The sequence below is a fragment of the Halomarina pelagica genome, assembly GCF_024228315.1.
Classification (GTDB): domain Archaea; phylum Halobacteriota; class Halobacteria; order Halobacteriales; family Haloarculaceae; genus Halomarina; species Halomarina pelagica.
Window position 1 is genome coordinate 1,271,179 of record NZ_CP100454.1, and the last position, 53,668, is coordinate 1,324,846.

61 protein-coding genes (1 of these 61 cut by a window edge) are annotated in these 53,668 nt (G+C 71.2%); 24 read left to right on the top strand and 37 right to left on the bottom strand.

All coding sequences use genetic code 11. The annotated features are described in order from the left end of the window. Positions 1 to 1,261, top strand: the 3' portion of a protein-coding gene (locus NKI68_RS06695) for an acetolactate synthase large subunit (RefSeq protein WP_254545933.1). 335 nt of this gene lie to the left of the window's left edge; 1,261 of the gene's 1,596 nt are visible here — the last part of the coding sequence; the start codon falls outside the window, past its left edge; the stop codon is at positions 1,259 to 1,261. A gap of 64 nt (positions 1,262 to 1,325) precedes the next feature. On the opposite strand, the gene NKI68_RS06700 is transcribed toward NKI68_RS06695, so the two are convergent. From NKI68_RS06700 to NKI68_RS06710, 3 genes are all read right to left on the bottom strand, one after another. Beyond that, complete coding sequence (locus NKI68_RS06700; protein WP_254545934.1) at positions 1,326 to 1,796, bottom strand: amphi-Trp domain-containing protein; 471 nt, start codon at positions 1,794 to 1,796, stop codon at positions 1,326 to 1,328. Between the two features lie 61 nt (positions 1,797 to 1,857). Further along, positions 1,858 to 2,217 (bottom strand): DUF7977 family protein, encoded by a 360-nt coding sequence (locus tag NKI68_RS06705; protein WP_254545935.1) that lies wholly within the window; start codon positions 2,215 to 2,217, stop codon positions 1,858 to 1,860. Beyond that, on the bottom strand, positions 2,210 to 3,256 hold the full coding sequence (locus tag NKI68_RS06710; RefSeq protein WP_254545936.1) for a zinc-binding dehydrogenase: 1,047 nt from the start codon (positions 3,254 to 3,256) through the stop codon (positions 2,210 to 2,212). The genes NKI68_RS06705 and NKI68_RS06710 overlap by 8 nt, the downstream gene beginning before the upstream one ends. A 99-nt stretch (positions 3,257 to 3,355) precedes the next feature. On the opposite strand from NKI68_RS06710, the gene NKI68_RS06715 reads away from it, so the two are divergent. Together NKI68_RS06715 and NKI68_RS06720 are read left to right on the top strand one after the other, a co-directional pair. Next, a complete protein-coding gene (locus NKI68_RS06715) occupies positions 3,356 to 4,012 on the top strand; it encodes a MogA/MoaB family molybdenum cofactor biosynthesis protein (RefSeq protein ID WP_254545937.1) in 657 nt (218 codons plus the stop codon). After that, entirely contained in the window at positions 4,009 to 4,851 is an 843-nt protein-coding gene (locus tag NKI68_RS06720; protein ID WP_254545938.1) for a sugar nucleotide-binding protein, read from the top strand. Before NKI68_RS06715 ends, NKI68_RS06720 begins: the two co-directional genes overlap by 4 nt. An 86-nt stretch (positions 4,852 to 4,937) precedes the next feature. Here NKI68_RS06720 and NKI68_RS06725 read toward each other — a convergent pair whose 3' ends face one another. Continuing rightward, positions 4,938 to 5,255 (bottom strand): cupin domain-containing protein, encoded by a 318-nt coding sequence (locus NKI68_RS06725; RefSeq protein ID WP_254545939.1) that lies wholly within the window; start codon positions 5,253 to 5,255, stop codon positions 4,938 to 4,940. An 84-nt stretch (positions 5,256 to 5,339) separates the two neighbouring features. Between NKI68_RS06725 and NKI68_RS06730 the strand changes: the two genes are divergently transcribed. Then, positions 5,340 to 5,594 (top strand): hypothetical protein, encoded by a 255-nt coding sequence (locus tag NKI68_RS06730; protein WP_254545940.1) that lies wholly within the window; start codon positions 5,340 to 5,342, stop codon positions 5,592 to 5,594. 45 nt (positions 5,595 to 5,639) lie between these two features. Here the strand turns inward: NKI68_RS06730 and NKI68_RS06735 are convergent, their stop codons facing one another. Beyond that, positions 5,640 to 6,215, bottom strand: coding sequence for a hypothetical protein (locus NKI68_RS06735; protein ID WP_254545941.1), 576 nt, complete (start codon positions 6,213 to 6,215; stop codon positions 5,640 to 5,642). A gap of 111 nt (positions 6,216 to 6,326) precedes the next feature. On the opposite strand from NKI68_RS06735, the gene NKI68_RS06740 reads away from it, so the two are divergent. Continuing rightward, on the top strand, positions 6,327 to 7,145 hold the full coding sequence (locus tag NKI68_RS06740) for an aldo/keto reductase (protein WP_254545942.1): 819 nt from the start codon (positions 6,327 to 6,329) through the stop codon (positions 7,143 to 7,145). A 183-nt stretch (positions 7,146 to 7,328) separates the two neighbouring features. After that, positions 7,329 to 8,024: an MBL fold metallo-hydrolase gene (locus tag NKI68_RS06745; protein WP_254545943.1), complete on the top strand. Its 696-nt coding sequence runs from the start codon at positions 7,329 to 7,331 to the stop codon at positions 8,022 to 8,024. 117 nt (positions 8,025 to 8,141) lie between these two features. Here the strand turns inward: NKI68_RS06745 and NKI68_RS06750 are convergent, their stop codons facing one another. Beyond that, a complete protein-coding gene (locus NKI68_RS06750) occupies positions 8,142 to 8,501 on the bottom strand; it encodes a type II toxin-antitoxin system PemK/MazF family toxin (protein WP_254545944.1) in 360 nt (119 codons plus the stop codon). Next, positions 8,502 to 8,771, bottom strand: coding sequence for an antitoxin VapB family protein (locus tag NKI68_RS06755; RefSeq protein ID WP_254545945.1), 270 nt, complete (start codon positions 8,769 to 8,771; stop codon positions 8,502 to 8,504). Between the two features lie 177 nt (positions 8,772 to 8,948). On the opposite strand from NKI68_RS06755, the gene NKI68_RS06760 reads away from it, so the two are divergent. After that, on the top strand, positions 8,949 to 9,278 hold the full coding sequence (locus NKI68_RS06760; protein WP_254545946.1) for a hypothetical protein: 330 nt from the start codon (positions 8,949 to 8,951) through the stop codon (positions 9,276 to 9,278). 36 nt (positions 9,279 to 9,314) lie between these two features. Here NKI68_RS06760 and NKI68_RS06765 read toward each other — a convergent pair whose 3' ends face one another. The 4 genes from NKI68_RS06765 to NKI68_RS06780 all read right to left on the bottom strand — a co-directional run bounded on the left by NKI68_RS06765 (position 9,315) and on the right by NKI68_RS06780 (position 12,895). Further along, on the bottom strand, positions 9,315 to 9,632 hold the full coding sequence (locus NKI68_RS06765; RefSeq protein WP_254545947.1) for a DUF7126 family protein: 318 nt from the start codon (positions 9,630 to 9,632) through the stop codon (positions 9,315 to 9,317). A 2-nt stretch (positions 9,633 to 9,634) separates the two neighbouring features. Then, positions 9,635 to 10,552 carry a glutamine-hydrolyzing GMP synthase gene (gene guaA / locus NKI68_RS06770; RefSeq protein WP_254545948.1) on the bottom strand — a complete coding sequence of 306 codons (918 nt, stop codon included), beginning with the start codon at positions 10,550 to 10,552 and terminating at the stop codon, positions 9,635 to 9,637. Then, positions 10,552 to 12,195 (bottom strand): CTP synthase, encoded by a 1,644-nt coding sequence (pyrG, locus tag NKI68_RS06775; protein ID WP_254545949.1) that lies wholly within the window; start codon positions 12,193 to 12,195, stop codon positions 10,552 to 10,554. The genes guaA and pyrG overlap by 1 nt, the downstream gene beginning before the upstream one ends. 109 nt (positions 12,196 to 12,304) lie before the next feature. Continuing rightward, the gene (locus tag NKI68_RS06780) at positions 12,305 to 12,895 is read right to left on the bottom strand and encodes a dienelactone hydrolase family protein (protein WP_254545950.1); all 591 of its coding nucleotides are present in this window, start codon (positions 12,893 to 12,895) and stop codon (positions 12,305 to 12,307) included. Positions 12,896 to 12,947: 52 nt separating this feature from the next. Between NKI68_RS06780 and NKI68_RS06785 the strand changes: the two genes are divergently transcribed. From NKI68_RS06785 to NKI68_RS06795, 3 genes are all read left to right on the top strand, one after another. After that, the gene (locus NKI68_RS06785) at positions 12,948 to 13,799 is read left to right on the top strand and encodes a PspA/IM30 family protein (protein WP_254545951.1); all 852 of its coding nucleotides are present in this window, start codon (positions 12,948 to 12,950) and stop codon (positions 13,797 to 13,799) included. A 71-nt stretch (positions 13,800 to 13,870) separates the two neighbouring features. Further along, the gene (locus NKI68_RS06790) at positions 13,871 to 14,296 is read left to right on the top strand and encodes a hypothetical protein (RefSeq protein WP_254545952.1); all 426 of its coding nucleotides are present in this window, start codon (positions 13,871 to 13,873) and stop codon (positions 14,294 to 14,296) included. Positions 14,297 to 14,345: 49 nt separating this feature from the next. Continuing rightward, positions 14,346 to 15,389 (top strand): DUF7972 family membrane protein, encoded by a 1,044-nt coding sequence (locus tag NKI68_RS06795; protein ID WP_254545953.1) that lies wholly within the window; start codon positions 14,346 to 14,348, stop codon positions 15,387 to 15,389. Between the two features lie 3 nt (positions 15,390 to 15,392). On the opposite strand, the gene thrS is transcribed toward NKI68_RS06795, so the two are convergent. The 7 genes from thrS to NKI68_RS06830 all read right to left on the bottom strand — a co-directional run bounded on the left by thrS (position 15,393) and on the right by NKI68_RS06830 (position 22,490). Continuing rightward, the gene (thrS, locus tag NKI68_RS06800) at positions 15,393 to 17,327 is read right to left on the bottom strand and encodes a threonine--tRNA ligase (RefSeq protein WP_254545954.1); all 1,935 of its coding nucleotides are present in this window, start codon (positions 17,325 to 17,327) and stop codon (positions 15,393 to 15,395) included. 78 nt (positions 17,328 to 17,405) lie between these two features. Next, positions 17,406 to 17,897 carry an HTH domain-containing protein gene (locus NKI68_RS06805; RefSeq protein WP_254545955.1) on the bottom strand — a complete coding sequence of 164 codons (492 nt, stop codon included), beginning with the start codon at positions 17,895 to 17,897 and terminating at the stop codon, positions 17,406 to 17,408. 107 nt (positions 17,898 to 18,004) lie between these two features. Further along, positions 18,005 to 19,021 carry a TIGR04024 family LLM class F420-dependent oxidoreductase gene (locus tag NKI68_RS06810; RefSeq protein ID WP_254545956.1) on the bottom strand — a complete coding sequence of 339 codons (1,017 nt, stop codon included), beginning with the start codon at positions 19,019 to 19,021 and terminating at the stop codon, positions 18,005 to 18,007. 91 nt (positions 19,022 to 19,112) lie between these two features. After that, positions 19,113 to 20,150 (bottom strand): dipeptide epimerase, encoded by a 1,038-nt coding sequence (locus NKI68_RS06815; RefSeq protein WP_254545957.1) that lies wholly within the window; start codon positions 20,148 to 20,150, stop codon positions 19,113 to 19,115. Beyond that, positions 20,147 to 21,169 carry an N-acetyltransferase DgcN family protein gene (locus NKI68_RS06820; protein WP_254545958.1) on the bottom strand — a complete coding sequence of 341 codons (1,023 nt, stop codon included), beginning with the start codon at positions 21,167 to 21,169 and terminating at the stop codon, positions 20,147 to 20,149. The genes NKI68_RS06815 and NKI68_RS06820 overlap by 4 nt, the downstream gene beginning before the upstream one ends. A gap of 64 nt (positions 21,170 to 21,233) precedes the next feature. Beyond that, positions 21,234 to 22,121, bottom strand: coding sequence for a Vms1/Ankzf1 family peptidyl-tRNA hydrolase (locus NKI68_RS06825; protein WP_254545959.1), 888 nt, complete (start codon positions 22,119 to 22,121; stop codon positions 21,234 to 21,236). Between the two features lie 24 nt (positions 22,122 to 22,145). Beyond that, positions 22,146 to 22,490: a DUF5802 family protein gene (locus tag NKI68_RS06830; protein ID WP_254545960.1), complete on the bottom strand. Its 345-nt coding sequence runs from the start codon at positions 22,488 to 22,490 to the stop codon at positions 22,146 to 22,148. Positions 22,491 to 22,598: 108 nt separating this feature from the next. Here NKI68_RS06830 and NKI68_RS06835 point away from each other — a divergent pair, with 108 nt between their 5' ends. The 3 genes from NKI68_RS06835 to NKI68_RS06845 all read left to right on the top strand — a co-directional run bounded on the left by NKI68_RS06835 (position 22,599) and on the right by NKI68_RS06845 (position 25,065). Next, positions 22,599 to 23,273 carry a DUF1405 domain-containing protein gene (locus tag NKI68_RS06835; RefSeq protein ID WP_254545961.1) on the top strand — a complete coding sequence of 225 codons (675 nt, stop codon included), beginning with the start codon at positions 22,599 to 22,601 and terminating at the stop codon, positions 23,271 to 23,273. Positions 23,274 to 23,346: 73 nt separating this feature from the next. Then, the gene (locus tag NKI68_RS06840; protein ID WP_254545962.1) at positions 23,347 to 24,336 is read left to right on the top strand and encodes a hypothetical protein; all 990 of its coding nucleotides are present in this window, start codon (positions 23,347 to 23,349) and stop codon (positions 24,334 to 24,336) included. Positions 24,337 to 24,384: 48 nt separating this feature from the next. Continuing rightward, positions 24,385 to 25,065: an ArsR/SmtB family transcription factor gene (locus tag NKI68_RS06845; RefSeq protein ID WP_254545963.1), complete on the top strand. Its 681-nt coding sequence runs from the start codon at positions 24,385 to 24,387 to the stop codon at positions 25,063 to 25,065. 37 nt (positions 25,066 to 25,102) lie between these two features. Here NKI68_RS06845 and NKI68_RS06850 read toward each other — a convergent pair whose 3' ends face one another. Then, on the bottom strand, positions 25,103 to 25,561 hold the full coding sequence (locus tag NKI68_RS06850) for a DUF8526 domain-containing protein (RefSeq protein ID WP_254545964.1): 459 nt from the start codon (positions 25,559 to 25,561) through the stop codon (positions 25,103 to 25,105). Between the two features lie 119 nt (positions 25,562 to 25,680). Between NKI68_RS06850 and gatD the strand changes: the two genes are divergently transcribed. Further along, a complete protein-coding gene (gene gatD / locus NKI68_RS06855) occupies positions 25,681 to 26,925 on the top strand; it encodes a Glu-tRNA(Gln) amidotransferase subunit GatD (RefSeq protein WP_254545965.1) in 1,245 nt (414 codons plus the stop codon). Continuing rightward, positions 26,922 to 27,851, top strand: a complete 930-nt coding sequence (locus NKI68_RS06860) for a GNAT family N-acetyltransferase (protein ID WP_254546496.1) — start codon at positions 26,922 to 26,924, stop codon at positions 27,849 to 27,851. The genes gatD and NKI68_RS06860 overlap by 4 nt, the downstream gene beginning before the upstream one ends. 175 nt (positions 27,852 to 28,026) lie before the next feature. On the opposite strand, the gene NKI68_RS06865 is transcribed toward NKI68_RS06860, so the two are convergent. Genes NKI68_RS06865 through NKI68_RS06875 form a run of 3 tightly spaced genes read right to left on the bottom strand, consistent with a single transcriptional unit; the run spans position 28,027 to position 30,782 of the window. After that, the gene (locus NKI68_RS06865; protein ID WP_254545966.1) at positions 28,027 to 28,305 is read right to left on the bottom strand and encodes a ubiquitin-like small modifier protein 1; all 279 of its coding nucleotides are present in this window, start codon (positions 28,303 to 28,305) and stop codon (positions 28,027 to 28,029) included. Positions 28,306 to 28,335: 30 nt separating this feature from the next. Continuing rightward, on the bottom strand, positions 28,336 to 29,517 hold the full coding sequence (locus NKI68_RS06870; protein ID WP_254545967.1) for a DUF8167 domain-containing protein: 1,182 nt from the start codon (positions 29,515 to 29,517) through the stop codon (positions 28,336 to 28,338). Next, positions 29,514 to 30,782: a potassium channel family protein gene (locus NKI68_RS06875; RefSeq protein ID WP_254545968.1), complete on the bottom strand. Its 1,269-nt coding sequence runs from the start codon at positions 30,780 to 30,782 to the stop codon at positions 29,514 to 29,516. The genes NKI68_RS06870 and NKI68_RS06875 overlap by 4 nt, the downstream gene beginning before the upstream one ends. Positions 30,783 to 30,856: 74 nt before the next feature. Here NKI68_RS06875 and NKI68_RS06880 point away from each other — a divergent pair, with 74 nt between their 5' ends. Next, positions 30,857 to 32,053: an NAD-binding protein gene (locus NKI68_RS06880; RefSeq protein WP_368410935.1), complete on the top strand. Its 1,197-nt coding sequence runs from the start codon at positions 30,857 to 30,859 to the stop codon at positions 32,051 to 32,053. Between the two features lie 22 nt (positions 32,054 to 32,075). Here NKI68_RS06880 and NKI68_RS06885 read toward each other — a convergent pair whose 3' ends face one another. The 6 genes from NKI68_RS06885 to NKI68_RS06910 form a co-directional block, all read right to left on the bottom strand. After that, a complete protein-coding gene (locus NKI68_RS06885) occupies positions 32,076 to 32,414 on the bottom strand; it encodes a hypothetical protein (protein WP_254545969.1) in 339 nt (112 codons plus the stop codon). Positions 32,415 to 32,514: 100 nt separating this feature from the next. Beyond that, positions 32,515 to 34,026, bottom strand: coding sequence for an HPP family protein (locus tag NKI68_RS06890; RefSeq protein WP_254545970.1), 1,512 nt, complete (start codon positions 34,024 to 34,026; stop codon positions 32,515 to 32,517). 50 nt (positions 34,027 to 34,076) lie between these two features. Beyond that, complete coding sequence (locus NKI68_RS06895; protein ID WP_254545971.1) at positions 34,077 to 34,811, bottom strand: guanosine phosphorylase; 735 nt, start codon at positions 34,809 to 34,811, stop codon at positions 34,077 to 34,079. 47 nt (positions 34,812 to 34,858) lie between these two features. Next, positions 34,859 to 35,350 (bottom strand): hypothetical protein, encoded by a 492-nt coding sequence (locus NKI68_RS06900; RefSeq protein WP_254545972.1) that lies wholly within the window; start codon positions 35,348 to 35,350, stop codon positions 34,859 to 34,861. Positions 35,351 to 35,402: 52 nt separating this feature from the next. Continuing rightward, on the bottom strand, positions 35,403 to 36,263 hold the full coding sequence (locus NKI68_RS06905) for an ATP-dependent ribose-1-phosphate kinase (protein ID WP_254545973.1): 861 nt from the start codon (positions 36,261 to 36,263) through the stop codon (positions 35,403 to 35,405). A 46-nt stretch (positions 36,264 to 36,309) separates the two neighbouring features. Then, positions 36,310 to 37,227: a DUF63 family protein gene (locus NKI68_RS06910; RefSeq protein WP_254545974.1), complete on the bottom strand. Its 918-nt coding sequence runs from the start codon at positions 37,225 to 37,227 to the stop codon at positions 36,310 to 36,312. 73 nt (positions 37,228 to 37,300) lie between these two features. Between NKI68_RS06910 and deoC the strand changes: the two genes are divergently transcribed. The 3 genes from deoC to NKI68_RS06925 all read left to right on the top strand — a co-directional run bounded on the left by deoC (position 37,301) and on the right by NKI68_RS06925 (position 40,565). After that, complete coding sequence (deoC, locus tag NKI68_RS06915) at positions 37,301 to 37,939, top strand: deoxyribose-phosphate aldolase (RefSeq protein ID WP_254545975.1); 639 nt, start codon at positions 37,301 to 37,303, stop codon at positions 37,937 to 37,939. Positions 37,940 to 38,123: 184 nt separating this feature from the next. Next, positions 38,124 to 39,251, top strand: coding sequence for an AI-2E family transporter (locus NKI68_RS06920; protein WP_254545976.1), 1,128 nt, complete (start codon positions 38,124 to 38,126; stop codon positions 39,249 to 39,251). 63 nt (positions 39,252 to 39,314) lie between these two features. After that, positions 39,315 to 40,565: a tRNA (N(6)-L-threonylcarbamoyladenosine(37)-C(2))-methylthiotransferase gene (locus tag NKI68_RS06925; protein ID WP_254545977.1), complete on the top strand. Its 1,251-nt coding sequence runs from the start codon at positions 39,315 to 39,317 to the stop codon at positions 40,563 to 40,565. A gap of 41 nt (positions 40,566 to 40,606) precedes the next feature. Here the strand turns inward: NKI68_RS06925 and bioD are convergent, their stop codons facing one another. The 6 genes from bioD to NKI68_RS06955 form a co-directional block, all read right to left on the bottom strand. Further along, positions 40,607 to 41,284, bottom strand: coding sequence for a dethiobiotin synthase (bioD, locus tag NKI68_RS06930; RefSeq protein WP_254545978.1), 678 nt, complete (start codon positions 41,282 to 41,284; stop codon positions 40,607 to 40,609). Then, positions 41,281 to 42,540 (bottom strand): aminotransferase class I/II-fold pyridoxal phosphate-dependent enzyme, encoded by a 1,260-nt coding sequence (locus tag NKI68_RS06935; protein WP_254545979.1) that lies wholly within the window; start codon positions 42,538 to 42,540, stop codon positions 41,281 to 41,283. The genes bioD and NKI68_RS06935 overlap by 4 nt, the downstream gene beginning before the upstream one ends. 5 nt (positions 42,541 to 42,545) lie before the next feature. Then, positions 42,546 to 43,574: a (S)-8-amino-7-oxononanoate synthase BioU gene (bioU, locus tag NKI68_RS06940; protein ID WP_254545980.1), complete on the bottom strand. Its 1,029-nt coding sequence runs from the start codon at positions 43,572 to 43,574 to the stop codon at positions 42,546 to 42,548. Between the two features lie 148 nt (positions 43,575 to 43,722). Next, positions 43,723 to 44,835 (bottom strand): biotin synthase BioB, encoded by a 1,113-nt coding sequence (gene bioB, locus NKI68_RS06945; protein WP_254545981.1) that lies wholly within the window; start codon positions 44,833 to 44,835, stop codon positions 43,723 to 43,725. A 113-nt stretch (positions 44,836 to 44,948) separates the two neighbouring features. Continuing rightward, positions 44,949 to 45,884: a cation diffusion facilitator family transporter gene (locus NKI68_RS06950; protein WP_254545982.1), complete on the bottom strand. Its 936-nt coding sequence runs from the start codon at positions 45,882 to 45,884 to the stop codon at positions 44,949 to 44,951. Between the two features lie 81 nt (positions 45,885 to 45,965). Beyond that, a complete protein-coding gene (locus tag NKI68_RS06955) occupies positions 45,966 to 46,505 on the bottom strand; it encodes an HIT family protein (protein WP_254545983.1) in 540 nt (179 codons plus the stop codon). Between the two features lie 247 nt (positions 46,506 to 46,752). Here NKI68_RS06955 and NKI68_RS06960 point away from each other — a divergent pair, with 247 nt between their 5' ends. Then, positions 46,753 to 46,953 (top strand): DUF7835 family putative zinc beta-ribbon protein, encoded by a 201-nt coding sequence (locus NKI68_RS06960; RefSeq protein WP_254545984.1) that lies wholly within the window; start codon positions 46,753 to 46,755, stop codon positions 46,951 to 46,953. A gap of 164 nt (positions 46,954 to 47,117) precedes the next feature. On the opposite strand, the gene NKI68_RS06965 is transcribed toward NKI68_RS06960, so the two are convergent. Continuing rightward, complete coding sequence (locus tag NKI68_RS06965) at positions 47,118 to 47,273, bottom strand: twin-arginine translocation signal domain-containing protein (protein WP_254545985.1); 156 nt, start codon at positions 47,271 to 47,273, stop codon at positions 47,118 to 47,120. 89 nt (positions 47,274 to 47,362) lie between these two features. Continuing rightward, positions 47,363 to 48,259: a type II methionyl aminopeptidase gene (gene map / locus NKI68_RS06970; protein ID WP_254545986.1), complete on the bottom strand. Its 897-nt coding sequence runs from the start codon at positions 48,257 to 48,259 to the stop codon at positions 47,363 to 47,365. A gap of 126 nt (positions 48,260 to 48,385) precedes the next feature. Here map and NKI68_RS06975 point away from each other — a divergent pair, with 126 nt between their 5' ends. From NKI68_RS06975 to NKI68_RS06990, 4 genes are all read left to right on the top strand, one after another. Then, complete coding sequence (locus NKI68_RS06975; protein WP_254545987.1) at positions 48,386 to 49,204, top strand: metallophosphoesterase; 819 nt, start codon at positions 48,386 to 48,388, stop codon at positions 49,202 to 49,204. Between the two features lie 64 nt (positions 49,205 to 49,268). Beyond that, entirely contained in the window at positions 49,269 to 51,590 is a 2,322-nt protein-coding gene (gene ppk1, locus NKI68_RS06980) for a polyphosphate kinase 1 (RefSeq protein ID WP_254545988.1), read from the top strand. Beyond that, positions 51,587 to 51,739 carry a hypothetical protein gene (locus NKI68_RS06985; RefSeq protein ID WP_254545989.1) on the top strand — a complete coding sequence of 51 codons (153 nt, stop codon included), beginning with the start codon at positions 51,587 to 51,589 and terminating at the stop codon, positions 51,737 to 51,739. The genes ppk1 and NKI68_RS06985 overlap by 4 nt, the downstream gene beginning before the upstream one ends. A gap of 52 nt (positions 51,740 to 51,791) precedes the next feature. Beyond that, entirely contained in the window at positions 51,792 to 52,655 is an 864-nt protein-coding gene (locus tag NKI68_RS06990; RefSeq protein WP_254545990.1) for a universal stress protein, read from the top strand. 44 nt (positions 52,656 to 52,699) lie between these two features. On the opposite strand, the gene NKI68_RS06995 is transcribed toward NKI68_RS06990, so the two are convergent. Further along, positions 52,700 to 53,596: an isoaspartyl peptidase/L-asparaginase gene (locus NKI68_RS06995; RefSeq protein WP_254545991.1), complete on the bottom strand. Its 897-nt coding sequence runs from the start codon at positions 53,594 to 53,596 to the stop codon at positions 52,700 to 52,702. Between the last annotated feature and the right edge of the window lie 72 nt (positions 53,597 to 53,668).

Genomic DNA, 53,668 nt, shown 5'->3' on the forward strand with positions numbered 1-53,668 from the left:
CGACGTCGTGGAGATGTTCGCCCCGATCACGAAGTGGAACGCGCGCATCGACGACCCGGACATCGTCCACGAGTCGGTGCGGAAGGCGTTCAAGCTGGCCGAGTACGAGAAGCCCGGCGCGACGCACCTGGAGTTCCCCGAGGACGTCGCCGCCGCCGAGAGCCGCGTCGAACCCCTCACGGCCGGCGAGCACGCCGTGCGGCGACCGGCCCCCGACCCGACCGCCGTCGAGCGCGCGGTCGAGGTGCTCGCCGACGCCGAGCGCCCGCTCGTGCTGGCGGGCAACGGGGCCGTGCGGACGCGCACCTCGACGCAGTTGCGCGCGTTCGTCGAGGGGACCGACGTGCCGGTCGTCGCCACCTACATGGGCAAGGGCGCGGTCTCCGACGCCGACGAGCACTCGCTGATGACGCTCGACTCGGGCGCGCGCGACGAGGCCGAGCGCGTCATCGAGCGCGCGGACGCCGTGCTCGCCGTCGGCTACGACATCGCGGAGCACGATCCGGAGAACTGGAACCCCGAGGGCGACAAGCGCGTCGTACACCTCGACTTCGAACCCGCCGAGGTGTACGAGCACTACACCCCGGACGTGGAGGTGATCTGCGACGTCGCCGCCGGCCTGGAGGCGCTCTGCGCGGCGGACCTCGACCCGATCGACACCGGCTGGTACGCTGACCTCCGGCGGGCGCTCGTCGAGGAGGTGACGCGCCCCCCGGAGGCGGACGAGCCCTTCAGCGTCCGCCGGGCACTGCCGATCGTCCGGGACGTGCTCGACGACGAGGACGTGCTCGTCTCGGACGTGGGGAGCCACAAGATGGCGATCGCGACGAACTACCCGACCTACGAGCCGAACACCTGCATCGTCTCGAACGGGCTGGCGAGCATGGGCATCGCCGTCCCGGGGGCCGTGGCCGCGGACGGCGTCGTCGAGGGGAACGTCGTCGCGGCGACGGGCGACGGCGGCTTCCTGATGAACGCCGCCGAACTGGAGACGGCCACCCGACTCGACCGCTCGTTCACCGTCCTCCTGTTCAACGACGACGACTACGGACTCATCCGCGAGCACCAGCTGGAGGATCGCGCCGACGCCTTCGGCACCGCCATCGGCAACCCCGACTTCCCGGCGTTCGCGGAGAGCTTCGGGATCGAGGGCCGCCGCGTGGAGTCCTGGGACGACTTCCGCGAGACGTTCGCCGCGGCCGTGGCGAGCGACGACCTCTCGCTGGTGGAGGTGCCCCTCCCCCGCTACGGCGAGCGCTGATCCGGATCGCTACCGACCCTCGTTCGGCGGGGGGCATCGGGGTGAGCCGGCGGCCGTCGCGGGCCTACTGGATCGAGATCTCGTCGTCCTCCTCGACCTCGTCTCCGCGCCAGTAGATGCCGAACTCGACGCCCTGCCGCCCGGCACCGAAGACGGGGTTGTTCCCCGACACCTCGACCGCGAAGTCGACCGTCTCCGGCGGATTGACGGTCGCGCTGTCGTTTCCGACGACGATCGTCACCTTTCCCGAACCCGGCGAGCGGTCCCCCTCGTCGGGTCGGCCGGAGCGGGTGGCCTCGCCCGCCCGCTCGCTCTCCGAGGAACGGGCGGCGTCGTCGGTTCCCGTCACCGTCGGCGTGCCGCCGGCGTCGCCCGTCGTCCCCCCGTTCTCAGCACTCCCCGCGGTCCGGGTGCGATCTGCCTCCGCGCCGCCCATCCCCGCCGAACCGCCGCCGTCGAGTTTGTCGGCGAACTCCCGAAGGTACGCCGCCACGTCCGCGCGGGACATCTCTCGCTCCGCCTCGAGCTTGCTCATACCTCGGGGAGGGGCGACCGGTCCACACGAGTTGCGCTTGCCAGCGCAAGGACGCAGGATCTCAGGCTCGGCGGCTCCCCACGGCCGCCCACACCGCCAGCGCGCCGAGCAGCAGCGCCGGGACGAGCGGTATCGTGAGGTACGCGTCCCGGAACGAGAGACCGAGCGAGGAGATCAGCGGCCCCGAGTAGGGTATGTAGAGCACCAGCGCCGGCGCGACGACGAAGGCGACGAGTATCATCCCGACGAGGATCCAGCCGCGCGCGCCGAACTCGGCCTCGTCGGGGTCGGGCGCGGCGGGGTCGCTCACGTACGCGCGGGTGGTGCGGGCGCTCGTCGTCCGGCCCCCGGGATCGTCGAGGCCGTCGGAATCGCTCGGCGACGGACGGCCGTCGGCGTAGCCCTCCCGCCCGTCAGCCATCGTATTCGCTGTCGGGCACGACGACGACCTTCCCGAAGCCCTCGCGCTCCTCGAGCATCGAGTGGGCGCGACGGATCTCGCTCATCGGGAGGACCTCGCGGACGTGCACCTCGAACGTCCCGTCCCACACGAGCGGGAGCACGTCGTCGATCTCGCCGGGCGTCGCCATCGTCGAGCCGAGGATCTGCTGCTGGTTCCAGAAGACGCGATTGAGGTTCGTCTCCGCGACCGGGCCGGTGGTCGCCCCGCAGGTGACGATGCGCCCGCCCTTCGCGAGGGACTTCTGGGAGTCCTCCCACGTCGCCGGACCGACGTGGTCGACGATCACGTCCACCCCGCGACCGCCGGTGAGGTCGCGTATCTCGTCGGCGAACGAGGTCTCCTCGTAGTCGATGAGGTGGTCCGCGCCGCACTCGCGGGCGTGGTCGAGTTTCTCCTCGCTGCTCGCCGTGGCGTAGACCTCCGCGCCGGCGTAGTCCGCGATCTGGACGGCGGCGTGGCCGACGCCGCCGCTCGCGCCGAGAACGAGCACCTTCTCGCCGGGCTGGACGTCCGCCCGCGTGATCAGCATCCGCCAGGCCGTCTGGAAGACGAGCGAGGCGGAGGCGGCGGTGTGCCAGTCCACGCCCTCGGGGACGGGGACGAGGTTCTCCTCCGGCACCGCCGCCCGCTCCGCGTGGACGCCGCGGACGTGCTCGCCCATGATGTGGTAATTGACGCACATCGACTCCTCGCCGTCGCGGCAGAACTCGCACTTCCCGCAGTAGCGCCCCGCGGCGACCGCGACGCGGTCGCCCTCCTCGAACCGCGTCACGTCCTCGCCGACCGCGCTCACGACGCCCGCCGCGTCGCTGCCGGGGATGTGGGGCATCTCCAGGTCGATGCCGGGGAGGCCGCGGCGCGTCCAGACGTCGAGGTGGTTGAGCGCGCCGGCCTTCACGTCCACGAGGACCTCGTCCGATCCGACGGTCGGGTCGTCGAACTCGTCGTAGTCGAGAACGCTCACGTCGCCGTGTTCCGAGAACTGGACCGCGTACATGCTCGGGGAGTCGGACGGGCGGGGCAAAACCCTGCCGGTGTCACCGCGTGACACGGCCACGCCCGACGGTTAAGGTGGAGGCCGTCGAACCGCTCGCACATGAGCGAGGAACATCACGACCACCACGAACACGGCGACCGCCACGGCCACCACGACTACGACGAGCATCACGAAGACGACGACCACCACGACCACGACGGCCACCACGACCACGGCGAGGCGGGCACGCACGACCACCACCACTACGACCTGGAGACGGTCGGCGCGGCGGTGATCACCGTCTCCTCGACGCGGACGGTCGACGACGACCCGGCGGGCGACGCCATCGAGGAACTGCTCGCCGACGCGGGCCACGAAGTCGTCGCGCGGGAGGTGATCCCGGACGACTTCGAGGCCGTGCGCGAGACGGTCGAGCGGGCGGTCGCGAACGACGCGGTGGACGCGGTCGTCACCACCGGCGGGACGGGGATCACCCGCGACGACGTGACCGTCGAGGCGTGCGCCGTACTCTTCGACAAGGAACTCCCCGGGTTCGGCGAGCTGTTCCGACAGCTCTCGCGGGACGAGGTCGGCACGCGCGTCGTGGGGACCCGCGCCGTCGCGGGCGTGGTCACGGTCAACCCCACCGAGGGCAACCCGGTCCACGGCGTCCCGGTGTTCTGCCTCCCGGGCAGCGAGAACGCGGCCCGGCTCGGAACGCGCGAGATCGTCGTCCCGGAGGCCCCGCACCTCGCCGGACTCGCCCGCCGGTCGTGACGAGGCGGGCACTCGTCGTCGGCGCGTCGGGCTTCCTCGGACGGTCGGTGGTCGACCGCCTGCGCGAGGACGGCGTCGAGACGCGCGGGACCTACCGGTCGAACCGCTGCGACGGCGCGACCTGTCGGTTCGACCTCTTCGCGGACGACCCGACGCGCCTCCCGTTCGACGGCTGCGACGCCGTCGTGTTCACGGCGCACGTCGAACGCACGGACCACGACCGCGACGCGTTCGTCGACCGGGTGGAGCGCCTCCTCGCCGCCTGCGGGGACCGGCTGTTCGTCTACGTCTCGAGCGCCGGGGTCTTCGACGGCGACGCGGGGCGCTACCTCGAGTCCGACGAACCGACCCCGAAGTCGAAGTACGGTCGGCGGCTCCGCGCGTTCGAGCGCCGGATCGCCGATCGGTTCGACCGGCACTGCGTCGTCCGGCCGGACTACCTGTTCGGGTACTCGCGGGGGCGACTCGACAAGCGCCTCTCGCACACCCGGGAGCGCGTCCTGGCAGGCGAGACGGTGGCGTACTTCGACGACATGTACAAGAGCCCCGCCGCGGTGACCGAGGTCGCGGCCGCGGTGGCCGCCGCCGTGACGGGCGACCTCCGCGGGCTCCTCCACGTCCCCAGCCCCCGGACGACCGCGTTCGCCTTCCACCGCGCCGGGATGGCCGCCCTCGGTCTCCCCTACCGCCGCGTCGTCCCCGAGTCGATGCCCGACGACCCGACGCTCCACCGCGACTCCTCGCTCCGCTCGGAGCGGTTCGTCGAGGAGGTGGGATTCCAGCCGCGGTCCGTGTGGCAGGCGATCCGTCCCCAGGTCGACCCCCCCGCGACGGGGTGAGGCGGTCGCCGGTCCCGCACGACCGCCCTACCGCACGACCGCACCACGTCGACCGCCGCGAGGCTCGGAGCGCGGCGCGGACGGCGTCAGGACGGGAGCGGACAGAGGCTCGCCGTCAGCACCGCCACCTCGTCGGCGTCGTTGCGCGCGCCGTGCGTGACGCCGCGCTCGTGGAGCACGACGCCGGGGGCCTCGACGACCTCCTCGGTGCCGTCCTGGATCACCGTCACGGTCCCCTCGAGGACGTGAAAGACGTTCGTCGCGTCGTCGTGCTCGTGGGGCGTCAGCTCCGCCCCCGGCCCGAGCGCGAAGTACTTCACCAGCACGTCGTCGGTGACGACGAGTTCGCCGGATTCGAGGTCGCCCTCGGCGGGCGTCGGAACGTCGTACAGATCGAGCGCCATGCCGGGACTCGGGCGTGCGGGATCTTATAGTGTCGGCCCACCCGTCCGGACAGGTTGATACCCCCGGTCGCGCTATCGGACGCTATGGACGAACACAGAGCGACGCTCGAGATCGAGTCGAAGGCCGACGCGCTCGCCGTCTCGGGTCTCCTGTACGGTCTCCACGATCGGTTGCGCGAGGAACACAGCGAGGCACACGGCACCTCGACCGACACGGAGCCGATGCTCGACGCGTTCGAGTCCCTGCGGCGGGCGGTGGAACGCGGACCGGGGGGTCGAGTCACGATCACCTACGAGGCGGGACCGGACGCCGCCGCGACCGACGACCGAACGGGATAGCCACGCGGAGCGGGCGGCGGACGCGGCCGTCACGCGGCCGGTCGATCAGCCCCGCAGGGCGTAGTAGTCCGACTCGAGGGCGACGTAGTCGTACGCCGCGACGAGAGTTCGGAGGCTCTCGGGAAGCGGGGCGTCGAGCGCGATCGATCCCGCCTCGGCGGCGCGCCGGACGAGGTCGCGCTCGTCGGCGTCGAGCGGCGGGACGGAGAGGACGTGGACGGCGTCGCCGCCCGTCGCGGGCCTCGGGGTGGCGTACAGGGTGCGGTACGAGTCGGCGGGGGCGGCGGCGACGGTCTCGAACGAGATGGCCGCGTCCCCGTAGGCGACGGCGGGAGCGCGTTCGACGCTCAGCTCGTACTGCTCTCGTCCGCCGGGCGACGGTCGCCCGGCGGGATCGACGCGGACCTGGCCGTCGGTGACCGCCGCGTCGACCCACTGCTCCAGTCGCTCCGAGACGATCGCCACGGTCGCGTCCTCCCGATAGGCCCGGTCGGGGACCCTCTCGGCGACGAGCGTCGGTGTCGATGCGGCGAGGCCTCCGTCCGCCGGGATGCATCCCGCGAGGGCGGTGAGCGCGCCACCGCCTGCGAGCAGCATCGAGCGTCGGGTAGGGGTAACCATACTCGGGGGGTGACAATCCGACGGTAAGTACTTTCGGTGACGGCGGGCGGCCGACCGCCCGGGTGTCTCGGTGTCGGAAGCTATTCACCCGACGAGGTGGACCCATCGCACATGGAGTACGCCACCGTGCAGGGAGTCGAAGTCCCGAAGGTCGGACTCGGGACGTGGCGACTCACCGGCGAGGACTGTCGGCGGGCCGTCGGAACGGCGCTCGAACTCGGGTATCGACACGTCGACACCGCCCAGGCATACGGGAACGAGCGGGCGGTCGGGGCCGCGCTCCGCGAGAGCGACGTCGAGCGCGACGAGGTCTTCCTCGCGACGAAACTCGCCGGCGGGAACCGCGAGTACGACGACGTGCTTCGCTCGACCGACGAGAGCCTCGCGAAGCTCGGGACGAGCTACCTCGACCTCCTGCTCATCCACTGGCCGAACCCGCGTACCCCCCTCGAAGCCACCGTCACGGCGATGAACGACCTCCGCGCGGAGGGGAAGGTCCGCCACGTCGGGGTGAGCAACTTCGGCATCGACCGCCTCGACCGGGCGCGAGAGCTCTCCGACGCCCCGATCCTCACCGACCAGGTACAGTACCACCCCTACTGGGACCAGCGCGACCTCCTCGACTACTGCGCCGTCCACGACGTGCTCCTGACCGCGTACAGCCCCCTCGGTCACGGCGGCGTCCTGGACGACCCCGTCCTCCGCGAGGTGGGCGAGCGACACGGCAAGTCCGCCGCCCAGGTCGCGATCCGCTGGCTCGTCCAGCAGGAGGGCGTCTGCACCGTCCCGAAGGCGACCAGCCGCGAGCACCTTGAGGCCAACCTCGACGTGTTCGACTTCGAACTCACGGACGAGGAGATGGAACGCGTCCGCCAGCCCTCGAAGCTCCGCACCCTGAAGGGGTTCGTCAAGGCGCGACTCTCGCGCTGACTCGCGCGCCGCGCCTACCCCCTCCCGCCCTCGGCCCTCGACCGCCGATCCTCGACCGCCGATCCTCGCCCTCGCCCCGCGGCACGTACCGTCGGTCGCCCCCCGACCGGTCCGCCGCCGAGACGATACTCCGGCGGGGGGTCAGCGACAGCATATATCCCTCGTGCGGGCGACAGTAGAGGCATGCCAGCGCGACTCTCGGATCACTGCTGGGCGATCGAACTCCGCGGCGTGAACGCCTACCTCGCCGAGGACGAACCGGAGGCCGACGGCGAGCGGGTCCTCACGCTGATCGACACCGGGACGCCCTTCGACGCGCGGACCCTCGCCCGCGAGATCGAGGCGACCGGTCACCGCGTGGAGGACGTGGAACGCGTGCTGCTCACGCACTACGACCTGGACCACGTGGGGGGCCTCGGCCGCCTCGACTTCGAGGACGCGACGGTCCACGTCGGGATGCCCGACGTGGACTACCTGACCGGCGACGCCTCCCCGCCCGTCTCGACGCACAAGGGGGCGCTCCAGCGCGCGCTCGGGCCGCTCGCGCGCACGCCCCGCGTGGCGGTCGAACCCGTCGCGGACGGGGACCGGGTCGGCAGCTTCACCGTCTACGAGACGCCCGGGCACACCCCCGGCCACGTGGCGTACGTGAGCGACGCGCTCTCGGCAGCGTTCGTGGGCGATCTCGTCGTGGAGCGCGACGGCGAACTCGCCGCGTCGCCGTGGGCGCTGAGTTACGACACGAACGACGTGAGAGAGAGCGTCCACGACCTCGCGGATCGGATGCCCGCCGTCGAGATTCTGGGGATGGGCCACGGCGTCCCGTTCGCGCGCGGCGGGAGCGTCCGACTGGCCGAACTCGGCGAACGCATCGAGTAGACTCCCCCATCCACGTTCGGTTCTTGCGGACCTCGCCCTCGCTCCTCGAAGGCGGGGTCTGCAGTAACAGAGACGTGCGAGAGGGAGACGCGGCGAGACGTTGTCACGAAGTCCTGGTCAGTACCCGCCGTCAAGTCCGAGGCTGATCCGGATCGCGTCGTCGACGCGGTCCATCGCTTCGGGCGACAGCCGCCCGAAGCGTTCGAGTACGCGATCCTCCACCGAGACCGTCCGGATCTGGTCGCACTGAACGGCGGTATCGCGGTCGACTGGCTCCTCGGCGGCTAGCAGCTCTACCTGGAACGGGAATTTCCCCGGCTCGTATCTCGTCGTCACGGGTGCGACGATCGTCGTCGGCGAGAATCGGTTCCCGGTATCGTTCTGAACGACGACCGCCGGACGCGTCCCCGCCTGTTCCGATCCCACCGTCGGATCGAGGGCCACGAGAACGACGTCGCCGCGCCGGAGGTCCGACATCTAGAGTTCTTCTCCCTCTCCCGGCGTGACGACCCCCTCGGCGTCGCCGAGACGTCGATCCGCTTCGACCGACGCGTGTTTCCACTCGTCTTCCGTCTGGCGGGCGAGTTCGGCGTTCTCACGGTAGGCGCGGGCGAGTTCCGAGTTGCGTTCGCGGAGCTTCTCCTCTGCGAGTCGATCGAGCGTCTGGTCGAACGACTCGCCGCGCTCTTTCAGTCGCTCGATCTTCTCGTGCGTCTCGTCGGAGACGCGAATGGACGTGCTCCCCATCGTGCATGATCGTATGCAAGTATACGGAATAAGTCTGTCTCCCTGCGAGACGGAGAGTTACGATCGGTACGTGGGGACACGTGAGGCGGAACTCGGCGAGCGCATCGAGTGACGGCGGTCGGCGACCCTGCGATCGCCGCCCCCAGCGTTACGCGGCTGGCCCCCGAACCACCGAGTATGAGCGAGGAATCCCTGCCCGACGGGTGGCACGAGAGCGACGTCGACCTGAACGTCACCGAGCGGTACAACCCCCGATCGCCGATCCTCTACGAGTCGGAGGAGAGGGACGTGAGCGTCCAGATCGTTCCCTACGGGCAGAACGTCTCCCACGGCGACCCCGACCGCTGGCGCGTCGCCCTTCGCCGGGGCACCACCCTCGATCCGGGGCGCGCCGAGGCCGCGACCGAGGTCGAGGGCCGCGACGCGGCGATGGCGGTCGCGCGCGACCTCATGGCCGCCTACGACGAGCACGGCGACGTGAGCGAGGCGCGCGACGCGGTCCGGTGATCCCGTAGCCGTTCGAGAGGGGCCCCGGTCGCCGGATCAGGCCAGTTCCTCGGCCACCGTGTCGGGGTCGATCAGGGCGGGATCGACGATGAGCGCCGTGCTGGCGCGGACGAACTCGGGGACGGAGTCGCGGGCGTAGACGACGACGCGCACGTCGGGGTTCAGTTCGCGGGCGACCGGGATCGAGGTGGCGAGGCCGACGTCCGTCACGGCCAGCAGGTCCGCGTCCTCGACGCCCGCGTCGAGGAGCGACGAGCGGTCTGCGGTGCCCGCCGCGTTCGTGACGGTCACGTCGTGCGCTTCGAGCGCCGCGGCCAGGTCCTCGGGGTCCGAGCCGACGATGATAGCCTGCATGGTCACTCGTACTCGATGGTCGCCGGGGGCTTGTGCGTGACGTCGTAGACGACGCGCGCCACGCTCGGCACCGTGCCGGTGATGCGACTCTGGATGCGCTGGAGGGTCTCCCAGTCGATCTCCTGGGCGCGGGCGGTCATCCCGTCGCGCGACTCAACCGAGCGGACGGCGACGATGTGGCCGTGGACGCGGTTGTCGCCCTTGACGCCCGTCCCCTTGCCGACGACGGCGGCGAACGCCTGCCACGGGTCGTACTCCTCGAGTTCCTCCTCGACGATGTGACACGCCTCGCGGGCCACCTCGGCCCGCTCGGGGGTGACCTCCCCGACGACGCGGACGGCCAGCCCCGGTCCCGGGAAGGGCATCCGCTCGGACACGACCTCCTCCAGGTCGAGCGCGCGGGCCACCTCCCGGACCTCGTCCTTGTAGAGGTCACGGACGGGTTCGACGATCCCCTCGAAGTCGACGACGTCCGGGAGGCCGCCGACGTTGTGGTGGGACTTGATGCCGCCCTCGCTCTCGATCCGGTCGGGGTAGATCGTCCCCTGGACGAGGAAGTCGGCGTCCGCGTCCCTCGCCTCGCGCTCGAACTCGCGGATGAACTGCGCGCCGATGACGTGGCGCTTCTCCTCGGGGTCCGTGACGCCCGCGAGTCGCTCGAAGAAGCGCTCGTGGGCCTCGACGATCCGCAGGCTCTCCATGTAGTCGAAGGTCTCTCTGACCTGCTCGGTCTCGCCCTTTCGCATCAGTCCGGTGTCCACGTAGACCGGCGTGAGTTGCTCGCCGATGGCCTCGTAGGCGAGCGCGGCGGCGACCGAGGAGTCCACCCCGCCCGAGAGGGCGATGATGGCGTGGGCGTCGCCGACCGCCTCGCGGATCTCCGCGGTCGCCTCCTCGACGAACGACTCGACGTCCACCATCAGGCGCTCACCCCCTCGGTCTCGGCCGGTTCGCGGTCGAGCGCGGCGGCGAGCAGGCCGAGGAACGGCGGGCTCGCCCGGCCGGGCCGCGAGCGGAACTCGGGGTGGAACTGCGTGCCGAAGAAGAACGGGTGGTCGGGCAGTTCGAGTATCTCCATGCGGTTGTTGACGCGACCGGAGAAGACCAGCCCCGCGTCCTCCAGGTCGTCGATGTACTCGGGGTTCACCTCGTAGCGGTGGCGGTGGCGCTCGACGCAGGAGTCGCCGTAGAGGTCGGCCGCCAGCGTCCCGGGCGAGACGTCCGTCTCGTAGGCCCCGAGGCGCATCGTGCCGCCCATCTCCTCGATCTCGTACTGCTCGGGCAGGAGGTCGATGACCGGGGTGGAGGCGTTCTCGTACAGCTCCGTGGAGTGCGCGCCGTCGAGGTCCGCCACGTTCCGGGCGAACTCGACGACCGCGAGCTGGAAGCCGAGACACAACCCGAGGAAGGGGACGCCGCGCTCGCGGGCGTAGCGGATGGCGTCGATCTTGCCCTCGGTTCCGCGGACGCCGAAGCCGCCGGGGACGATGATCGCGTCCGCGGCCTCGAGGCGGGCGCGGTGGTCCGCGTCCATCTCGTCGGCGTCGACCCAGAGGACGTTCACGTCCACGCCGTGTTCGAGGCCGGCGTGCTTGAGCGCCTCGTGGACGGAGAGGTAGGCGTCCTCGAGCGCGTACTTACCGACCAGCGCGACGTCGAGTTCGCCCGTCCGCTCGCGCGTCACGAGGTCGCGCCATCCGGTCGCCCGGTCCTCGCGTGGGAGGGCGCGCTCCGCCAGCCCGAGTTCCTCCATCACGTACTGATCCAGGCCCTCCTCCTCGACGGTCAGGGGGACGTGGTAGATGTCCTCCACGTCGGGGTTGGAGAACACGGCGTCGGTCGGCACGTCGCAGAACAGCGCGATCTTCCGCTTCACGTCGTCCGCGAGCGGCGTCTCGCAGCGCCCGATCAGGACGTCGGGCTGGAGACCGATGCTCCGGAGTTCCTTCACGCTGTGCTGGGTGGGCTTGGTCTTCTGCTCGCCGTTCTTCGAGTAGGGGACGAGCGTGACGTGCATCAGGAGGAAGTCGTCGGACTCCTGCTCGTGGACGAACTGGCGGAGGGCCTCGAGGAAGGGCATCCCCTCGATGTCGCCGACGGTGCCGCCGACCTCGACGATGCAGACGTCGTGGCCCGCCGCGGCCTCGCGGATGCGGCGCTTGATGTCGTCGGTGACGTGCGGGATGATCTGGACGGTCTTGCCGAGGTAGTCCCCGCTTCGCTCCTTCTCGATGACGTGCTGGTAGACCTTCCCGGTGGTGACGTTGTGGTCCGCCGTCATGTCGATGTCGAGGAAGCGCTCGTAGTTCCCGAGGTCCAGGTCCACCTCCGCGCCGTCCCGCAGCACGTACACCTCGCCGTGCTGGAAGGGGTTCATGGTACCCGCGTCGACGTTCAGGTAGGGGTCGATCTTCACCGCGGTCACGTCGAAGCCCGCGTTGGCCAGCAGGCGGCCGGTGCTCGCCGCGGTGATGCCCTTCCCGAGCCCGGACATCACGCCGCCGGTGACGAAAATGAACTTCTTGCCCAACGTGGGGTCGTACTCCGTGGGCGCTGTCGGCATACTGAGGGTGTGCAGGTCGCGGTGAAAACGGTTTCGGGACCGGTGGGCTTCGACAGAGGGTGGCACTCCGTTCTACCGCGCAGCCCTGTCGCGCCGGCTCCGCCGGCGTTCAGAGCGCCCGCCGCAGGAACGCCTCCACCCGATCCGCGACCTTCCCGCCCTGTCCGACGAAGTGGTGGTCGGCGCTCATCGCCTCGACCTCGTAGCCCAACTCGCGGGCGCGCTCGACGACCGGCTCCCACTCCGCCGTCGTGTCGCGCTCGCCGTAGACCACCTGCACCGGGCAGTCGATCGCGTCGAGCGCGGCCGCGGCGTCGAGCCCCGCCGGGAGGCGCGAGGCGGGCGCGAGCGCGCTCGCGGCCTCGACGTCCGCCTCCGCCGCGGCGAGCAGCGCCACCGCCCCGCCGAAGCTGTAGCCGAACAGCGCGACGCGGTCGTAGCGCTCGCGGGCCCACCGGACGGCGGCGACGGCGTCCGTCCGCTCGCCCCGCCCCTCGTCCCACTCGCCGTAGTCGAAGCGCAGGCAGGCGATCTCGGGTGCGAGGGCGTCCGAGACGGCGGTCAGTCGGCGGTCGCCGCGGCGCCCGCCCAGTTGCGGGTGGGGCGGGCAGGCGACAACGCAGGCGTCGGTATCGGCGTCGGGCGTGTCGAGGGTGCCGCGCACGTCGCGCGCGCCGCCCAGTACGATCGGTTCGCTCATACGTCGAGTTCGCGGTAGGCATTTTAATACGCAGGGATGACAAAACCTGCCCATGGGCATCCTCTCACGGACTTCGTACGTCATCCGCTCGAAGATAAACGCCCTCCTCAATCGAGCGGAGGACCCGACGGAGACCCTCGACTACTCCTACGAGCAGTTGCGCGACGAGCTACAGGACGTAAAGCGCGGCATCGCCGATCTCACCACGCAGAAGAAGCGCCTCGAGATCCAGAAGCGCCGCCTCGAGGAGAACATCGACAAGCACAACGAACAGGCGCGCGAGGCGGTGCGGCAGGACCGCGACGACCTCGCGCGGAAGGCCCTCGAGAAGAAGAAACAGAAGATGAACCAGATCGAGGAACTCGAGGGCCAGATCGCCAGCCTGCAGGACACGCAGGACTCGCTGGTCGAGAAGAAGGACCAGCTCGAGAGCCGCATCGAGGAGTTCCGGACGAAGAAGGAGTCGATGAAGGCGCGCTACGAGGCCGCCGAGGCGAGCGCGCGCGTCTCCGAGGCGATGACCGGCGCGGGCGACGACATGGCCGACCTCGGGCGCGCCATCGAGCGCGCCGAGGAGCGCACCGAGGACATGGAGGCGCGCGCGGCGGCGATGGACGAACTCCAGGACACCGGCGCGCTCGACGACGTGCTCTCGGATAAGGACCAGATCGACCGCGAACTCGAACAGCTCAGCAGCGACAGCGAGGTCGAGGCCGAACTCGAGACCCTCCGAACGGAGATGGGTCGCCCCTCGGCGGCCGGCAATGGCGGCGACGGAGCGGAGGAGACCGACGTCGACGCGACCGTCGAGGACCTCGAAACCGAGGTGAACGCCGGGGCGGACGCGGAGACCGAGACGGAGAGCGAGAGCGAGAGCGAAGGGACCGACGAGCGGTCGGGCTGAGTTCGAATTCGACCGGCCCGCGTTCGACGGCAGCGGGTACCGTTTTATCGGGGGCGCGAGTAGGCCGTCGCATGACCGACGCCGACCAGCCGGGACCGCGCCGTTCGCGTCGCCGGTTGTTGCAGACCCTCGCGGGAACCGCGGTCGTCGCGACCGCGGGGTGCGTCACGACCGACCTGTCCGTGCGCGCGGAGGGGGTCTCCGAGTCGAACGTGTTCACGTCGTTCTCGCCGAAGAGTTCGCTGTCCTGGGGGGGAAACCGGGCGTGGGTGAGCGCCTCGCTCACGGACGCCGCGACGACGGAGCTGAAGGTACGGACGCTGACGGTGGTCCCGAAGGGCGGGTCGGCGTTCTGGACGGGAACGCTGTCGGGCGGCGAGACGAGCGCGACGGTGAGCGTTCCCGTCGGGAAACCCGTCACGGTCAACGCCGTCGACGCGAACGACGCGCTGGTGGACGCGGTTCGCCTCCTCGTGGGAGGGACGCGCATCCCATGACCGGGAGCCGTGAGAACGCGGAGCGATCGCTCCGGGGAGGGGCCGCCCCGTGAGCGACCCGGACGACTCCTCACAGCCGAGCGACACGATGCGCGGTCGGGTGCAGGAGAGCCGCTGGAAGATCTGGGTGCTGATGGACGCTCCGCGCTGGATCGTCGCGGGGGGCGTCATCGCCGCGGTCTTCCTCTCGCTGACCGCGTTCAGCGTGCTGGGGCTCTCTCCGCTACGGGTCATCGTCCGGGAGCACAACGCCACGTGGTGGCTCTTCTCCCCGATGATCGGGGCCATCGTCACCGGCGTGACGCTGGTCGTCACGATCAACCAGCTCGTCGTCTCGCAGGAACTCGGTCCGCTCGGCGACCAGCGCGAGCGGATGCAGGGCGCGATGGACTTCCGGGAGGACGTGCGGATGCTCCTCGACACCGAGATCAGCCCGCCGGAACCCTCTGCGTTCCTCGGGGCGATCGTCGACGGGATCCAGACGTACGCGAACCGGCTGGAGGAGTCGGTCGCTGACGGCGACGACGATCTCCGGGAGCACACGGACGAGTACGTCGATAGCCTGACCGATCACGCGGCGGTCGTGGGCAACAAGCTCGAAGACACACAGTTCGGCACGTTCAACGTCCTCTTCGCCGCGCTCGACTTCAACTACTCCTGGAAGATCTACGAGGCCCAGCGCCTGCGCCGGACGTACCGGGACAGCATCGACGACGAGACCGACGAGGCGTTCGAGACGCTCATCGAGGTGCTCGAGTTCTTCGGCCCGGCCCGCGAGCACTTCAAGACGCTCTACTTCCAGTGGGAACTCGTCAACCTCTCGCGGGTCATCCTCTACGCCTCCGTGCCGGCGATCGTCGTCACGTTCGGCATGCTCCTGTACGTCGATACGAACACGTTCACGGGCGTCACGCTGGGGATCGACGACTTCGCGTGGGTGGTCAACGCCGCCGCCGCGCTGACGCTGACGCCGTTCGCGGTGCTGCTGTCGTACATCCTCCGCATCGGCACCGTGGCGAAGCGGACGCTCGCGATCGGCCCGTTCATCCTGCGCGAGACCGACCGCTCGAGCGACGTCAGCTGGGACGAGTAGGGGTCACTCGCCGAGGAAGTCCGGTTCGACGCGCTTCTCGTCGCGCTCGGTTTCGAGGTGCGCGAGGAACTCGTCGAGGGGGACGTCCTGTCGTTCGCGCTCCTCGCGGTCGCGGACGGAGACGGTGTTCGATTCCTCCTCGTTCCCCCCGAGGACGAGCATGTAGGGGACCCGACGTTCGTGGGCGTCCTGGATCTTCCGCCCGATGGTCCAGGAGCGGTCCTCGACGCCGACGCGGAAGCCCGCGCGCTCGAGTTCGCCCGCGACCTCCTCGGCGTAGGGGAGGGTGTCGTCCGTGATGGGGAGGATCCGGACCTGCTCGGGCGCGAGCCACAGCGGAAACTTCCCGTTGAAGTGCTCGATCATGACGCCCATGAACCGCTCGAAGCTACCGAGCAGCGCGCGGTGGACCATCACCGGGCGGTGCTCCTCGTTGTCCTCGCCGACGTAGGTCAGATCGAGGCGCTCGGGGATGTTGAAGTCGAGCTGCACCGTGCCGATAGTCCACTCCCGCCCGATGGCGTCGATAGCGTCGAGGGCGATCTTCGGGCCGTAGAACGCGGCCTCGCCCTCCTCGACCTCGTATTCGAGCCCCTCGGATTCGAGCGCGTCCTTCAGGGCCTCGGTCGCCTCCTCCCAGATCTCGTCGCTGCCGACGGCGTTGTCGCCCTTCGTCTCCAGCTTGTAGCGCACGTCGAGGTCGAAGTGGCCGTAGATGTCCTCGATGACGCGCAGCGTCTGGGTGATCTCCTCGCGGATCTGGTCCTTGCGGATGAAGGCGTGACCGTCGTCCTGGGTCAGCCCGCGGACGCGCAGGAGACCGGAGAGTTCACCGGACTGCTCGTTGCGGTAGACGGTGCCGAACTCCGAGAAGCGGATCGGCAGGTCGCGATAGGAGCGCTTCTCGCGGCCGTAGATGTACGCGTGGTTCGCGCAGTTCATCGGCTTCAGGCCGTACTCCGTGTCGTCCTGCTCCCAGTTGAACATCTCACCCTGCGCGGTGAAGTTGTCGTAGTGGCCCGTGGGCTTCCAGAGGTCGGCCTTGTTGAGTTCGGGCGTCCAGACCTCCTCGTAGCCCAGGCGGTCGTTCTGCCCGCGGATGTACTCCTCGAGTTCGCGGCGGATCCGCATCCCGTTGGGGTGGTAGTGGGCGCACCCGGGGGAGTGATCGGGGATGGAAAAGAGGTCGAGTTCGCGGCCGATCTTCCGGTGGTCGCGCTCCTTCGCCTGCTCGCGCCGCTCGAGGAACGCCTCCAGGTCGGCCTCGGACTCGAACGCCGTCCCGTAGACGCGCGTCAGCGTCTCGTTGCCCTCGTCGCCCCGCCAGTAGGCCGCGGAGATGTCGAGCAGGTCGAACGCGCCGATCTCGCCCGTGCTCTCGACGTGCGGTCCCTTGCAGAGGTCCTGCCACCCGTCCTGCACGTAGAAGGTGACGGGGTCCTCGTCGGCGGCCTCGCGCTCCAGGATGTCGCGCTTGAAGGGGTTGTCCTCGTAGATCTCGAAGGCCTCCTGGCGGGGGCGCTCGACGCGCTCGATGGGGTAGTCGGCCTCGACGATCTCGGCCATCTCGGCTTCGACCTCGCGGAGGTCGTCCTGGTCGAGGTCGACGTTCGCGACGTCGTAGTAGAAGCCCTCGTCCGTCCACGGCCCGATGGTGAGCTTCGCCTCGGGGTGGAGGCGCTGGAGCGCCTGCGCGAAGACGTGCGCGGCGGAGTGGCGGAGGACGTCCACGTACTCGTCGCTCTGGTCGGTGACGATCTCGATTCGCGCGCCGTCGTACACCGGCGTCACCCTGTCGACCAGGTCGCCGTCGATCACGCCCGCGACCGTGTCGCGGCCGAGACCGGGACCGATGGCGTACGCCACGTCCTCGACGGTCGCCCCCTCGTCGACGGAGAGGTCGGAACCGTCCGGCAGCGTGACCGTGATTTCGCTCATACCCGAGAGAGCCGAGGACGCGGGATAAGTGTGTTGAGACCGTGCTACGACGCCCACGCGGGGGCGGTCACCGGTCGGTCAGTCCGCCTGGACCGACACGCCCGACTGCCCCCGAGTGCGCTCGCCGTCCTCGCCCGCGAGCGCCGCCAGTCGGTCCCCGACCGTGTGGACGGTCCCCCCGTCGACGCACGGGGCGACGAACGACAGGTCGTCGTCCGTCCGATCCGCGAGCGCCATCACGGGAAGCGAGAGGTTCTCGTGGCACCCGCCGGTGACCAGAGACCGCGTCTCGCGCCGCTCGAACCCCGGGAGTTCGACGCCCGCGCTCTCCGCCCACTCGGAGAACTCCTCGACGCGCTCGCGGATCTCGGCGGCGGCCTCGGTTTCGGCCGCCCGACCCGAGAGGCAGACGCCGTCACCCCACACGCTGACGGTGAACCCGTCGATGTGCCCGTCGGACTCGAGGCGCGACAGGCGCTCCAGCGTCGCATCGAGGCACGCTTGTCGCTCGCTCGACGTCAACGAGCGTACGAACAGTTCGACCGTACGGCGGGTGTCGGCGTCGGACATGCTAGTCGGTGCCAAGTCGGAGGGGACCAAAAGCGTTCCTTGGGTTGTCACTTTATCACACCCACGCGCTACAGTGCCTCTAGACACCCTATTTGCAGGGCGTCGGACTAGTCGATAACGTCGACAGTCGCCGGGGCGAGCGCCTCCATGGTGGCGAGGCGCTCCTCGTGGGAGAGCCGACCGAACGAGCCGACGCGGACCGCGTCGAGGCCGTCGATCGACGCGAAGCGCTCGACGGTCGCGCGCACCTCCTCGGGCGTCCCGGCGGCGACGAGGTCGTCGAGGAGGTCGTCGGGGAGCGCCTCGACGGCGGCCTCGCGTTCCCCCTCCCGCCACAGGTCGCGGATCTCGTCGGTCACCGCCTCGTGGCCCTGGCTCGCGACCGACTCGCGGTAGTAGGGCCCGTACGCGGCGATCATGAAGGCGACCTGGCCGCGGGCGACCTCGCGGGCGCGGTCGCCGTCCTCGAGCGCGCAGCAGCGGAGCGTCAGGGCGACCCGGAGGTCGTCGGGGGCGCGCCCGCCGAGTTCGACCCCGCGCCGGAGGTCCCCCAGGCGCTCGCGCAGGCCGTCCGGCGTGAACAGTTGGGGCACCCACCCGTCGGCGAAGCGTCCGGCCAGTTCGACCGTCTTCGGACCGAGCGCCGCCACGTCGATCGGCGTCGGGCGCGGTTCACAGGTGAGCGCCAGCCCGGAGAGCGAGAACACCTCGCCGTCGTACTCGACGCGCTCGCCGGACTCCACGGCGCGGATCACCTCGATGGCCTCCCGGAGCGTCCGGAGGGGCCGGTCGAACGCCCGCCCGTGCCAGCGCTCGACGACCGGCGGCGAACTCGTCCCCAGGCCGAGGCGGTAGCGCCCGCCCGAGAGTTCCTGCAGGGTGGTCGCCGTCTGCGCGAGCAGCGCGGGCGAGCGCGAATACGGCGAGAAGACGTCGTTCGAGAGGCCGATGCGGTCGGTGTGCGCGGCGAAGTGCGCGAGCAACGAGACGCCGTCCCGCCCCGTGACCTCCGGGAGCGAGACGCGGGCGTAGCCGAGTTCCTCCGCGCGCCGTACCTGTTCGACCAGCGGGTCGAGGTCGTCGTACTCGCCCACCGGGAGGACGAGGTCCGCGGCGATCGTCATCGTCCCTCACACCGGACCGCGGGGACTTGAAGGGTGCCGTCTGCGCGCACTCCGTGAGCGCGATCAGTACGCACAGTTACCGCGTACACGGTTACCGCGCCCGCGCCCCGGTGCCGGGCGCGTCGACGCCCGAGAGGTCGACGCGCCCCTCGGGCAGCGGGACGCCCTCGTAGGGGTCCTCCGCGAGCAGCAGCGAGCCGTCGAGGTCGGCGTAGTCGAGCAGCGGCGCGAGGTGGCAGGCGGCGGCGATGGCCGCGTTCGTCTCGATCATGCACCCGAGCATGACCTCGAGGCCGTGGGCGCGCGCGGCGTGGATCATCTCGATCGCCTGCCGCGGCCCGCCGCACTTCATCAGCTTGACGTTCACCACGTCGCAGGCGTCGGCCACCCGCGGCACGTCGGGGAGCGTGACGCAGGACTCGTCGGCGGCGATCGGCACGGCGGACCGCTCGTAGACGTACCGCAGGTCGGCGGGGTTCGCGGGGGGGACCGGCTGTTCGAGGAACTCCACGTCGTGGGCGGCGAGCACCTCGCTCGTCTCGACGGCCTCGCGGGGCGTCCACGCGGCGTTCGCGTCCACGCGGACGCGGGCGTCGGGGGCGGCCTCGCGGACGGCCTCGAGGATCTCCTCGTCGCGGTCGGTCCCGACCTTGGTCTTGAGGACGTCGTATCCCGCCTCGACGGCCTCCTCTGCCTTCTCGCGCATCACGTCCGTCTCGTCGATCCCGATCGTGTACGAGGAGGTGATCGTCTCGCCGGGGTCGAGGCCGAACAGCCGGTAGAGCGGCACGTCGAGGCGCTTGGCCGCGAGGTCGCAGCAGGCGATTCGGACGGCGGCCTTGGCGGCGGGGTTGTCCCCGACGACCGCGTCGAGGCGGGCGTCGATCCCATCCAGGTTGTGGGGATCGTCGACCGCCTCGCACGCGGCGAGCAGGTCGGGCAGGACGGCCTCGACGGTGTCGGCCGTCTCGCCGTAGTAGGACGAGGGTGCGGCCGCCCCGACGCCGGTGTGCTCGCCGTCGCTCACGCGCACCACCACGTTCTCGGCCGTCGTCTGCGTGCCGCGCGAGATGCCGAACGGACGGGCGAGCGGCAGGGCGACGCGCTCGAACGCCGCGGTCAACGTCACCTGATCGCCTCCACGAGGTCGTCCGCGTCGAAGCGCACGGGATCGACCGCGGGCGCGTCGATGGCGTCGCCGAAGTCGGCGAGCGCCTCGCGGGCCGCGTCGTCGTCCGCGACGCCGGCGGTGTTGAGCGCCCCGCCGACCACCTCGGCGGGGTTGACGGGTTCGGCCAGCGACTCGTAGAGCGCGGCGGCCGCCCCCGGTTCCATCAGGTCGAACTCCTCGTAGCCGTGGACGACCTCGCGGCCCGCCTCGTGACAGAGCACGAGGTGGTCCGGCATCGAGCCGTGGAGGATGCCGCACGTGACCGTCGAGTAGGCCGGGTGGACGATGGAGCCCTGCCCCTCGACGAAGAGGTAGTCGTACTCCTCCGCCCGCTCGACCAGCATCCGCTCGACCGCGCCCGCGGTGAAGTCGCTGATCGTCCGGTCGATGGGGATGCCCCACCCCTCGATCATGATGCCCGTCTGTCCGGTGGGGACGAACCCGGCGTTCAGCCCGGCGTCGCGGGCCGCCTCCAGGAGTTCGAGCGTGACGGTCATCTTCCCGACCGAGCAGTCCGTGCCGACGGTCGTGACGATCGTCGCGTCGAGGTCGCGGGCGACGCCCTCCGCGACGGTGAGGTCGGCCGGGGGCCGGCGCACGTCCCGGAGTTCACAGCCGTGCTCGTCGGCGAGGCGGGCGAACTCCTCGTCCTCGGAGAGGAAGTAGTGCAGCCCCGACCAGACGTCACAGCCCCGCGAGAGCGCGCCGCGCACGTCGTCGCGCCAGGACTCGTCGAACCCGCCGCCGATGGGCGCGATGCCGATCACCAGCGCGTCGATCTCGGGCACGTCCTCGATGCCGGCGACGACGGGCGCGTCCTGCACGTCCGGCAGGTAGTCGGAGACGCGCGTTCCGGTGCCGTCGGCGAGGTCTCTATCCAGGACCGCCGCCACGTCGTGGTCGCCGTAGCGGAGCAGTCCGACCGCCGTCTTCGCGTCGTCGGGGAATTTCCCGTGCGCAAGTACCGCAATTCGCATACCGACCTCTCCGCGCGGGGGGCATTAAGCGCCACGTGATACCCCGGAAGGTGTTAGAAGATCGTTAGATGACCGCCAGTCGCGTCCGCCAGAACGCGCGGCGGGCGTCGGCGAGCGCGTCCTCCGGGTCGCCCGTCGCGTCCACCGCGCGCGTGGCCGCGGCGCGGTCCGCGAAGCGATCGAGGACGGTCCGCTCGCCGACGACGTAGAGCGGGATCCCATCGACCTCGTCGAGCGCCTCCGCACAGCGGTCGAGGTGGTCGCGGATCTGTCCGTCGCGGATCCGCTCGAAGCGCGCCTGCGAGAAGCCGCCCTTCGAGTGCTGTTCCTTCACGTCGCTCTCGAACCCCTCGAACGAGACGCGCTCGTCGCCGTCGTAGACGCCGAGCGCGAACGTGTCAGCGCGCACGAGCGCGAGGGCGTGGCGGCCCGCCGGGAGGAACCACTCGCGCTCGACGCGGAAGCCGTCTCCCCACTCGCAGAACGGGTCGGGGGCGAGCGGCGGCGAGAGCGCGACGCTCATCAGACGGGCGTCGTCGGCGTAGACGAGACACGGGGCCGCCCTGTCGACCAGCGCCCGCCGCTCGCCCAGCAGGTCCGCGAGGGCGTCGGGGACCCCGCCCCCGTCTCCGACCATCGCGGAGAGCGCTCCTTCCGGGCCGGTCGCGACGCTCTCCAGCCGATCGAGGACCGACTCGGTGCGGCGGCGGCCCATCGCCTCGCGGTGGCGGAACGCGAGGTCGGGGGCGTCGCGCTCCTCGAGTTCGCCGCGCAGGCCCGCGATCCGATCCTCGAGTCGGTTCACCCGCTCTTCGGCCTCCTGGCGGGCGGTGACGGCCTCGCGGCGGCGCTCGCGCTCGGCGTCGAGCCGCCGTTCGAGGTGTCGGCGCTCCTCCTCCAGGTCGTCGATGCGGTCGCGGAGGCCCCCGCGACCGAGCAACCGGTCGAGCATGGCCCGACCGAGGGAAGGGAACGACTAAATACCGACGGGGGTGCCCATGTCGAGCAGTTGCGCGGCGCGGTCGACCTTCGCGAGCAGCACCTCGCGGAGGTCGGGGAGGTCGTCGTCGCCCTCGGGGACGAGGTCGGCGGGGACGGCCAGCGTCCCCTCCGGGACCCCGCCCTCGCCGTGGACCGCGAGGTGCCGGGTCCCGAGTTTCATCACGAGGGGCGTGTCGAGTCGCTCTACCCCCTCGCCGGACGCGTAGTAGCGTCGGTTGACCCACTCGTGCTGTGCGCGTTGCATGACCGGCCGGTCGCCGCCGTAGGGCTCGACGTACAACCGTCCGAGGTAGTATCCGCCGGAGAAGCGTTCGAACATCTGTGCGTCGGAACGTTAGTCAGTCACTCGCATAAGGGTTTCCGGGAACGCTTATCACGGCGCGCTTTCAGACGACATCGCTTTCACGGCGGGCGACCGGCATGAGGTATGATCCCCGACCGGTGGGCGAGGTACTACCTCGAGAACGCGCCGAGTCTGGTGTGGTTGCTCGTCGCGAACGTCGCGGCGGTGCTCGTGGGGGTCCGCTACTACGTCGAGACGATACCGGGCGTGAACACGTTCGTCTGGCCGCTCTACGCCGACTCGCCCGCGGCGACGTTCCTCGCCGCGCTCTCCTTCGCCACGCTCCTGCCCAACCTCGGCCGATCCGTTGACGACGCCCCGGTGAACCGACCGCTCGCCTACCTCCACACGCTCTCGTTCGTCTGGCTGGTGAAGTACGGCCTCTGGACGGCGGTGGCGCTCAACCTCCGCGTCTCGCTCTACTTCCCCGAAGCCTGGGCCTACTTCGGCATTATGCTCACCCACCTCGCGTTCGTCGGCGAGGCGTACCTCCTCCCGTACGTCGGGCGCACCACCCGGGGCGCGCTGACGTTCGCGCTCGGCCTGGCGCTCCTCAACGATCTCGTCGACTACGGGTTCGCGACGGTGACCGGGAGCTGTGCGCTCGGCACAGTCGGGGAGCGGTGCCTCCTCTACCCGCCGCTTCGGTACGAGCCGGGGCTGGCCCTCCCGCTCCTCACCGTTCTCACGACAGTCGTCAGCGTGTGGCTCGCTTCGTCGGCGTTCGGTCGCCTCGAGGAGGATGAAACGATCGTTTAACGGGTCGTTGTTCGTTTTGAACGGTCCGAACGGAGTTACCTCCTTTTAAGCCCGCACCGCGAATTCGAGGGTGATGCTCAGGAAGGGGGTTGCGATCGCAGCGGGCGCGGTCGGCCTGGTCCTGTTCGCCGCGGTCATCGGCGGGACCGGCGCGACCGCGGGGCCGACGACGCAATCCAACGAGACCGATCGGGGACTGGGGACCGCCATCTCCTCGTTCATGCAGGTCAGCGCCATCGAGACGCAGCACGAAGTCGAGCGCGAGATGTGGGAGGCGGCGTTCGAGAACGCGAAGAGCCAGGCCGAGCGGCGGCGACTCCTGGAGCAACGCGAGCGGGCGCTCGAGCGGCGCATCGAGGCGCTGAACGGGAGCCGCTCCGAGGTCGGCGTGCGGACGGTGGTCGCCGCGCAGATCCGCAAGGCGGTCGTCGAGGCCCGGATCGACGCGCTCCAGGCCGACATCGAGAACGCGGTCGAGGCGTCCAACCGGACGGCGATCGACGCGCCGGGGCTCGCGAAACTCCGCGAGCGCGGCGTGGCGCTCGACCGGTCGACGCCGGACGCCCCCGCGCTCGTCGGTATCGACGAAGGCGGCGGTCCCGGCGGAGACGACGAGGGCGGCGGAGAGTCGGGGAAACCGGGAAAACCGGGGAAAGTGACCGACGAACCGCGATCGACGACGCCGACCGTACCGAGCGGCCCTCCGACGGGGACGGGGACGGAGACGGGAAACGGGACGGACGGGGCGGGTGACGCCGACAGCCCCCTCGGGACCGATCCCGTCGACGGGCCGACGATCGGCGTCGGCGACGGGGAGAACGGCACGGATACCGCGAGCGGCTCGAACGACTCGAACAGTTCCGACGGTTCGAACGACTCGAGTGAGTCGAACGATTCCGACGGCTCGAACGACGGGGAAACCGGGGCCGACGGGTCGAACGGGACGGGCGGGACGGACGGCACTGGCGACGCGGACGGTACCGCCGCTCCCGACGGTATCGACGGATCGAGCGGATCGGACGGCTCCACCGGTTCGACGGACTCGAACGACACGCTCCTCTAGGTGGACGGAAGCGTCACCGTTTTCACCGTCTGCGACTTACCTGAGGTAATGGACTCCGCCGCGTTGCTCGATCTGCTGGGGAACGAGAACCGTCGGCGCATCCTCCGCCTGCTGGCTCGAAAGCCCTGTTACGTCACCGAGATCAGCGAGTACCTCGGCGTCAGCCCGAAGGCGGTCATCGACCACCTCAGGAAGCTCGAAGACGCGGGACTGGTCGAGTCGCGCGTCGACGACCAGCGGCGCAAGTACTTCTCCATCGCGCGCAACCTCCGTCTCGAGGTGAGCGTCTCGCCGTACGGGTTCGGCGCGAAGAGCGCCTATCCCGCCAGCCGGGGGCTCGACATGACGCGCTGTCGGTACCTGACGATCGACGTCTCGAACCCCGACGACGCGGCCGAACTCGGCGAACTCGCGGGCGAACTGGAGCGGCTCGAGCGGCTCTCGAGCGAACTCTCGATGGCCCAGCGGTGGGTGCAGGGTCGGCTGACGGAGGTGATGGACGGCATCTCGGAGCAGGTTCGAAACAGCGCCACGCTGGGATCGCCGGACGGCACCGACGCGCGCTTCTACGCGGAGGTCCTCGCCGCGCTCGCCAACGGCGCAGAGCGCGTCGACGAGGTCGCCCGGCGCGCCGACGCCGCCCCGGACCTCGTCGAGGAGGCGCTCCGCCGCCTCGCGAAGCACGGCGTCGTCGAGCGCGAGGGGGAACGCTGGCGGCTGACCGGATAAGTTCGGGCGATACGGTCGGTTCAGGGGTCGAATCGATTCAGAGGTCCTTCGTCACGCCCGCCCGGAGGTCGCGGCCGAAGTAGTGGCCGATCAGGGCGGCGAGCGCGCCCGCGCCGATACCGACGGCCGCGAGGGTCGCCCCCGCGTCGGCGAGGACGGCGAGCATCACGTAGTCGGTGAAGACGCTCAGCGTGGCGGCCAGCGCGCCGGCGACGACGGCTTCGAGGTAGTGGCGGCGCGCGGAGAGCAGGCCGAGACCGAACGCGGCGACGAACACTCCCAGGAGCCCCGCGCCGGGGACGAACGGGAGGAACGCGCTCGCGAGGAACAGTCCGGCGACGGCGAGCGCGAGCGCCAGCAGGAAGTAACGTGGCGAGAACACCCGCTTCGCCCGGCCGGCGAGGCGGGCGCGACGGCTTCGATCCCCGGCGGACGACGACCGCTCGCCGTCGGTCGTCGTCTCGAGTTCGCGGAGGAGTTCGTCGGTGCGCGACATGCCCGACCGTTTCGTCCGCGCGGATATGTGCCTTTTCCCGGTCGGGGAGGTGGTGCGCTCCGCTCCGCTCCGGGTCGCGGTTCCGTGGGGTTAAGTTCCGTCTCGGAGAAGACCCTGGCATGAACTCAGGCGACCGCGTGCGCGTCGAGCGCGGCGACAGCGTCTACGAGGGCGTCCTCATGCCCTCCACGACGGCCGAGCAGGTCGTCGTGAAGCTCGACGGCGGGTACAACGTCGGCATCGACCGCGAGGGAAGCGACGTGACGGTGCTCGAATCCGACGTCTACGAGGTCGGCGGAGCGGGCGGCGAGGAGGCGACCTCGGAGGTCGAGTTCGACGAGGACCTCCCGACGATCGCGCTCATCTCGACCGGCGGCACCATCGCCTCCACGGTCGACTACCGCACCGGCGCGGTGACGGCGCAGTTCACCGCCGAGGACGTCCTCCGCGCCGTCCCGGACCTCGCGGGGCGGGCGAACTACCGCGGTCGCGTCGTCGCCAACATCCTTTCCGAGAACATGACGCCCGACGTGTGGCGGGACCTCGCGGAGGCGGTGTACGAGGAGATCGAGGCCGGCGCGGACGGCGTCGTCGTCATGCACGGCACGGACACGATGCAGTACACGGCGAGCGCGCTCGCGTTCGTGCTCGACACGCCCGTCCCGATCGTCTTCACGGGCAGCCAGCGTTCGGCCGACCGCCCCTCCTCCGACAACGTGATGAACGCGGTCTGTGCCGTGGAGGCGGCGAAGGCCGACTGCGCGGAGGTGCTCGTCTGCATGCACGCCACCGAGAGCGACGACCGCTGCGCGCTCCACCGGGGCACGCGCGTGCGCAAGAACCACACCTCCCGGCGCGACGCCTTCGAGACGGTCGGCAACCGACCGCTCGGGCACGTGGACTACGAGACCGAGGCGGTCACGTTCGACCGCGAGTACGCCCCCCGCGGCGGGGTCGAACTCGCCATCGCGCCCGACCTGGAGACGGAGGTCGAACTGCTGAAGTTCACCCCCGGGATGGACGAGGCGCTCCTCGACTGCTGCGCGGGGAAGGCCGGCCTCGTGATCGAGGGGACGGGGCTCGGGCACGTCAACACGGACCTCGTCCCGAAGCTCGAGTCGATGATCGACGACGGGACGGTGGTCGTCATGACCAGCCAGTGTCTCGCGGGGCGGGTCTGCGACCGCGTCTACGACACGGGCCGCGACCTGCTCGACGCGGGCGTCGTCGAGGGCGAGGACATGCTCCCCGGCACGGCGAAGGTGAAGCTGATGTGGGCGCTCGCCAACGCCGAGGCGGTCGAGGAGACGATGCGGACGCCGATCGCGGGCGAGCTGACCGGGCGGTCTGCGCCGTGGACGTGACCGACGCCGTCGAGGTACGGCGCGCGCGCGCCGAGGACCGGGAGGCGGTCGTGGCGTTCACCGCCGACACGTGGCCCGATCGCGGTGCCGGCGACTACATCCAGCACGTCTTCGACGACTGGATCGCGGGTGACGGCGACGACCAGCGGACGTTCGTCCTCGACGTCGAGGGGGAGGTCGCCGGCATCTGTCAGGGCGTGCTCCTCTCCCCGACGGAGGCGTGGGCCCAGGGGATGCGCGTCAACCCCGACTTCCGCGGTCGGGGCGTCAGCGTCGACCTGACCCGCGCCGTGTTCGACTGGGCGGCGGCGGCCGGCGCGACGGTCTGTCGCAACATGGTCTTCTCGTGGAACGTCGCCGGACTGGGCCAGTCGCGCGCCGCGGGGTTCGAGCCCGAGACGGAGTTCCGCTGGGTGCACCCCGAACCCGACGTCGACGCGACGCCCGATCACGGCGATCACCGGGTCGTCGCCGACGCGGACGCCGCGTGGACCTACTGGACGGACAGCCCCGCGCGCGAGCACCTCCACGGGCTCGGCCTCGATCCCGACGAGTCGTGGGCGCTGTCTGAGGTCACCCGCGAGCGACTCCGCCGCGCGGCCGACGACGGGGGGCTGTTCGCCGTGCAGGGCGGGGACGACGGCGGGACGCGGGCGATGGCCTACCGATCGCGCACATACGAGCGCCCGAACGAGGCGGGCGAGGCGGAGACGTGGGCCGAGTACGGCGTCGGCGCGTGGGCGACGCACGACCACGCGCGGGCGCTGTTCGCGGCCGTCGCCGCCGACGCCGCGGCGCTGGGTGCGGACCGGACGCGCGTGCTCGTCCCCGAGACCGTCGAGGCCGTCTCCGACGCCGCCTACGCGCGGGTCGCCGTCAGCGACGAACCCGACTTCGTGCTCGCGGCCGACCTCACGACCCGCTGACGGTCGCCGCGCCGCGCGCCGTTGACATCCACGGTGGCGACGCGTGGTACCGACGCGTGGTACCGACGCGCGCACACCGCCGACGCGGCCGGCGCGCCTCCGTGACGTCGTTCGTCGTTCGTTATTTGTCGTGCGTTCGTCGCGTCGTTCGTCGTGCGTTCGTCGTTACCCGCCGCTACCCGCCGCTGACCGGCGGGAACATGGCGAGTTCGTCGTCCGCGTCGAGCACCGTCTCGTAGCCGTCGTCGCTCACGAACGGGTTGCGGGAGTTCCGGAGGACGCGGACGTGATCCCGCAGTTCGCCGTCGGCGTCGAGCACCTCCTCGCGGAGTTCCGGGTGCGCCTCCAGCAGGGCGTCGAGGGCGTCGCCGAACGTCGCCCCCGCCTCGAGGTCGAGCGGGACCTCCCGCTCGCCGGCGGTCTCGGCGAGGTTCGCGAAGAGCTTCCAGTGCATACCGGGGGTAGCGGCGGCGTGCAGATAGGTCTACTCCTGCCCGTCCGCGCCGACGCCGCGCTCGGCGTCCGCCAGCGGCGGGTGGCCCTCGCCGCGCGCCGCGGCCTCGAGCCGCCTGAGGAGGTCGGGGCGACCGAGGGCGTACAGGGTCTCTCCCGGGGCCAGCCCGCGTCCCCGCTTCGGGATCGCCTCGACGCCGTCCTCGCTCCGGATCGCGACCACGGACGCGCCGAGCGCGCCGACGGTGAGATCCCCCAGCGGGCTACCGTCCTCCACGTCCACGACGCCGAGGGTCTCGTCGGCCGCCCGGAGGAGCGCGGCGAACTCGCGGTCCGATCGCTCCTCGGCCGGGAGCGTCACGAGTCGGTACCGCTCGTCGGCGTCGAGGCGGTCGGCGTCGGCCGCGTCGAGCGCGAGCGTGACCGTCTCGCCCGCGACGGCGCGGATCTCCGCCGAGGCGACGAGCGCCGGCGGCGCGCCGCCCCACACCTGCACGAGGTCCCCCGGGCTGGCGCTGAACGCGGGGTCGGCGCGGACGGCGACCGCGGCGCTCCCCGGCGCGAGCGTCGGGCCGATCCCGGCCACGCGACTCCCCACGGCGAGGTACTCGACCTCGCCCTCCTCGGTGACGTCGAGGTCGACGTAGCCGACGCCGTAGTCCGCCTTCAGTCGGGTGACGAGCCGCGAGCGCAGTTCGTCCACCGTGAGCCCGCGCGGGAACGAGAGGGACTTGCCCGCGAGCCCCGCCTTCACCTCCGACGGAACGGGGTCGTGGTCGTCCATGTCGGCGATCTCCTCGGGGAGCGTGACGGTGATGTGCCGCCCGACGCTCCGGACGATGCGCCCGACCTCCGGGAGGTCCTCGTCGAAGAGGTCGGTCGCGATCCGGTCGCCGACGCGACCGCCGACGACGGCGGCGACCGCCCCCGCGAGGAACGCAGCCACGTTGACGAGCGCCGCCGTCTCGTCTATCGACCCCACTCCCTCGATCACGCCGCCGAGGATCGCGGTCGTGTTGAGCGCGAGCGCGACGACGCTCACGCCCGCGAGGACGGCGAGCCCGTCCGGGACGGCCCGGCGTGCGTACCACCGGTGGGCGGCGGCGACGCCGGCGGCGACCGCCCCCGCCACGAGGCCGAGGCTGACGACGAGCGCCGCGGCCGCCCCGGCCTGCGCGACCGCCTGGAGCTGGAGGGACGGCGTCGGGATCACCCCGCCACCTCCGCGAACCGGGTCAGCGCGTCGCGCGACCCGACCGCGTACAGTTCGTCGCCGGCGCGCAGGCGGGTCGAGCCGCGTGGCGCGAACCGCCACGCGCCGTCCTGACGGACCGCGAGGACGGCGACGTCGTACTCGTCGCGGACCGCCAGCGCGCCGAGGGTCCGCTCCGCGAGCGGCCCGTCCCCGACGGCGATCCGACGGACGCGCTGGCCCGCGCGTCGCAGCACCGCCAGCAGTTCGAACTCCCGGCGCGTCCCCCGCGCCTCGACGACGACAGTCGCCGACTCGCTCCCGAGGAGGTGGCGGGCGTCGGCACGCGAGACGGCGACCGTGACGCGCCCCTCGCCGCCCGCGGTCGTCGGCGCGCCGACGGCGGGAGCGGAGGCGTCCGCGTCGGCCGCGTCGGCCCCCCCGCTCCCCTCGCGCCCCCCGTCGGACCCGCCCGCGGAATCGGGCGGGGGGACCTCGGGTCCGCGGGGCGGCTCGTGGGGCGATCCCCCCGAGCGGGCGCTCACCACCGTTCCGCGGACGCACCGGTCGGCGGTGCGGAGGGTCACCTCGTCGCCGCGCGCGAGGCCGGTCGGGACGAGCACGTCGAGCGAGACGGCGCGCTCGCCCGACGGGACGCGCTTCGAGAGCCCGGACAGCGGCGGGGCGGCGCTGATCCGCGCTCGCCCGCGCTCGTCGAGGCCGACGTGCACGTCGGCGAGGTCGAACTCGGTCCGCAGACGGTCGGCGACGCGCGATTCGAGTTCGGAGAGGGGGAGGTCCGCGGGGAGCCGCCACTCCGCCGCGCGGACGCGCTCGCGGAGGTCGGCGGGCAGGGGCGGGTACCCCTCGATGTCGCCCACGTCACCGACGACGACGACGCGAACCTCGGTGCGGCCGCCGACGAGTTCGACCACGTCGGTCGAGAGCGTCCGGTCGCGCAGTCCCCTGAGCGACACGCGCTTCGGGAAGTCCGCGGCCATGGCGTCCCCGCGGGCGTGAGCGTACAGCGACATCATCACGATGACGACGATGGCGACGGCGGCCCGCTCCCCGGAGGCGAGCACCGCCCGATCGCTGAGCGCGAGCAGGCCGCTGTTGACGCCCGCGATGGCGAGGCCGAGGACGACGACCGCGAACCCGGGGATCGACACGCCGGTGAAGTAGCGCACGACGAACCCGAGCACCCACGACACGAGCGCGGGGATGACGCCCGTCAGGAGGCCGAGGTAGAGACCGACGAGGAGTTCGACCGGGAGGGAGGCCATGGCGGGGGCTTGTCCGACGGGTACAAATCGATGACGATAGGGACGCTTTTCCCGGGGGGCATCCCAGAGAGACCGTGAGACGCGCGCGGCTGCCGACCCCTGCTGCGGTCCGCCAGCCCCGGGTGGCCGTCTTCCTGACGGGCGTCGTCGCGGCGGTCGCCGTCGCCACCGGCGTCCTCGTCCTCGGCCTGCAGGTGCTCCTCGCGACGGAGATCCCGGTCCCGATCGTCGGGGCGGTCCCGCGCGGCGTCAGCCTGACGGCGGCGTTCACCGGGACGCTAACGGGGTTCGCCCTCCTGTTGAGCGCGCGCGGACTGCGCGGGGGGAGCCGACTGGCCTGGTACTCGGCGGTCGCCCTGCTCCCGCTCGTCGCGCTCCTCGGCGTGCTCCAGGCGACCCCCGTCTCGACGCCGGTGGTCGCCCTGTCGTTCGCGGCGCTGGCGCTGCTCGTCGACACCCGGGCGGCGTTCTCGCGCCCGACGGACCTCACGCCGACGCAGCTCGCCGCCATCGGCGCGATCGTCGGTTCGCAGCTGTACGGAACCGTCGGCGCGTACCTCCTGCGCGAGGACTTCACCGGTATCGAGACGCCCATACAGGCGTTCTACTTCTCGCTCGTCACCGCGAGCACGGTCGGCTACGGGGACGTCGCACCGACGAGCGACATCGCCCGCCTGTTCGCCGTGAGCGCCATCATTCTCGGGACGTCGAGCTTCGCCGCCGCCGCCGGCGCGCTGCTCGTCCCCGCCGTCGAAGCCCGCTTCGAACGTACCCTCGGAACCATGACCGACAAGAGCCTCTCGCTGCTCGAACGCCACGTCATCGTCGTCGGCCACGGCGACCTGACCGAACCGATCCTGGAAGAACTCACCGACGAGGACGCCGACTTCGTCGTCGTCACCGAGGACCCCGACGCTGCGGGCGTCCTCCGCGACCGCGGACTCCTCGTTTACGTGGGCGACCCGAGCGACGAGGAACCGCTCCGGCGCGTCGGGATCGAGCGCGCCCGGGCCGTCGTCGCGGCGACCGAGGACGACGCGCGGGACGCGCTCGTCGTCCTCACCGCCCGCGAGCTGAACCCGGACGTCCGCATCGTCGCCGCCGCGACCGACCGCGAGAACGTGAAGAAGCTCCGGCGCGCCGGGGCCGACACGATCATCAGCCCCGCGGTCATCGGCGGGCACCTGCTCGTCCGGAGCGCGCTCGGCACAGGTGGCATGGAGGCGCTCGCGGACCGCCTGCTCGACGTCGACGACGCCCGCGACCTCTGACGCGACGGCGCGACGCGCCCCCTCAATCGCGGGCCGGGTCGCCCGGCGTCGCGTCGAGGGGTCGCTCGAGGTGCGCGTCGACGGTCGGGAGCGCCTCGATCGCCGTCGCAAGCGCCGTGGAGAGCGATCCCGTCGTCCCGAGGGTCGTCGCGACCTCGTGGTCGACCCAGCGGTCGCGGTCGGCGTCGTACGTCGTCGACTCGACGACCTCGACCGCGTACCCGACGTCGGCACCGTCGTAGCCGCCCGCGTACGGCACCGCCCCGATCTCGACCCGGCCGGTGTGGTGCATCAGTCGGACTTCCCGCGTCCCCGGCACCGCGCCGCGGAGAATCAACACCTCCCAACGGAACGCCGTCATCGTCCGCCGACTCGGCGTCGGGAGTGTTCAATCCTATCGATGCTTGCGTCAGTTCAGGTGCGAAACAGTTCGCAACGATCGTCCGAGGGGGCCGTCGCGCTCAGAGGCGGTGGTTCCGATCGAGGATCGCCACGTCGCAGCCGAGGTCCCGGAGGCGCTCGAACGTCGGCCGCGAGACGAACCGGGAGGCCGCGCTCCGGTCCTGGCTCGCCCCGATGATGACGAGGTCGTAGGCGTCGGCGTTCGCGTCGAGGAACCGCTCGATGGGCGACCGCGAGACGCGCGTCTCGACGGTCGCGTCGACGGTCTCGACGATGTCCGCGAGCATCTGTTCGGCGCGACGGCGCTCTGCCTCCCGATCGATGCAGTGACAGACCGAGACGCGACCGGTGCGGCCGGCGAGGCGGGTGGCGAAGTCGACCATCTCGTGGGCGACGTCGCCGGTCTTGCGCACGGGGACGAGGATCCGCTTCCACGTGGTCCCGTCGAGCGAGCGGTGGACGAGCACGTCCACGTCGCCGCGAAACAGCTCCCTGACGAACGGCGAGAGACGGCCGCTATCGGTCTCGTAGGGCGTGACGACGAGGTCGCAGTTCGTCTCGTGGGCGGTGGCGAGCGTCGTCGACGCGGGGTTCGGTCCCGCCTCGGCCACGACCACCTCGCACGGGACGCCGATCTTCGTCCGGATGCGCGCCGCCCGGGACTCGAGGTCGGTCGCGGCCGCGGCCGCGGCGCGACGCTGGATCTCGGAGCCGTCCTCGACGTCGTCCGCCACGTCCGGGGCCTCGGAGTCCGGCCGCGCGGTCGAGCCGCTGTCGGTCGTGACGGCGGCGGTCCGCGGTGCGTCGGCCGCGTCCTCGAGGTCGGTCTCCGTGACCAGGTCGAGCAGGACGACCTTCCCGGCCTCGTGGGCGGCGGCGAGGCGCGCGCCGAGCATGGCGGTCGCGTCGCAGTCCGGGCCGCGCATCGGGACGAGCACGTGGTCGTCGCCCTTCGTCGAGAGGTAGAGGTAGCGCGAGCGGGCGCTGTAGAAGTTCCGCCGCCAGACGACGAACGCGATCGCGATGAGCGTGCTCGACGCCAGGATGCTGACCACGTAGGCGAGCCGTCCGTCGAAGAGGTAGCGACCGCTCGCCGACCGCGGGACGTCGGCGATGAGGATCAGCAGCGCGCTGGAGAACGCGGACGGTTCCTCGACGTCGAACGCCCAGGTGACCGCGCCGGTGAGGAAGACGGCGAGCGCGGCGCTGCCGGCGTGGACGTCCATCGGATCGGCCGGGTACACGTACGTGCCGGCGACGAACGCCACCCAGCCGCAGACGGCCCCCGCCGTCAGCCCCGCGACGAACCGAACCGGCGAGGAGTACTTCCCCCGCGGGTCGGCGAAGAGGGTGTACGTTCCGGCGGCGAGCGGCGGGAACAGCAGGAACGAGAAGCCCTCGAAGCTGTTCGACACCATCGTGACGAGGGCGATGAGGAGGGGGACGAGCAGCAGCGCCGACACGTGGACGAGGTTGTGCGTCGCCTCGAGCCAGACGCGGAACTCGTGGAGTTCGCGGCGCTCCGCTCGCCGGAGTCGTCTGAATAGTCGGTACAACCGTTCCCCCTTCACGACAGTACATCGAACGAGGAGGGGTATTGGGCGTTTCGCCTACGACTCCGTCACAGCCTCGTCGCCGCCGTGAGCGCGATCTCGATGGCGCGCTCGACGTTGTTCCGCGCCTTCTCCGGGAGTTCCTCGTCCTCGGTCTCGCCCTTCTGGGTACCCTCGACGAGGTTGCCGTCGACGGTGCAGATCGCCCCCGCGCGCAGGCCCTTCCGGCGGGCGAGCGTGAAGACGGCGGCGGCCTCCATCTCGACCGCGAGGAGGCCGGCCGCCTCCCAGTCGCGGACGAAGGCGTCGTCCTCGGCGTAGTACGCGTCGTCGGAGGCGATTGGGCCGACGTGGACCTGACCCACGCGCCCGCCGTCGATCTCGGCGCTCTCGACGAGCGCGGTCACCACGTCGTAGTCGGGGACGGCGGGGTACTCGACGGACTCGTATCGCTTCGTCGTCCCCTCGTTCTTCGCCGCGCCCGTGGCGACGACCATGTCGCCGATCTCGATGCCGCGCTGGAGCGCCCCCGTCGTGCCCACCCGGAGGAACGTCTCGACCCCGACGTTCGACAGTTCCTCGACGGCGATGGCGGCGGAGGGACAGCCGATACCGGTCGAGCAGATCGTGAGTTCGCGCCCCTCGAACGCGGCGTTGACGACCCGGTACTCGCGGTTCTCGGCGACGACCTCGCGCTCCTCGCACCGCGCGGCGATGCGATCGACCCGACCGGGGTCGCCGGGGATGAGCGCGATGTCGGTCACGTCGCCCGGTTCGACGAGGAGGTGGGGCTGCTTGGCCATACCTGCGCCTCCGCGGCGCGAGGTAAAAGTGAGTCGGGTCGGGACCGTCAGGTCAGGAGGAGCACGCCGACCGGGAAGAGGAGCACCAGCGCGACGGCGTAGACGACGACGGAGATCGCCCAGTCGCCGCGGACGCGGCCGGCGTCGCCGTCGGTCCCCCCGCCGAAGCGCGGGTAGACGACGTAGCCGAAGAGCCAGTAGAGCGCGAGGACGACGACGAGCGCCGCGACGGCGGCCGGGACGAGCGCCACGCCGAGGACGCTCGATCCCGGTGGGAGCACCGCCTCGGCGACGAGGAAGGCGATCGCGAACAGCGCCCCGGCGAGGATCCCCGCCGTGTAGTGCGCCGAGAGCGCCTCGGTCTCCGTGAGGTCGTCGCGCGAGCGGCCGTAGAGGACCGACGCGGCGGCGAACGCGGGCGTCAGGCCCTCCGGGAGCCGCCGCATCACCGGACTCGCCACCAGCGCCGCGCCGAACCCCGCGAGCATCGCCACGGCGACGACGAGGAGGGGGGACGGCGCGGCCTGTAGTACCGTCATGACGGAAGCCGGGGACGGAGCCGGCATAGTAGTCTCGATCGCCCCCGTCGAGTCAGGCCGATCCGCAGCGCTCGGCGACGGCCGCCGGGTCGAGCGGCGGGCGCGCCCCGGGCGCGCCGGCGACGAGCGCGCCGCAGGCGTTGGCGACCGCGAGCGCCCGCTCGTAGCCGCCGCCGTCGACGAGCGTCGCGACGAACCCGGCGGCGAAGGCGTCGCCCGCGCCGGTCGAGTCGATCGCCTCGACGGCGTAGCCGGGGTGGGTGATCCGGCCCTCGGGCGTGTCGGCCGCCGCGCCGCCCGCGCCGCACTTCGTGACGACGACCCGACCCGGCGGGACCCGTTCCCCGATCACCTCGGCCTCGCGCTCGTTCAGGAAGACGACGTCCGCGAGCGCGAGCACCTCGTCGTCCGCTCGACCCTCGAGGCGGCGACCGGGGTCGAAGCTCACGCCCATGCCGGCCTCGCGGGCGCGCGCGGCGAGCCCCGCCGCCGTCGCGGAGTCCTGTCCGGTCAGGTGGAGGTGTTCCGCGCGCTCGAAGTAGTCGTCGGGGGCCGTCTCGACCGAGAACGCCTCGTTGACGCCCTCGGTGCCGAGGACGTACGTCTCGCCGTCGGGCGTGACCACGAGGTACTTCACGGCGGTCATCCCCCCCTCGACGACCCGGACGCCCCTCGCGTCGACGCCCGCCTCGCGGAGTTCTCGGCGGGCGTTCCGCCCCTCGTGATCGTCGGCGACCGCGCCGACGAGTCCCGAGGCCACGTCGAGGCTGGCGAGCGCGCAGGCGACGTTGGCGGCGCTCCCGCCCCCGCCCTCGCACCGATCGCCGATCCGGGCCTCGGCGTCCGGCGCGGGGAACGTATCGACGAAGAGGGTGACGTCCCAGTTGACGTGCCCGGCGCAGACGACGCGCATACCACGAGGAAAGGGACGACGGGGGCAAAACCCTGCTGGCCCGGGATCAGGGCGCGAGGAGCGGGAACGGGAGCGGGACGGCGGTCGCGGCGGACGGAACGGGAGCGACGGACGTGACGGAGACCACAGACGCGGCCGGCGCGACGGGATCGGCCATCGCGAACAGGACGAGGTTGTGCGCGCCGGGACCGAGCCCGACGGCGGTGACGCCCGCGAGCAGGAGGAAGCCCCACCTCGGGTCCTCCCGGACGTAGTCGGCGAGCACGGCGACGACGAACGTTCCGAGCAGGACCTTCACGAGGACGAACAGCCAGACCGATCCGACGTAGGGTTCGGTCGGCAGGGCCGCGCCGACCTCGATGATCGCCTGCGAGAGCGGCGTCTGCTCGCCGAAGCCGAGCACGTCGATGCCGACGGCCGTCGAGACGCCGTCGAGAGTGTGCGCGAAGACGCCGAGGAAGCCGGCGGTGGCCGTCGTCCGCACCGCGCCGGGGCGCACTTCGCGGAGTCCGATCCAGGCGAGCCCGGCGACGACGGCCGAGAGGACGAGACCGACGGTCGGCCAGAGGAGTTGCGCCGGCGGGTTCGCGAACGCGACGACGAGCGACAGGCCGAGGACGGCGCTCATGGCTCCGAGGCCGGCGACGAGGAGGGCGACGGTACCGAATCGCGGGTCGTCGTTCGTCAGCGACGCGAGCGCCCAGACGTAGGCCATGACGGCGAACGTCGTCAGGTAGACCGTCGGGGAGCCGAACAGGGGCGCGAGGACGGCGGGGATCACCGCCACCTGATACAGCGCGTAGAGGCCCGCTCCCGTGACCATCCACGGCGCGAACGCGACGACCGTGACCTCCGTGACGGCGGGGCGAGCGAGCGCGAGCGCGGCCAGCGCGAGCGCGACCGCACCCGCGACGAGCAGCAGATACGGTAGCGGTGGGACGGAGAACCCCGCCGGCAGTGGCATGTGAGGGAGACGGGGGCGAAGCCTCGAAAGTCTTTACAATCGGTTTTTGTACCGCCGGTCGGAGGGGAGGGGTATGGACCGCGAGGAGTTCGCCGCGCGAATCGATCACACCGTCCTCGGGCCGGAGACGACGCCCGCAGACGCAGAGCGCGTCGTCCGCGAGGCCGAGGAGCGGGGGATGAACGCCTGCATACCGCCGTGCTACGTCGCGGGGGTGGACGCGGAGGCGACGGTCGCCACCGTGATCGGCTTCCCGCACGGTCAGCACGCCACGGACGCGAAGCGCGACGAGGCCGAGACCGCCTGGCGCGACGGTGCCGACGAACTCGACCTCGTGATCAACGTCGGGCGGCTGAAGGCGGGCGACGACGCGGCCGTCCGCGACGAGATCGCCGAGGTGGTGGCGGCCACGCCCCTCCCGGTGAAGGTGATCGTCGAGACGGCGCTGCTCACCGACGACGAGAAGCGCCGCGCCTGCGCGGCGGCCCGCGACGCGGACGCCGCGATGGTGAAGACCTCGACGGGCTTCGCCGACGGCGGCGCGACCGTCGCGGACGTCGAACTCATGGCCGAGTACCTGCCCGTCAAGGCGAGCGGCGGGGTCGGGAGCTACGAGGAGGCGATGGCGATGATCGAGGCGGGCGCGGCGCGCATCGGGGCGTCGAGCGGCGTCGAGATTGTCGAGGGCTACCCGGCGGATCCGGCGGAGTAGACGGCGTCGAGTGCGCGAGCCGCCACCGACAGCTCGCGGCGGCCCGCGGCGGCAGTGATCGGCGCGGTCCTCCGCGCCGGCGAACGGTCGTCGCAGGACCCGAAAGCGGGCGGTCGTCGCGAGATCGTCCGGAGTTGCGCTCGCAGCCCTCGAATTTTTGCCCCGGAGTCGAGTAGACGCCGGCATGTCGCGCCTGCCGCTGCCGTCCGACCGCTCGCGCGTCGCGTGGTGGCTCCTGACCGGCGCGCTGGCGGCGCTGTTGCTGTTCGCCGTGTTCAGCCTGATCGGGACGGTCGTCCTCGGACTGTTCGTCTACTACGGGCTGCGGCCGGTCTGCCGTCGGCTCCGCTCCATCGTCGGCTCCAGGGGGGAGGCGGCGGCGCTGACCCTGCTCGCGGTCGCGCTGCCGGTGGCGGTGCTGCTGGCCTACGTCGGGGTCGCCGGCCTGCGCGAACTCGGGCCGCTGTTGCGGACCTACGGCTCGGTGCTCGAACCCTACCTGAACGTCTCGTCGCTCAAGTCCCACCCCCTCCGGACGCTGTCGCGGTTCCTCCGGAACCCCGGGACGCCCTCGCTCTCGCAGGTGCTCTCGGCGTGGGGGACGTTCGTCGGTCCAGTGCTGACGGGAGTGACGCACCTGTTCGTCGCCGTCACGCTCGCGTTCTTCCTGCTCAGGGACGACGTCCGCATCGCGCGGTGGTTCCGCTCCGAGATCGGGGACGCGGGGACCACCGCCTACGCCTACGCCACGGCGGTCGATCGCGACCTCGAGACCATCTACTTCAGCAACGTGCTCCTCGTCTTCCTCGTCGCGGGGCTCTCGCTGGTGACGTACCACGCGTACAACCTCGTCGCGCCCGCGAGCCTCGTCGTCCCCTTCCCGACCGTCCTCGCGCTGCTGACCGGCGTGGCAAGTCTCATTCCTATCGTGGTCGGGAAGGTGGTGTACGTCCCGCTGACGGCCTACCTGGGGTGGAAGGCGGCCCGGATCGATCCGTCGCTGGTGATCTACCCGGCGGCCCTGTTCGCGGTGGCGCTGCTCGCGCTCGACCTGATCCCGCTCACGTTCCTGCTCCCGAAGCTGGCGGCGCGCAAGACCCACGTCGGCCTCGTGATGTTCGCCTACGTCGTCGGGACGATCCTGTTCGGCTGGTACGGGCTCTTCCTCGGTCCGCTGCTGGTGGTCCTCGGGATCCAGGTGGTCCGCGTCGTCTTCAGCGAGCTGATCCACGGGGAGCCGGTCACCCCGACCGTCCGCGCGGCCGGCGCGATGGGCTCCGAACCCAAGGGCGACGCCGGGGAGTCGGACTAGGCGGTGTCCGCGAAGCGTCGGCCTTTTGCTCGCTCGCGCCCCAGCACCGGACGGAGACACGACATGGCCCGCTACCACATCGAGACCTACGGCTGCACCGCCAATCGGGGTGAGAGCCGCGTCATCGAGCAGGCGCTCAGGGACGGCGGCCACCACCGGGCCGAGGGCGTCGAGGAGGCGGACGTGGCGATCCTCAACACCTGCACCGTGGTCGAGAAGACCGAGCGCAACATGCTCAGGCGGGCCGAGGAACTGGAGCGGGAGACGGCGGACCTCATCGTCACCGGGTGCATGGCGCTCGCGCAGGGCGAGGCGTTCCGCGAGGCGGGCGTCGACGCGCGCGTCCTCCACTGGGACGACGTTCCCGGGGCCGTCCTCAACGGCGAGTGCCCGACGCCGACGCCAGACTCGGAGCCCGTCCTCGACGGCGTCGTCGGCATCCTTCCCATCGCCCGGGGGTGCATGAGCGATTGCTCCTACTGCATCACGAAGAAGGCGACCGGGCGGATCGACTCGCCGCCGATCGAGGAGAACGTGGCGAAGGCCCGCGCGCTCGTCCACGCCGGGGCGAAGGAGATCCGCGTCACCGGCCAGGACACCGGCGTCTACGGCTGGGACGCGGGCGAGCGGACGCTCCACGAACTCCTCGATCGCATCTGCGACATCGACGGCGAGTTCCGCGTGCGCGTCGGGATGGCGAACCCGAAGGGCGTCCACGGCATCCGCGAGGAACTCGCCCGGGTGTTCGCCGAGAACGAGAAGCTCTACAACTTCCTGCACGTCCCCGTCCAGTCCGGTTCGAACGACGTGCTGGGCGACATGCGCCGCCAGCACCAGGTGCGCGAGTTCGTGGAGGTCGTGGAGACGTTCGACGCGCACCTCGACCACTGGACGCTCTCGACGGACTTCATCGTCGGCTTCCCGACCGAGACCGACGCGGACCACAGAAAGAGCCTCGAGCTGTTCGAGCGGGTGCGCCCGGAGAAGGTGAACGTCACGCGCTTCTCGAAGCGCCCGGGCACGGACGCGGCGGAGATGAAGGGCCTCGGCGGGACGCTCAAGAAGGAGCGGTCGAAGGAGATGGTCGACCTGAAGATGCGCCTCGTCGGCGAGGCCCACGAGGAGATGGTCGGGGAGACCCACGAGGTGCTCGTCGTCGAACCCGGGACCGGCGACTCGGTGAAGTGCTACGACGAGGCCTACCGGCAGGTGATCGTCACGGACGCCGAGGAGCGCGGGATCGAACCCGGAGAGTTCCACGAGGTCGAGATCACGAGCGCCGAGACGGTCTACTGCTTCGGCGAACCGATCTGACGCTCGCGCCGAACGCGCGGCCCCGACGAGGGCGGACTGGCCTACGCGAGCGCGGGGTCGAGTATCGACCGCGGGAGGTGCTCGCGGACGAGCGGGATCGCCGCCCGGGGGTCCGCGAGGTCGGTCGGGGGGAGCGTGGAGACGTCGGTATCGACCATCCGTTCGAGGACGGCGGGATTGGTCCGCTCTGCCGCCGTCGCGCCCTCGAACTCGTTGAGGACGACGGCACGTACCTCGACGTCCCGCCGGTCGAGCGCCTCGACCGTGAGCGCGGTGTGGTTGAGCGTCCCCAGTCCGGATCGGGCGACCACGACCGCCGGGAGACGGAGGTCGGCGACGAGATCGACGACCTCGCGGTCGTCCGTCAACGGTACGCGCAACCCGCCGATCCCCTCGACGACGCCGGCCTCGGCGTCCGCGAGCGCGCGCTCGCAGCCGTCCCTGACGGCCGCGTACGACAGCGTCCTCCCCTCGCGCTCGGCCGCGACGGCGGGGGCGAGCGGCGGGCCGAACCGCTCGACGCAGGTCGCCGCCGCGCCGGTGCCGCAGGCGTCGGCGACGAACCCCGCGTCGTCGTCGGGGGGACAGCCCGTCTGGACCGGCTTGATCGCGCGGGCGTCGACGCCCGTTTCGCGGAGCCAGCCGACCAGGCCGGCCGTGACGACCGTCTTCCCGACGCCGGTGTCGGTCCCGACGACCGCGAGGCCGCGGGGACTCACAGCAGCCCCTCGGCGCGCCCCGCCGCCTCGAACGCGGCGAGACAGCGGTCGATCTCCTCGTCGGTGTGCGTCGCCGTGGGCGCGACGCGAACGCGACTGGTCCCGTCGGGGACCGTCGGGGGGCGGATCGCCGGGGCGACGATACCGCGTTCACGGAGGCGCTCGCCGAGCGACAGCGCGGCCGCGCGCTCGCCGACGACGACGGGGAGGATCTGCGTCTCCCCGCGGACGTCGTACCCCATCGACGTCAACCCCTCGCGGAGGCGCTCGACGTTCCGCCAGAGCCGGTCGCGGCGGTCCGACGAGCGAGCGACGCGCAGCGCCTCCCGGGCCGCCCCGACCGCCGGCGGGGCCAGCCCCGTCGAGAAGACGAACGGACGCGCCGCGTTCAGCAGGTGTTCGACCAGGGGCTCGCTCCCGGCGACGTAGCCGCCCTGACTGGCGAGCGCCTTCGAGAGCGTTCCCATCTGGACCTGCACGCGATCGGCGAGTCCCTCCCGCTGGACGATTCCGCCGCCGTCCTCGTACAGCCCCGTCGCGTGCGCCTCGTCGACCATGACCCACGCGCCGTGGCGTTCCGCGACGTCGCAGACGTCCGGCAGGGGTGCGACGTCCCCGTCCATGCTGAACACGGAGTCGGTGACGACCAGCCACCGCTCGCCGTCGGCTTCCGCCCGCTCCCGACGGGCGAGCGCGTCGGCGAGCGCATCCGCGTCGCAGTGGTCGTAGACGACCGTCTCCGCCCCCGAGAGCCGACAGCCGTCGACGATGCTCGCGTGGTTGGCTTCGTCCGAGAAGACGACGTCCGGCCCGAGCGCCGCGACCGTCCCGACGTTCGTCGCGTAACCCGAGGAGAAGACGAGCGCGCGCTCGGCGTCTTTCGCGCCCGCGAGATCCTGCTCCAGCGCGCGGTGGCAGCCCGTGTCGCCCGTGAGTAATCGGCTCGCGCCCGCCCCGGTGCCGACCGCCTCCGCCGCCTCCGCCGCGGCGCGTCGGGTGCGCTCGTCCGCGGCCAACCCGAGGTAGTCGTTCGCGGCGAAGATCAGTCGCTCCTCCTCGTACTCCGGCGCGGACCCCTTGGGGTCCGGAGCCATCCGCGAGCGGGACGCGACGCGGTCGACCGGCTGGAGATCCCGCCGAAGGTCGCGGGCCTCGCGCTCTGCGAGGCGAGCGGCCGGGTCGAAGCCGTGGGCCGTCCCGCCCGTCGGTCGCTCCTCGTCGGCCCCACCCGGCGGGGGATCGGTCGCTCGGTCCATCGATCTCAGAACTCCGGCATCAGCTCCGCCGGGCCGAAGACGCCGTACTCGCCCGCCCGGTTCCGTCCGACCGCCGCCTTCAGGTACCCCAGCGCGGGACCGTTGACGTTCGCCGCCATGCTCGTGGCGTCGTCCAGTCGGAAGACGTTCGTCCCCCGCGCGCCGTCGAACGTCGTGCCCGTCACCCGCACGGTCGTGGTCGTGGGCTTCTCGTCAGACGTGAGGTCGAGGATGCCGCCGACGGTGACGTCCTCGGCGTCGCAGATCCCCGCCCGCTCCAGCAGGACGTCGTCGGCGTGCGCCATGTCGCGGAACTCGAGGACGCCGTCGTGCTCGTCGACGATCGCCTCGATCTCGTCGTCGCTCATCCCGCGGATCGTCTCGACGTCGTACCCGTCGAGGTGCGCGACGTCCTCTCGGACCGTCCCCCGGTTGTCCTCGTAGCCCGATTCGAGGCCGACGCCCCACCAGATCTCGACCGCCTCGACCTCGACGAACGACTGGGCGGCCAGCGCCGCCGCGCCCGTCAGGAAGCCCGGCGTCGCGCCCGCCCCGCAGACGAACGTGACGCCGTGCTCCTCGAACGCGTCGGCGCGGTCGTCGAGCATCCCGATGACCCGCGAGCGCTTGAGCACGTCGACGAGGACGCCCGAGTAGTCGGCCGCCACGAAGCGATCTGCGACCCGCGGGACGAAGTCGTGTTCGAGGTTCGGGAGCGCGATCAGCACCGCGTCGATGGCGTCGCTCTCGGCGACGACGTCGTCGATCGGCGTGTCGGTCGGCACGGCCTGCGTCGAGGCCGCGACGCCCGTCCCCCCGCCCACCTCCTCGACCGCGGACGCGCCGCCGTCGGAGGCGACGTTACCCTCCGTCGCGGCCAGCAGTTCGTCCACGTCGAGTCCGTCGTGGTCGATCGCGACGCCGTCGCGGTCGCAGGCCGCGACGGGAACGAGGTCGTCCCTGTGCTCCGAGACGGCGAGCGTTCGTCGGCCGATACCGCCGGTGCCGAGTACGGCGAATGTAACGTCGTTCATGGTCGTGTCGAATGTGGTCGGTCGGTGCGTCGTCGGTCGGTGCGTCGTCGGTCGGCGTGTCGTCGGTCGATGTATCGCCGGTCCGTACCCGTCGACGAACGTCGACGGGCGTCGGTGGTCGTCGTGGCCGTGGGAGCGGTACTTCGGGTCACTCGCTCGGCCCCGCGTCGCTCGCGACCTCCGCCGTCCCCTCCCCGTTGCAGTCGCCCGCCGAGCGGGCCTTGACCGCCTCCGGGTCGAAGTCGTTCACGGCCGTGTTCGGCGACAGCCCGGCCCGCTCGACGACGCGGATGTCGTCGCCGGGCGACTGGCCCTCGGTGGTGAGGTAGTCGCCGGTCAGGATGCCGTCCGCACCGGCCCGGAAGGGGAGGTGCTGTTCGTCCTCGTCGAGGTTGACCTCGCGCCCGCCCGTGAGCCGCACCCGCGCGTGCGGGTGGAGCAGTCGGTAGACGGCGACGGTCTCGACGATCTCCTCGGTGGAGATGGCCGCCGAGTCGCCGAGCGCATCACCCAGCGGCGTCCCAACCACGGGGTCGAGCACGTTCACCGGGAGCGAGGAGACGCCCACCTCCTGGAGCGCGACGGCGGCCTCGACGCGGTCGGTGGGCGTCTCACCCATCCCGAGGATGACGCCCGCACAGAGGTCCATCCCCGCGGCCTTCGCGCGTTCGAGCGTCTCCACCCGGTCCTCGAAGGCGTGGGTCCCGACGACCTCCGGGAAGAAGCGCGGGGAGGTCTCTATGTTGTGATTGTAGTGACCGACCCCCTCCGCGGCGAGGATCCGCGCCTCCTCCTCGGTGAGGATGCCGAGGCTGGCGTCGACCGCCACGTCGGTCTCCTCGCGCACGAGGCGGATCGCTTCGAGCACCTTCGCCCACTCGTCGGGCCGACGTTCCTTGCTGACGCCCTTCTCGGCGACGACGATGCCGAACCGTTGTGCGCCGTCGCGCTCGGCCCGCCTGGCCGCGTCGAGGATCGCCTCGGGGTCGAGGAGGTCGTACGTGTCGATACCGGTGTCGAAGTGGACCGACTGCGCGCAGAACCCGCAGTCCTCCGCGCAGTTGCCGGCCTTCGCGTTCACGATGCTACAGGCGTCGACCGTGCCGTCGCCGAACCGGGCGCGGACGGCGTCGGCCGCCGCCGCGAGGTCGTCGGTCGGCTGTGCCAGCAACGCCAGCCCGTCGGTCCGGTCGAGCGACTCGCCGGCCAGCACCCGCGCGACCGCGTCGTCTATCGTCCGATTTCCCGTCTCGTAAACCACGAACTCAATAGCGGTTGACGGCGTGATAAAACCCAGGGGTGGGTGAGATTCCTACCAGACGTACTCTCGAACGAACGGACGGGATCGCGGCGGTCGTCGCGAGCGAAGCGGACTTAGGAGGCGTCCGTCGACCCGTCGAGGTCGACGCGCTCTCCGTTCTCCCCGCCCTCCTCCTTCCACTCGCCGAGTTCCCTCGGGTCGAGGTGGACGAACACGTCGTCGACCTCGTCGATGTCACGGATCGCCGTCACGACGGCGGTCTCGATGTCGTGGGCCTCGGAGACGGTGCGCTCGCCCTCGATCTCGATGTGGAGGCTCACGTCCACCTCGGGACCGACGTAGTGGGCGACGACGTCGTGAACGCCCTGCACTTCGGGGTGTGCCAGCGCCCGGTCGACGATCTCCGCCTGGAGTTCGTCCGACGGGGCCGCCCCGACGAGGTAGTTCAGGTTGTCGCGGACGATCTCGACGCCCGTGTAGAGGATGCCGAGGGCGACGACCGCGCCGGCGAGCGGATCGAGGACGCCGAACCCGGCGGCCGCGCCGAGGACGCCGGCCAGCGCCGCCGCCGCGGTGAGGATGTCCGCGCGGTTGTCGAGCGCCGTCGCCTCCAGCGCGGGCGAGTTGTACGTCGCCGCCATCCGGCGACAGTAGCGATAGAGGAGGTACTTGGCGACCGCGCCGACGGCGAGCACGCCGGCCGCGAGGGGGCCGTCGTGCCCGCTCGCGCCGCCCGCGAGCGCGGCCTCCAGCGCCTGCCAGAGCACGACCCCGCCGGCGGCGAAGACCCCGAGCGCGACGAACAGCGAGACGAACGGCTCGATGCGCTCGTGGCCGTGGGGGTGGACCTCGTCGGGCGGTTGCGTCGTGAGGTAGAGCCCCGCGACGACGACGAGGCTGTAGACCGCGTCGGCGAGGCTGTTGACCGCCTCGCTCCCGACCGCGATGCTCCCCGTGGACAGGTAGACGCCGCCCTTGGCGAGCGCGAGCAGCAGGTTGACCCCGAGAACGACGAGGCCGACGCGGCGGAGGGCGGCGACGCGGTCCATACCCCTCCCTTGGAACCTGACCGTAAAGTCGCTTCGCGTTTATCCGTCGAATCCGGGCTTTAGATGCGTCGAAACCCCCGTTTATGCGTCATCGACGCGCACGGCACCGTCCTCGTCGACGGTCGCCCCTTCCCGCGCCGCGAACGCCTCGTGGAGACGGTCGTACGTCTCGTCGATGGCCTCGACGATCACCTTCGTGTCGGCGATCACGGGCATGAAGTTGGTGTCGCCGCCCCACCGGGGGACGACGTGGGTGTGCAGGTGGTCGGTGATGGAGCCGCCCGCGGGGCCGCCGAGGTTCAGTCCGGCGTTGAAGGCATCCGGCCCGAGCGCGGCCTCCAGGGCGTCGAACGTCGCCTGCTTCAGGCGGGCGTGGTCGAGCAGTTCCCGGTCGTCGAGGTCGCGGTAGTCGCCGGTGTGTCGGTAGGGGATGACCATCGCGTGCCCGGGGTTGTAGGGGTAGTTGTTGAGGAGCACGTAGGCGTGCTCCGACCGGGCGACGATGCGGTTTCGTCGGTCGTTCGTTCGCTCCGGCAGTTCGCAGAACACGCAGCCGTCGACGTCGTCGGACCGGTCCCGTTCGACCCACTCGATGCGCCAGGGGGCGACCAGTTGCTCCATAGTTCGAGGACGGACGCGGGTGCGTAAAACGTGCGGATTCGGGGCCTTCAGCGGTTCCGACCCCGTCTTAAATATATTGGCTCGGAGGCTGATGAAACGGCCCGAAACAGTCTGAGCAACAATCGTGAACGGTTTCGTACTCTCTCAGGCCGTCGTTCACCGACTCCGTTGCCGTCTGTCGTTTTTACCGTAAACAACCCCCAACGAAAATCGGTTTTTATACCCCCGTCCGGAGTAGGCCGGGGCGATGGCAGCAACACGCAACCAGTCGAACGATATGCTCGAAGGCTGCGCCGACTGCGGCCGTGAGACGCCCCATTCGGTACGCCTCGAGATACGCACGGAGAGCCAGAAGTCCGAGAACGCGCAGTTCTCCCGCGAGCCCTATCGCGTCAGCACGTGCCGCATCTGCGGGGCGGAGACGGCGCTGCGCATGAACAACGCGTAGGTCACGCCGAGCGGGCGGCGCGTGAAACCACGCCGGTCCGCATCCCCCTGTCGCGTCCGGCCCCCATCGGTCGCTGTTTCTTCGGTACCCCCGACGCCGCCCGTACCGACGGTTTATCGTCCCCGACCCGTCCCCCACCGGGCTACGCCCGGCCTCCGCGCTCGTCACGACTCGTTCGAGGAGTCGCCGCTCTCCGACCCGTCGTCGGGATCGTCGCCCGACGGGGCACCGGGGTTGTCCGTCCCGTACTCGGTGCAACCGGCGAGCGTGAGGCTCGCGACCGCCGCGCCGGCCGTCGCGACGAATCGTCGTCGGTTCATGAGAGGACGTCGGGAGGAGGGTCGCGAGCCGATTGAGGTGACGGGCTGTAAATACAGGGTCGGCGGGGCGGTCTGACGGACGGAATCGGCTACCGCGAGCGCGTCGTCACTTCGCACCCGTCGTCGGTGACGACGATCGTGTGCTCCTTCTGGCTGACGAGCGTCCCCTCGGCCTCCTGGAGGACGGGGTAGCCGTGGAGGACGCCCTGCTGTTTCAGCCGCCGGACCGCCATCTCGGCGCGGTCGACGTCGAGCCAGCGGGTGGCGAACGGGAGCGTCCGGAACTCCTCGGTGATCTGTTCGAGCGCCTGGCGGGCCTGGCGGTTCCGGACGGACCGCTCGCGCTCGAGCGCGAAGATCTCCTCCGTCGGCCCCTCGCCGACCTTGCCGCTGCCGTCCGTGGCGAACGGTTCGATGGCGACGACGTCGCCGACGTCCAGTTCGACCCCGGATTCGACCGCCCGGTTGGGGATGTTCGGCGGGACGTGCTGTTGCCAGTGGCCCAGGCCGTGTCCGGTGAGGTTGACGACGGGGTTGTAGCCGTACCCGTCGATGACGGACTCGATCTCCGCGCCGATCTCACCCGTCCGGACGCCGGGTTCGACGACGTCGAGGGCGGCGTCGAGCGCCTCGGCGCTAGCCTCGGCGAGGTCGGCGTGCCCCGAGAGGTCGACCGTGATCGCGGTGTCGGCCAGCCAGCCGTCGACGTGCACGCCGATGTCGAGGTTGACCATCTCCTCGCCGAACGTCGCCTCGTCGTCGATACCCGGCGTGGCGTGTGCCGCCTCGTGGTCGATCGAGATGTTCACCGGGAAGGCCGGTTCGCCGCCGAGTTCGCGGATGCGCTCCTCCGCGCGCTCGGCCACGTCGAGGTGACTCGCGCCCACCTCGACGCGCTCTGCGGCCTCGTCGCGGACCCGCGCGAGGATCCGCCCCGCCTCGCGGTGTTTCTCGTACTGTTCCGACGTGAGGTCGACGTCGCTCATACTCGGGCACTCGCGGGAACGAGGGATAGGGCTTGTGTTGCCCGCCAGGAGATCTCGTGAGACCTATTGAGCGATACTGAACGGTCATAGCAACGGCTTATTCGGCCGCGTCGAACGGATCGGCACATGTCGAACACGTCGCGTCCACGGCGGGTCGCGCCGCCGCGGGGCCGGTCGGACGGCGGGACGGTGGACGGCGGGACGGTGGACGGCGAAGCGTCGGACGGGTCGGCGGACCTCCCCCCGCTCTCTCCCGACCTCGCCGCGCACCACGAGCGCATCGACGCGGCCGACTGGGAGCGCATCGCCGTCGTCGGCGACGTTCACGGCTGTCACGACGAACTGCTCGATCTCCTGGACCGCCTCGATCCGGGCGAGGACGACCTGCTCGTCTTCGTCGGCGACCTCATCAGGAAGGGTCCCGCCAGCCGCGCCGTCGTCGAACTCGTCAGGGACAGTCCGAACATGCGCGCCGTGCGCGGGAACAACGAACAGAAGTACGTCGACGACCGCGTGGAGTGCCCCGCGCTCGCGCCCGTCGCCGAGTACATCGAGTCTCTCCCGGTGGCCCTCTCGTGGGACGGCGCGATGGTCGTCCACGGCGGACTCGACCCCCGGCGGCCCCTGGTAGAGCACACGATCGACGACCTGGAGACGACCCGCGCCATCCCCCCCGGGAACGGCTACGACGGGCCGTTCTGGTTCGAAACCTACCGCGGACCGCCGCGGGTGTTCTTCGGCCACACGGTCCTCGACGCGCCGGTGGTGAGCGAGTGGGCCGTCGGGCTCGACACCGGGTGCGTCTACGGCGGCTCTCTCACGGCCTACGACTGCTCGACCGGCGAGGTCCTGTCGGTCCCCGCCCACGAGACGTACAGGGAGCGCGCCGACCGGAAGATACTGAACCCGGGCGCGACGGACGCGGGGACCGCGGATCGACCCTGACGCCACCGCCACCGACGCCGCGCGCCGACGCGGACGACGACACACCGACGCTGACACCCCACCGATGCCAGAGAACGACGGTACGACGGACGACGACACGACGGACGACGACACGACGGACGACGATACGACGGACGACGCTTCCGACCACGACGAGACGGCCCGCGCCGCGAACGGCCGCGGGGAGCGCGCCGCGGCGGTAGCGCGCGACCGACCCGACCCGAACGACCCCCCGGTCCCCGACGTGGACCTCGACGCCCCGCGGTACTACCTCAACCGCGAACTGAGCGAACTGGCGTTCCAGCGGCGCGTGCTGTTCGAGGCGCTCGACGAGCGCAACCCGCTCCTGGAGCGGGTGAAGTTCCTCGCCATCGTCACGCGGAACGTCGACGAGTTCTTCATGAAGCGCGTCGGCGGGCTGAAACAGCTCATCGCGGCGGGCGTCACGGAACGCTCCCCCGACGGTCGCACCCCGGAGGAGCAACTCGGCGAGGTGCTCGAGACCGTCAGACCGCTGTTCGAGCGGCAGGTCGAGTGCTACCGCGAGGAGATCAGGCCGGCGCTCGCGGCGGCTGGCGTCCGCGTCCTCGATCACGACGACCTCTCGCCCGCGGAGCGGGCCGACCTGCGCGAGTACTTCGAGGCGTCCGTGCTGCCGACGCTGACCCCGTTGACGTTCGATCCGGCGCACCCCTTCCCGTTCATCTCGAACCTCTCGCTGTCGCTCGCGGTGCTGACCCGCGGCGAGGACGACGACGAGCCGCGGTTCTCGCGGGTGAAGATCCCCGGGAACCGTCCGCGGCTCGTGCGGGTGGGAGACGAGGAGGAGGGGAGGAACGGAGAGGGCGAGGAGGCGCGGTTCGTCCCCCTCGAACAGATCGTCGCGGCGAACCTCGACCTGCTCTTTCCCGACGTCGAGGTGCTCGATCGCTCGGTCTTCCGCGTGACGCGCAACGCCGAGGTGCGCCGCAACGAGGAGGTCGCGGAGGGACTGATCGAGATGATCGAGGGCGTCCTCCGCGAGCGCCGGTTCGCGACGGTGGTGCGACTGGAGGTCGAGTCGGACATGCCCGCGCCGGTTCGGGAACTGCTCGTCGAGCAGCTCGACCTCGACGAGCGGGAGGTGTTCGAGCGGGCGGGACCGCTCGACTTCCGCGACTTCGCGGCGCTCTGCGACCTCGATCGACCCGACCTGAAGCTCGACCCGTGGACGCCACAGCCCCACCACCGGCTCGCGGGCGAGGAGCGCGACGTCTTCGCCGAGATCCGCCGGGGCGACCTGCTCGCACACCACCCGTATCACTCCTTCGAGGAGACCACCCAGCGGTTCCTGAGCGAGGCGGCCCACGACCCGGACGTGCTCGCCATCAAGGCGGCCATCTACCGCACGGCGCACGACTCGAAGGTGATCGAGAGCCTGATCGAGGCGGCCCAGAACGGCAAGCAGGTCGCGGTGATGGTCGAACTGAAGGCGCGCTTCGACGAGGAGAACAACCTCCGCTGGGTCCGCCGCCTCGAGGAGGAGGGCATCCACGTCGCCTACGGGACGGTCGGCTACAAGACCCACTCGAAGGTGGCGCTCGTCGTCCGCGAGGAGGCCGACGGCGTCCGCCTCTACTCGCACGTCGGCACCGGCAACTACCACTCCGAGACGGCGAAGACGTACGTCGACCTCGGCGTGCTCAGCGCCGACCACGACGTCGGCCAGGACCTCACCCGACTGTTCAACTTCTTCACCGGCCACTCGCTCCAGAAGGAGTACCGCGAGTTGCTGGTCGCACCCGTCAACATGCGCCGCCAGTTCGTCGACCGCATCCGGGAGGAGGCGGCCCACGGCGAGGACGGTCGGATCGTCGCGAAGATGAACGCGCTCGAGGACCCGGGGATCGTCGAGGAACTCTACCGGGCGTCGATGGCCGGCGCGCGGATCGACCTGATCGTCCGTGGGATCTGTCGCCTCCGCCCCGGCCTCCCCGACGTGAGCGAGACGGTGCGCGTGCACAGCGTCGTCGGGCGGTTCCTCGAACACTCCCGGATATTCTACTTCGAGCACGCAGAGCCGCAGTACTACGTCGGGAGCGCCGACTGGATGACGCGGAACCTCGACCGCCGGGTCGAGGCCGTCACGCCGGTCGACACGCCCGACCTCCAGTGCGAACTGCGGGACGTCCTCGACGCGATGCTCGCGGACAACCGCAAGCGCTGGGCGATGAACTCCGACGGCACGTACGAACAACGCCGCCCCGACGACGGCGAGGAGGTGCGGAGCACCCACGAGGTGCTGATGCGTCGCGCGCGAGCGCGAGCGACGGAGTCCGACGGTGCCGCCGACGGCGTCGGCCACGAGGGATCGCTCGCGGGCGTGCACGAGGGAGAGCGCGAGTGACCGACTCGCCGGCCGACGACGAACGCGACCCCGCCGTCTCGCTGGCGGCGGATCGGCGCTTCGATCCGATCCTCGTCGAGGGCGTCGTTCGGGAGGGAGGGAAGCGGCGACGCGCAGAGGGACGGTCGACCCGGGGGACGTCCGAGTGACGGGAGCGCCGCAACGGCTTACCCGCCGCACGACGAATCGATAGGTATCACCATGTTCGATCGAATCCTCCTGCCCGTGGACGGAAGCGACCCCGCGAAGCGAGCGGCGGCGGCCGGACTCGAACTCGCGGAGACGTACGACGCGGCAGTGGACGTGCTGTGTGCGATCGAACCGTCCCGGATGCGGGAGGAGGAGGCTGCGCGACGCCATCGAGAGGAGCGCGGAGCCGAGATCGTAGCGGAGGTGGTCGGGATGGCCGAGGGGTCGGGCGTACCGGTCGAGACGCACCTGGTCGAGGGACGGCCCCACAGGGTCGTCGTCGATCACGTGAACGAGCGCGGGATCGACCTCGTCGCGATGGGGCGACGCGGGCGGACCGGACTGGGCGAGCGCCTGCTCGGGAGCGTCACCGAGCCGGTGCTCCGGGGCAGCGACGCCCCGGTGCTCACCGTGGGCGGCGACGCGGACGCCGGGGGGTACGAGAACGTCCTCGTCCCGACGGACGGGAGCGGGATCGCAGAGCGCGCCGCGCCGTACGGGGCCGACCTCGCGCGGCGCTACGGCGCGACGCTCCACCTCCTCAACGTCGTGGACGTGCAGCGGGAGGGGGGACTCTTCAACGCCGGGGGCGTGGACGCCGCGTTCGTCGAGCGACTCGAGGAGCGGGGACGGGAGAAGGTCGACCGCCTCGCGGAGCGCGTGCGCGAGACGGACCCGGACGCGGAGCCCCGCACGGCGGTCGTTCGGGGCGCGCCCCACGTCGGCATCCTCGAGTACGCGGACGCGAACGACGTCGACCTCGTCGTCATGAGTTCCGAGGGGGAGTCGAACCTCGCGTGGCAACTCCTCGGGAGCGTCGCCGACCGAGTCCTCCGCACCGTCGAGGTGCCGGTGCTGATCGTCCCGTCCGGGTGATCGATCCTCGGCACGATTCGACCGTCCGAGCGGTCGACCGACGGCTACTCGCCGGCGACGCTCGTCTGCATCCCGTCGGAGTTGAACGCGCTTCCCGAAGCCCCGTCGCGGTCCATGACGACGACGCCCGCCTCGCTCCCCGTGATGTCCTCGAACTCCTCGATCGCGAGTTCGGCGGCCGTCCCCGGGTCGCGGCCGAGTTCGAGGTGGTCCACCGCGCGCCGGGCGAGCGTCACGCGGACGATGTCCTCGCCCGCGCCCGTCGCGCTCGCGCCGCCCGCGTGCGTGGCGAAGAAGCCCGATCCGACCTGCGGCACGTCGCCGACCCGCCCGGCGAGCGCCGCCCACCGTCCGCCGGTGGAGGTGCACGTCGCGAGCGTCTCGCCGTTGGTGGCGACCGCGCCCACCGTGTCGTAGTCCTCCGGTCGGGCGTCGTCGCCGGTCGCCGCGCTCCCGCCGAACTCGCCGACGAGCCAGTCGAGTTGCCCCCGCGGGTCGTCGCGGGCGGGCGGCGACGGGTCGAGGGCCGCCCACCGCTCGCGGGTGTCCTCGCTCCGGAGGTCGACGCCCGTCTCGATCCCGAAGGCGGCCGCGAGGTCGACCGCGTGGACGCCCGAGACGCAGACGTGCGGGGTCTCCTCCATGACGATCCGCGCGACCTCGCAGGCGCGCTCGACGCCGGGCATCGAGCAGGCCGCCCCGACCAGACGGTCGTCGGTCATGATCCCCGCGTCGGTGCGGACGACGCCGTCGGACTGGATCGCGCCGCCGACCCCCGCGTTGAACCGCGGCGAGGACTCGAGAACGCGGACGGTCGCGACGACCGCGTCCACCGGCGTCGCCGCCGTCGCACCCGCCGCCGTCGCCTCGTCGAGCGTGGCCTGCCGCCGCTCCGGTTCCTCGACGGCCCCGCCGGCCCCGCCGTGCGCGATGACGTACATGGGCGGAGGTGTGTCACGGGCCGGGAATAGTGCTTCTATACCGTCGGCCGTCGCGTCGGCTCTCGCGCAACG

Coding starts and splice junctions, on each gene's coding strand:
- NKI68_RS06715 (WP_254545937.1), top strand. CDS start 3,356: ATGAGCGAGGAACATCACGACCACCACGAACACGGCGACCGCCACGGC.
- NKI68_RS06830 (WP_254545960.1), bottom strand. CDS start 22,490: ATGTTCGAACGCTTCTCCGGCGGATACTACCTCGGACGGTTGTACGTC.
- NKI68_RS06910 (WP_254545974.1), bottom strand. CDS start 37,227: ATGCCACTGCCGGCGGGGTTCTCCGTCCCACCGCTACCGTATCTGCTG.
- NKI68_RS06965 (WP_254545985.1), bottom strand. CDS start 47,273: ATGAACCGACGACGATTCGTCGCGACGGCCGGCGCGGCGGTCGCGAGC.
- thrS (WP_254545954.1), bottom strand. CDS start 17,327: ATGAGCGAAATCACGGTCACGCTGCCGGACGGTTCCGACCTCTCCGTC.
- NKI68_RS06895 (WP_254545971.1), bottom strand. CDS start 34,811: ATGGCCAAGCAGCCCCACCTCCTCGTCGAACCGGGCGACGTGACCGAC.
- NKI68_RS06955 (WP_254545983.1), bottom strand. CDS start 46,505: ATGGAGCAACTGGTCGCCCCCTGGCGCATCGAGTGGGTCGAACGGGAC.
- NKI68_RS06995 (WP_254545991.1), bottom strand. CDS start 53,596: ATGTACGTCATCGCGCACGGCGGGGCCGGCGGGGCCGTCGAGGAACCG.
- NKI68_RS06885 (WP_254545969.1), bottom strand. CDS start 32,414: ATGACGGCGTTCCGTTGGGAGGTGTTGATTCTCCGCGGCGCGGTGCCG.
- map (WP_254545986.1), bottom strand. CDS start 48,259: ATGAGCGACGTCGACCTCACGTCGGAACAGTACGAGAAACACCGCGAG.
- ppk1 (WP_254545988.1), top strand. CDS start 49,269: ATGCCAGAGAACGACGGTACGACGGACGACGACACGACGGACGACGAC.
- NKI68_RS06745 (WP_254545943.1), top strand. CDS start 7,329: ATGCCAGCGCGACTCTCGGATCACTGCTGGGCGATCGAACTCCGCGGC.
- NKI68_RS06790 (WP_254545952.1), top strand. CDS start 13,871: ATGACCGACGCCGACCAGCCGGGACCGCGCCGTTCGCGTCGCCGGTTG.
- NKI68_RS06805 (WP_254545955.1), bottom strand. CDS start 17,897: ATGTCCGACGCCGACACCCGCCGTACGGTCGAACTGTTCGTACGCTCG.
- NKI68_RS06840 (WP_254545962.1), top strand. CDS start 23,347: ATGCTCAGGAAGGGGGTTGCGATCGCAGCGGGCGCGGTCGGCCTGGTC.
- NKI68_RS06700 (WP_254545934.1), bottom strand. CDS start 1,796: ATGAGCAAGCTCGAGGCGGAGCGAGAGATGTCCCGCGCGGACGTGGCG.
- NKI68_RS06740 (WP_254545942.1), top strand. CDS start 6,327: ATGGAGTACGCCACCGTGCAGGGAGTCGAAGTCCCGAAGGTCGGACTC.
- NKI68_RS06750 (WP_254545944.1), bottom strand. CDS start 8,501: ATGTCGGACCTCCGGCGCGGCGACGTCGTTCTCGTGGCCCTCGATCCG.
- NKI68_RS06850 (WP_254545964.1), bottom strand. CDS start 25,561: ATGTCGCGCACCGACGAACTCCTCCGCGAACTCGAGACGACGACCGAC.
- NKI68_RS06865 (WP_254545966.1), bottom strand. CDS start 28,305: ATGCACTGGAAGCTCTTCGCGAACCTCGCCGAGACCGCCGGCGAGCGG.
- NKI68_RS06950 (WP_254545982.1), bottom strand. CDS start 45,884: ATGGACCGCGTCGCCGCCCTCCGCCGCGTCGGCCTCGTCGTTCTCGGG.
- NKI68_RS06920 (WP_254545976.1), top strand. CDS start 38,124: ATGTCGCGCCTGCCGCTGCCGTCCGACCGCTCGCGCGTCGCGTGGTGG.
- NKI68_RS06875 (WP_254545968.1), bottom strand. CDS start 30,782: ATGGCCTCCCTCCCGGTCGAACTCCTCGTCGGTCTCTACCTCGGCCTC.
- NKI68_RS06755 (WP_254545945.1), bottom strand. CDS start 8,771: ATGGGGAGCACGTCCATTCGCGTCTCCGACGAGACGCACGAGAAGATC.
- NKI68_RS06705 (WP_254545935.1), bottom strand. CDS start 2,217: ATGGCTGACGGGCGGGAGGGCTACGCCGACGGCCGTCCGTCGCCGAGC.
- pyrG (WP_254545949.1), bottom strand. CDS start 12,195: ATGCCGACAGCGCCCACGGAGTACGACCCCACGTTGGGCAAGAAGTTC.
- NKI68_RS06710 (WP_254545936.1), bottom strand. CDS start 3,256: ATGTACGCGGTCCAGTTCTCGGAACACGGCGACGTGAGCGTTCTCGAC.
- NKI68_RS06730 (WP_254545940.1), top strand. CDS start 5,340: ATGGACGAACACAGAGCGACGCTCGAGATCGAGTCGAAGGCCGACGCG.
- NKI68_RS06735 (WP_254545941.1), bottom strand. CDS start 6,215: ATGGTTACCCCTACCCGACGCTCGATGCTGCTCGCAGGCGGTGGCGCG.
- guaA (WP_254545948.1), bottom strand. CDS start 10,552: ATGGTGGACGTCGAGTCGTTCGTCGAGGAGGCGACCGCGGAGATCCGC.
- NKI68_RS06990 (WP_254545990.1), top strand. CDS start 51,792: ATGTTCGATCGAATCCTCCTGCCCGTGGACGGAAGCGACCCCGCGAAG.
- NKI68_RS06905 (WP_254545973.1), bottom strand. CDS start 36,263: ATGCGCGTCGTCTGCGCCGGGCACGTCAACTGGGACGTCACCCTCTTC.
- NKI68_RS06785 (WP_254545951.1), top strand. CDS start 12,948: ATGGGCATCCTCTCACGGACTTCGTACGTCATCCGCTCGAAGATAAAC.
- gatD (WP_254545965.1), top strand. CDS start 25,681: ATGAACTCAGGCGACCGCGTGCGCGTCGAGCGCGGCGACAGCGTCTAC.
- NKI68_RS06760 (WP_254545946.1), top strand. CDS start 8,949: ATGAGCGAGGAATCCCTGCCCGACGGGTGGCACGAGAGCGACGTCGAC.
- NKI68_RS06825 (WP_254545959.1), bottom strand. CDS start 22,121: ATGCTCGACCGGTTGCTCGGTCGCGGGGGCCTCCGCGACCGCATCGAC.
- NKI68_RS06810 (WP_254545956.1), bottom strand. CDS start 19,021: ATGACGATCGCCGCGGACCTCGTCCTCCCGGTGGGCGAGTACGACGAC.
- NKI68_RS06845 (WP_254545963.1), top strand. CDS start 24,385: ATGGACTCCGCCGCGTTGCTCGATCTGCTGGGGAACGAGAACCGTCGG.
- NKI68_RS06780 (WP_254545950.1), bottom strand. CDS start 12,895: ATGAGCGAACCGATCGTACTGGGCGGCGCGCGCGACGTGCGCGGCACC.
- NKI68_RS06975 (WP_254545987.1), top strand. CDS start 48,386: ATGTCGAACACGTCGCGTCCACGGCGGGTCGCGCCGCCGCGGGGCCGG.
- NKI68_RS06935 (WP_254545979.1), bottom strand. CDS start 42,540: ATGGACCGAGCGACCGATCCCCCGCCGGGTGGGGCCGACGAGGAGCGA.
- NKI68_RS06900 (WP_254545972.1), bottom strand. CDS start 35,350: ATGACGGTACTACAGGCCGCGCCGTCCCCCCTCCTCGTCGTCGCCGTG.
- NKI68_RS06820 (WP_254545958.1), bottom strand. CDS start 21,169: ATGCGAATTGCGGTACTTGCGCACGGGAAATTCCCCGACGACGCGAAG.
- NKI68_RS06925 (WP_254545977.1), top strand. CDS start 39,315: ATGGCCCGCTACCACATCGAGACCTACGGCTGCACCGCCAATCGGGGT.
- NKI68_RS06835 (WP_254545961.1), top strand. CDS start 22,599: ATGATCCCCGACCGGTGGGCGAGGTACTACCTCGAGAACGCGCCGAGT.
- NKI68_RS06725 (WP_254545939.1), bottom strand. CDS start 5,255: ATGGCGCTCGATCTGTACGACGTTCCGACGCCCGCCGAGGGCGACCTC.
- bioU (WP_254545980.1), bottom strand. CDS start 43,574: ATGAACGACGTTACATTCGCCGTACTCGGCACCGGCGGTATCGGCCGA.
- NKI68_RS06765 (WP_254545947.1), bottom strand. CDS start 9,632: ATGCAGGCTATCATCGTCGGCTCGGACCCCGAGGACCTGGCCGCGGCG.
- deoC (WP_254545975.1), top strand. CDS start 37,301: ATGGACCGCGAGGAGTTCGCCGCGCGAATCGATCACACCGTCCTCGGG.
- NKI68_RS06960 (WP_254545984.1), top strand. CDS start 46,753: ATGGCAGCAACACGCAACCAGTCGAACGATATGCTCGAAGGCTGCGCC.